The following is a 57671-nucleotide window of genomic DNA, read 5'->3' on the forward strand; positions in this document are numbered from 1 at the left end:
GCTCTTTTATTTAGTTTACCATTATCATGAAATCATTGTTTGTTAAAGGTCTTAGAAGATTTCATCTAAAAGAGCTTCTTGCACGCATTTCATAGGAAAAACAACAAACGACCCTGAAAAAACGTGATAAAGCGTTTTTCCAGGGTCGTTCCTCAGCTAGCGATTATTCTTGCTGACGACGTTTTGCGCGCGCTGCACGCCGTGCTGCTCTTTCAGCGAGCTGTTCTTCGCTTAACGGCTGTTTTTCTCTTCGCACACGCTCCGTTTTTACTGCCATTGGTTCTTCTGTATCAGTACTTACATTTTTTTCAAGCTTTGCTCGAATTTTTTCTTCTTGACCTGCTAAGCGGGCATAGTTATAGAAACGAGTTTTCGCATCTGAAACGGTTTTTTCAAACAAGGCTTGCGCCGCATTGGGATTGGCAGACTGCAAGGAAGCAAATCGGACTTGGGTCTGCATAAAGGCAGGCATTTGATCAAATGCTGGCTTTTTGAAATCGAGCGTCATTGGCTGTTTCCCATTTTCTGCCAACAGCGGGTTATAGCGGTAGAGACTCCAATACCCTGATGCAACTGCTTCTTGCGCTTCTTTCAAGGATTGACGCATTCCGCCAGCAAGACCGTGAGTGATACATGGCGTATAGGCAATGATGATTGACGGTCCCGGGAACTGCTCGGCTTCTTCAAAGGCTTTGATCGTTTGCATTTGATTAGCACCAGATGCGATTTGTGCGACGTAGACATGTCCGTAGGTCATCGCCATCATTCCTAAATCTTTTTTGGAAACAAACTTGCCACTAGCAGCGAATTTAGCAATAGCCGAAGTTGGTGTCGCTTTGGAGACTTGCCCCCCCGTATTGGAATAAACTTCATTATCTAACACAAGAATATTGACATCTGCACCAGAAGCGAGAACATGATCGATACCGCCAAACCCAATATCATACGCCCAGCCATCGCCACCTATCATCCATTGGCTTGGCTTAACAAACAAATCTTTTTCCTGCAGGATTTTGTTCAGCTGAGGTGTCGTGGAAGCCTCAGCTTCTAAGGCGGCGATCAATTTTGCTGCTCGCTGCTGTGTCCCAGCACTTTCTTCTCGATGAAGGTCCCAATCATCAATCAAAGCCTGCAATTCTTCTGATACAGCGGCTTTCAATGACTGCAACTGGGCTGCTAATTTCTCCCGTCGGGTTTGGTTGGCTAAGAACATGCCATAGCCATATTCGGCATTGTCTTCAAACAGCGAGTTTGACCAAGCTGGACCCCGTCCTAAGTGATTGGTTGTATAAGGGGATACTGGTGAGGTTCCACCCCAAATCGAAGAGCAACCGGTCGCATTGGCGATCATCATGCGATCACCAAACATTTGGGTCAGAAGTTTGACATAAGGGGTTTCCCCACAGCCCGCACAAGCACCAGAGAACTCCAATAAGGGCTTATTGAATTGGGAGCCCAAAACAGTTCCTGGTTTTGCTGGATTTTCCTTTTGGCGTAAAGTCATCGCAAAAGCCCAATTTAAAGCTTGCTCTTTTTGTTCTTCGTAAGGACGCATCGTCAAGGCTTTCCCTTTGGCGGGACATGCCTCCACACAAAGGCCGCAACCTGTACAATCTTCAACGGAAACTTGAATTCGATATTTTTGGCCGTTCGCTCCTCGCATCTCTCTGACGATAAAGCCTTCCGGTGCTTCGGTTAATTCATCTTCATCTGCCAAAAACGGGCGGATCGCCGCATGAGGACAGACGAAGGCACACTCATTGCACATGGTACAGCGATCTGATAGCCACTCGGGCACTTCAACAGCGATGCCCCGCTTCTCAACCGCTGTTGTCCCGACAGGGATCACCCCTTCAGTCATTTGGTTCCTTACGAGGGTGCCGACGGATAGTTGATTGCCTTCTTGACGGTTGATGGGTTCCACAATTTCCCGCACAAATTGTGTCATAGCAGTGGATGTCCTTTCCGGCACTTCGATTGTTGCCCACTCGCTTGGAACAGGGATTTCTTGTAATAATTCGATGGTGCGATCAATGGCTGCTTGGTTCTTTTCAACGATCGCCATCGATTTGTGCCGATAACTTTTCAGCGCCTCTTCTTTTAAAATCGGCAAGATTTCCTCGGTCGGAATGATGTTTGCCAAGTAAAAGAAGGCTGTTTCCATCGCGGTATTGATCCGCCCACCTAAGCCAACTTCCATTGCCAACTGCATGGCGTTGATGGTATAAAAACGGATCTCGTTTTCAGCAAGATAACGTTTCATCTTCTTCGGTAGATTATTTAAAATTTGCTCTTGTGACCAGGTCGTATTTAATAAAAAGGTTCCGCCTTTTTTGAGTCCTTTCAGCAAATCATACGTATGCAAATACGCAGGCGTATGACATGCAACGAAATCCGCGTGTTCGATCAGATAGGTAGAACGAATGGGGGTATCCCCAAATCGCAGATGGGAAACCGTTAGACCACCAGATTTTTTCGAATCATAGTGGAAATAGCCTTGCACATATTTTTCGGTATGATCACCGATGATTTTGATTGCTGACTTATTCGCCCCAACGGTCCCATCAGAGCCGAATCCCCAGAATTTCGCTTGGAAGGTGGATGGATCAGTTAGATCTAGCGTGCCTTTTGAGCGCAACGACAATTGCGTCACATCATCCGTGATCCCAATGGTGAAGCGTTTCTTTTGGCTCGCTTTTGGCTTAATCAATTCGTCATAAACGGCAACGATTTGATCAGGCGTTACATCTTTTGACCCAAGACCATAGCGTCCACCAATGATCGTCGGCCGAATCGCTGCATCATACATGGCACTTTGCACATCCAAAAGCAAAGACTCTCCGTTGGCACCAGGTTCTTTGCTGCGATCCAATACAGCGATACTTTTGACGGTAGCAGGCATTTTTTCTAAGAAGACTTCTAATGGGAATGGTCGATACAGATGGATCGACAAGACTCCCACCTTGCGTCCAGAAGCGCACAAATGATCCACCGTTTGCTGGATCGTTTGCGTCGAGGACCCCATCGAAACGATAACTTCTTCGGCGTCCGCAGCACCATAATAATCCACTAAATCATAGTTGGTTCCTCTTAAAGCATTGATTTTCTTCATGTAAAAACGAACGATCTCAGGCAATGTTTGATAGTGCTGATTGATCGTTTCCCGCTGTTGAAAATGGATATCAGGATTTTGATTCGTCCCACTCGTTGTTGGGTGATTCGGATTCATCGCTTTTTGACGAAAAGCAGCCAACTTTTCATGATTAACCAGTTGTGCGAGTTCTTCATAGTCCAGCACCTCGATTTTTTGAATCTCGTGACTGGTTCGGAAACCATCAAAAAAGTTTAAAAATGGAATGTTGGCTTCAATTGCTGCTAAATGAGCGACTGGCGCTAAATCCATTACTTCTTGAACACTGCTTTCCGCTAGCATAGCAAAGCCTGTTTGTCGAGTGGCCATTACGTCGGTATGATCTCCGAAAATATTCAAGGCATTGGTTGTTACTGCTCGGCTGGCGACATGAAAGACGCCTGGCAGCATTTCCCCAGCAATCTTGTACATATTTGGTACCATTAACAAAAGTCCCTGAGATGCCGTATAGGTCGTCGTTAAGGCACCGGTTTTTAATGAGCCGTGAACCACACCCGCCGCCCCTGCTTCAGATTGCATTTCAACCACTTTCACCGGCTGCCCAAAAAGATTATGCTTTCCCTGAGCAGACCACTGATCCACTAATTCAGCCATGGTTGAACTAGGGGTTATCGGATAGATCGCCGCAAGTTCCGTAAAGGCATAGGAAATATAGGCAGCTGCCGTATTGCCATCCATTGTTTTTCTTTTTCTCATCTATATAACTTCCTTTAATCATCATTTTGCACAATAAAACACAATTCATTATAGCTGAAAATCAAGGAATATAAAAGCACCGGCTGGGTAATTTTCTTTATTTCGTGAAACGAAATACATAGTATTTAGCTAATTTCCCTCCTCATTTCACAGACTCGGATCAAAAGACCTGAGGCTTTTCTTTCAGTAGAAACTTCGGTAAACTAAAAGAAAAAGGAGGAATCTTAATGGATATTTCAATCATCAAAGCACAAGAAACAAATGCGGTAACAGGGATACATATCGGAGACCCTTCCGCTAAACCGATCGTCGAATTTATGAATTTGCGTTGTCCTTATTGTCGGCAATGGTTTGAGGAATCGTTACCGATCTTAAGTGAAGCTGTCACAGCTGGGAAACTACGCCGTGTCATCAAATTATTCGACAAAGAAAAAGAATCATTGCAACGAGGCAATGTGATGCATCGGTTTGTTTCCAGTACAGATCCTCAGGCAACGATCGCTGAGATTACAAAAATTTATCAAACACAAGACGAATGGGGTCATTTATCTTTAAATGAAGTGGCAGAATATGCGAAAAATACCTTAGGGCTATCTGAACAAAATCATCCTGCGATCGCCGGAGAAATTGTGGAAGAAGCGAAAAACGCCAACATTCAATTTGTGCCAACGATTATCTTAGATGGGCACATTTTTGATGAATCGATCACTGCTGAGGAATTAACTGCATTGATCAATGAGTAACCACAAATAAAAGAGCAGGAGCAGATTTGACGCGAACATCCACGTCAAATCTGCTCCTGCTCTTTTGATTCATTTTTATTCCATTCGACTAGCTGACTTGTTCACGAAGATGATCGGCAAATTCGTTGATTTTTCGAATGCGATGATTGATCCCTGATTTCGAGATCGCTCCTGATGGAATCATTTCTCCTAGCTCTTTCAAGCTGACCTCGGGATGTTCCAAACGTAATTCGGCGATTTCTTGCAGCTTTTCAGGTAGAGCTTGCAAGCCAACTCGATCTTGAATAAACTCGATATTGTCGATCTGCTTCGAAGCAGCGTCGATCGTTTTGTTCATATTGGCGGTTTCACAATTCACCAAACGGTTGACTGAGTTACGCATGTCTCGCACGATCCGCACGTCCTCGAATTTCAACATGGAATTGGTGGCACCGATCAGTGTCAAAAAATCAGCGATTTTCTCAGCGCCTTTCAAGTAAGAAATATACCCATTTCTACGTTCTAATGCACGGGCATTCAAACCATATGCGTTTAGCATATCGCAAATATCTTGGTTATGCTCCTCGTAGATTGAATAAATCTCTAAGTGATAGCGGCTGGTTTCTGGATTGTTGATCGATCCTGATGCCATGAAAGCCCCTCGTAAATAGGAACGCATTTTTTGAGTATTGCCCATGATCTCATCAGAAACATGGCTTTGAAACATCAGCCCATCCATGATATCTAAGTCCAAAAGCACGCGCTTTGTCTCTTGCTTCAAACGAACGATGTAGACGTTGTTCTTTTTTAATTTCATTTTGCGACGGACCAGCAACTCGCTGCGCACGTCGTAATGATCTTTTAGTAAAGAGTAAATACGTCTGGCAATCGCCGCGTTTTCTGTTTGAACGTTTAAAACAAATTGCTGGTTGTTGATACTTAATGACCCATTCATCCGAATCAAAGCTGCCAGTTCTGCCTTGGCATGTTCGCGATGAACTTCTAATGCAGTCAATTCTTTTTTTACTTCTGCTGCAAAGGACATAAAAAAATCCCTCCTTTCTTAGATTTTGGCCCCGTAAACGATACGTAGAAGTTCTTCAATCACTTTATCTCCGTCATGAAAAACTCCGCCATCTCTAAGCTCCAGAAAGTCAGCTGAAATGACACGGCTGGCTTCTTCTCGCAGTCCTTGGAAATCGTGTTTCACTTGTACAAGATATTCATCATAAATCTCTGGGTCCATATATCCTTCTGGAACTTTCTCGGTGTTGACTAACACCGTATCAATAAAGGGTTTGCCTAAATGCTGATGCAAGACTCTCACATGGTCGGCATCACTAAAGTGTTCAGTTTCACCTTTTTGGGTCATGATATTACAAATATAAACCGTTTCAGCTTGTGTTTCTAACATTGCTTGGCCGATCTCGCTGATCATGAGATTGGGCAAAATACTAGTAAAGAGACTACCAGGACCCAAGACGATTATATCTGCCTCCATAATTGATGAAACAACTTTACGAGCTGCTTTCGGCTCATCATTATTTTCTTGATTACGAACAAAGACCCGTTCGATCGTTTTGCGATCAACCGCGATTTTGGACTCGCCTACCGCTTCGGTGCCGTCTTTAAAAACAGCGTGCAACACCAATGGCAGATCTGAGGAAGGATATACTCGTCCATCGATATGCATGATTTTCGACAAAATTTGAATGGCTTCATAGGTACTGCTACGCATTTCAGCAATCGCCGCAATAATCAAGTTCCCAAGGGCATGATTGGCTAAAAATTTGTCTTCCGCTTTAAAACGGTATTGAAAAATATCATTATACAATTGCGGCATATCAGATAGAGCCGCCAGAACATTGCGCAGATCCCCCGGTGGTGAAATAGAGGAAACCAAATTGCGGATCTCGCCGCTGCTACCGCCATCATCAGCGACCGTAACGATCGCTGTGATGTCGACACCTTGATTCCGCAAGCTCTTCAGGATGACTGGTAACCCAGTTCCGCCACCTACCACAACGATCTTCGGCTTTCTGATCCGGTACGTTTTCATTTTCATGAACGATTCACCGTCTCTTTGCGCTTATCTTTGTCGCGATGAGTAATATTGACGCGATAGTCTTCTGCCAAAACCGCACCGATGCGCTCCGATAATGCAACCGAACGGTGTTGACCCCCAGTACAGCCGATAGCCACCGTCAAGCTGCTTTTGCCTTCCTTGACATAGCCTGGCATGATCGTTTGCAACAGTGTACTAAATTGCTGATAGAATTCTTCCGTTTCTGGAAAAGACATGACGTAATCATACACGGGTTCATCTTTACCCGTTAAAGGACGCAACTCTGGAATGTAATGGGGATTCGGTAAGAAACGAACATCCATCACGATATCAGCATCGATCGGCAAGCCATACTTGAAGCCAAACGAAAGTATTTCAATACGAAACCCTGTCTCATGAGAAGCACGAAATTCTTGATTGATTTTTTCTCTCAGTTGCCGTGGGGTCAACGACGTTGTGTCGATAACAATACTGGCACGCGTCTTCAAATCGTTTAAGATCGCTCGCTCTTTGCGAATGCCTTCCGTAACTAAGCCATCCATCGCCAAAGGATGTGCTCTTCTCGTTTCTTTGTATCTTGACACCAATTCATTGTCCGATGCATCTAAAAAGAGCATCCGTGTGTCGATAAAATTCGTGTTTTCAATATCGATCAGCATACTTTGGATTTCTTCAAAAAACGATCTTGAACGCAGATCGACAACTAAGGCAATTTTTGTCACTTTTCCTGATTCTTTGATCAGTTCCCAAAATTTAGGGATCAAGCTTGGGGGCATATTGTCGATACAAAAGTACCCCATATCTTCAAAACTCTGGATAGCGACCGTTTTGCCGGCTCCGCTCATCCCAGTAATAATGACCAATTCTAAATGATCCACTTCAGTCATAGGTAAAACTCCTTTCTGAAACAACTCTATTATATCATGCCGGGCGTATCATTGGAACACCGGCATAAAAAAAGACGTTAGCTCAAAAAATGCCGCTAACGTCGCTATCAGCTTTAGATTGCTTGGCGATTTGCCAATGCTTTTTCGATCGTCCGATCAACTAAAATCGATTGGGCATCGACGACTGGATACGGATTATCAGTCACAAATTCATCCATCAAGGACAACTCGGTACATCCAAGCACTACGCTTTCACAGCCGATACGTTCGGTGACTTCTTCCAGTATCTCAAAGTAAAGTTCTTGATCCAAATGATCATTTTCTTTGATTCGATCATAGATCAATGTATTGACCTTTTTTTGGATCGTCGGCTCTGGAAGATAGACGTCAAGTCCCAACTGGCGCAATTCTTTCTCATAGATGCCGGCTTTGACACTGCCTTCTGTCCCTAGAAAGGCCACTTTCCCAGTGACGCCTTTTTCTAAAACGACTTTCGCTGCCTCACGAGGCATATGCAAAATCTCGATCTCAGTAGCAGCTTGCAACTCATCAAAAAAATAATGCGCTGTGTTACAAGTCAACACAATAAAATTAGGCTTTAACAAATTTTGTTTTTCGATGTCGTCCATTAAATATGGAACAGGGTTTTCTAACGTGTTGTCTAAAATATATGCCGTCCGATCTGGGACTGTGGCATGATTGAATAAAACATAGTTCAAGTAATCTTGGTCTTTATGGGTCTGTGTCCGTCGGTTTAAAATACGGACAAAACTTTCCGTCGCTAACGTTCCCATGCCACCTAAAATACTAAAAAAATTCTCCATCTTCTAGCCTTCTTTCGTATGGAAATACGTTTTGAATCGTTTGTTGTATAGATGGAACATTCTCTTTAATAGAATCCAACGCTTCAGCGATAAGTCTTCTTTATAAAAGACGGTCGTTCCCCAGCGATTGTCTGCTAATAATTTTTTTGCTCGTTCTTTCGCAGGATTTTCTTTTGCGTAAGTCAAGAAGATGTTTTTTGGTACACCTAGCCATAATTTCGCCTCCGGCGCGTCAGCTTTGCCATAAACCGTTTCTGTGTAAGGTTTTTCGAAGACTAAATCTTCAGTGATAAACTTTGCCAAATTCAATCCGCTTAAGGTAATAAAGAAACTGCTTCTTCCTTGACGCAAGTTGATTTCAAATAATTTATATTGCCCGTCGCGCGCATCATATTTCAAGTCAAAATTGGCAAATCCAACATACTCGATCTCTTTTAAAAACTTACGAATCATTTGATAGATTTGATCATTTTCATCTGGAATGATCACGACATAATTCCCAACAGCGCCAGGGGTTGGGTCTTCTAGTAAAGGATGACCTAAGCCCATCACACGAACTTCGTGATTCTCATCAACATAGGCATTTAAAACCCGCATGTTGCTGTCGTCGCCAGGAATAAAATCTTGGACGATCATTTCATATTGATAACCCGCTTGATAAATGCGAGAAACGATTTCTTCAAATTCTGTTCGATTATCAATAATAAAGGCTTTTTTGCGTCCTTCAAAATCAACTGACAGCCACGCGACACTATTTGCTGGTTTCAAAGCCACAGGAAAATCAAAAGGCAGCTCTCCTTTGAACGTTCCTTCCGTCAACAGTTCAGGCGTTAAAATGAAGGTCTTAGGATAAGGCAAGCCATATTCCTCGCAGACTTCGTAAAAGCTTACTTTGTTGATCAACCGTTTTAGTAAAGAATAATCGTTAGCGATAAAGGTATAATAGGGCTTCAATTCTTCTTTATGCTTCGCTAACAGTTCCGCATAACCATCGCCGCAAGGAATCAACAAATATTTCATCGCAGGATCGTTGTAAGTATTTTTTCCTAACTTGATCAACGTTTCAGTGAATCCGGGATCATGGTCAAAACCTTCCACTTGATTGATTTTTACAATTTTACTAAAGCGGGTTGGCGCAAGTTCGGCGCCTGCATAGGCAACTGATTGAATACCATATGCTTCGTGGAACGCTCTGGCCATACCATAAACATTCATATCGCTTCCTAATAATATGGGAAGAAAATTTTCCTGACTCATCAAAAATCACTCTCTCTTTTGAATACGAAAAACGACCTCTCTCGTTTCGTTTAATTACAATAGCATTATAATACCACAAAGAAAAAAGCAATCAAAGTATCTATCTTTGATTGCTTTCTCCCACTTTGAACGGATAGAACTTATAGGCAGTTTATTCAATGCGAATATACGTATACCTATTGCTATTCTAACAAATAAAATTTTGATTTCAAGCCCTTATCATGAAATTTGCAGATATTTCACGCTTCCTTAAACTTTAGCGAAACCTATTGACAGACAAGTGAAAAAGTGAGTGCTTTTTCATCTGCTTAAAGGACTTTTTTCAAATAATGACCGGTGTAGCTGTCTGAAACCGCAGCAATTTCTTCTGGTGTACCAGTTGCAATGATCGTGCCACCGCCTTCGCCACCTTCTGGACCTAGGTCAATCACATGGTCCGCTGATTTGATGACATCCAAGTTGTGTTCGATCACTAAAACGGTGTTGCCAGCGTCGACAAATCGTTCCAAAACTTTCAACAAACGGGCAATATCATCCGTATGCAGACCAGTCGTCGGTTCATCTAAGATATAAAAACTCTTGCCATTGGAATTTTTGTGCAGTTCACTGGCAAGCTTCATCCGTTGCGCTTCCCCACCAGACAAAGTAGTCGCTGGTTGTCCCATAGTGACATAACCTAAACCGACATCGACGATCGTTTGCAATTTTCGATGGATTTTGGGAATATGTTGGAAAAATTCCACTGCATCTTCCACGGTCATATCTAAGATTTCCGAAATGTTTTTTCCTTTGTAATGAACTTCTAACGTTTCTGAGTTATAACGTTTGCCATGACAAACCTCACAAGGTACGTAGACATCAGGTAAGAAGTGCATCTCGATCTTGATGATTCCGTCCCCTTTACATGCTTCACAGCGTCCACCTTTTACATTAAAACTAAAGCGTCCTTTTTTATAACCACGGACTTTCGCCTCATTGGTTTTAGCAAATAAATCACGAATGTCATCAAAGACACTGGTATATGTTGCCGGATTGCTTCGAGGTGTCCGACCAATCGGGCTCTGATCGATATCGATCAATTTCTCAATAGCTTCATAACCAGTAATGGTTTTAAAGCGGCCAGGTTTGTTCGAATTCCGATTGATTTTTTGCGCCAAGGCTTTTTTCAAAATTTCATTGACTAATGTTGATTTACCAGAGCCAGAGACCCCTGTAACTGCGACGAACTTTCCTAATGGAAAATCGACCGAAATGTTTTTCAAGTTATTCTCGGAGGCACCGGTCACACGAATCTTTTCACCATTGCCTTTGCGGCGTTCCGTCGGTGTTGGGATTTCTCGTTTTCCAGATAAGTATTGACCTGTTAAAGAAGACTCATTGGCAGCGACTTCATCGGGAGTGCCTGCAGCGACGATCTCGCCACCTGCATGTCCTGCACCCGGACCGACATCGATCAAGTAGTCTGCTGCCCGCATCGTGTCTTCGTCATGCTCAACGACAATCAGGGTATTCCCGAGATCACGCATTTTCCGCAATGAATCTAGCAAGCGATCATTGTCTCGTTGGTGAAGACCGATCGATGGCTCATCAAGAATGTAAAGCACCCCAGACAGATTGGAGCCGATTTGTGTTGCCAAGCGAATTCGTTGCGCTTCCCCACCAGAGAGTGTGCCTGACGCACGACTCAAGGTCAAATAGTCCAATCCGACATTTTTTAAGAAGCTTAAACGATCATCGACTTCTTTCACGATCGGACGTGCAATCATTTGCTCTTGTTCCGTTAGTTTCAATTCTTCGACAAAGTTCAAGGCATTGTTGATCGCCATCTCACTCATTTCACCAATATGCTTCCCATTGACTTGCACGCACAGCGCTTGAGGGTTCAAGCGATAGCCATGACAGGTTTTACAAGTCAACTCTGTCATGTACAAACGCATTTGATCACGGGTAAAATCAGAGTTGGTTTCATGATAACGGCGTTTGATATTTGGTAAGATCCCTTCAAAAGCGACCTCAACATCACGCACCCCACCAAAATCATTCTCATAATGGAAATGGAACATCTCCCCATTCGAACCATTCAAGATAATATCTCTGTGTTCTTCTGGCAATTCTTCAAATGGTGTGTCCATATCGATATTGAATTCTTGACAGGCTTGTTCCAGCATTTGCGGATAATATTGTGAACTGATTGGATTCCATGGCAATAGTGCGCCTTCACGCAACGTTTTGCTTTGATCGGGAATCACTAAGTCGACATCGACTTCTAGCTTCACGCCAAGACCATCACAGTCTGGACAAGCACCAAAAGGCGCGTTGAATGAAAAGAGGCGTGGTTCTAATTCTCCAACCGTAAAACCGCAATAAGGACAAGAATAATGTTCACTGAAGAGCATTTCTTTTTGGCCGATCACATCGACTACCGCATAGCCGTCCGCTAACCGTAATGCCGCTTCAAAAGAATCAAACAGGCGTGAACGTATGCCTTCCTTCACAACAATCCGGTCGATGATGATGGCAATATCGTGCTTTTTATTTTTTTCTAATTCAGGCGCTTCAGAAACATCATAGACTTCACCGTCTACGCGCATCCTTACATAGCCTTCTCTTTGGATACGTTCGAAGACTTTTTTGTGCTGCCCTTTCTTTTGGTAAACGATCGGTGCCAACAATTGGATCTTGGTGCGTTCTGGTAATGCCAAAACTTCATCCACCATCTGCTCAACCGACTGACTAGTGATCTCGATGTGATCATTTGGACAAATCGGGTGACCGATTCTAGCGTAAAGAAGCCGCAGATAATCATTGATTTCAGTAACCGTCCCTACTGTTGATCGCGGGTTCTTGCTGGTGGTTTTTTGATCGATAGAAATCGCTGGACTAAGTCCATCAATGCTATCTACGTCTGGTTTATCCATTTGACCTAAAAACTGACGGGCATACGCCGATAGACTTTCTACATATCGGCGTTGTCCTTCGGCATACAACGTATCAAAAGCTAAGGAACTTTTCCCTGAACCCGAAAGACCAGTAACAACAACGAGTTGGTCTCTGGGAATCGTCACATCGATATTTTTTAAATTATGGGCCCGTGCCCCATGGATCACGATTTTATCATTTGCCATAGTGTTTCTCCTTCTAATCAGCAGCTTTTAGCTCAAGAATAGTATCTCTTAAGGTAGCAGCCGTTTCAAAATCCAATGCTTTCGCAGCATCTTTCATCTCTTTTTCTAGCTTCAACAACAAGGTTGCTTTTTCCTCACGACTCAGTTCTTCATAAGATGTCGTGGTGTATTCACCGGTCTCTTCTGCCACTTTTGTGATCGCGATCAGATCGCGAATTTCTTTAATAATGGTTTTCGGTACGATCCCATGTTCTTCGTTGTAGGCTTCTTGGATACTTCGGCGTCGCGCCGTTTCATCGATCGCTCGCTGCATCGAATCAGTCATTTTATCAGCGTACATGATTACTTTTCCTTCAGAGTTTCGAGCTGCCCGTCCAATGGTTTGGACTAATGAGCGTTCGCTGCGCAGGAAGCCTTCCTTATCGGCATCAAGAATCGCAACCAGAGAAACTTCCGGCACGTCTAACCCTTCTCGCAGTAAGTTGATTCCGACCAGTACATCAAATTCACCGAGGCGCAGGTCTCGAATGATCTCTGTTCGTTCCAATGTTTTGATGTCACTGTGCAAGTATTTGACTTTGATCCCTAATTCTTTGAAGTAATCCGTCAAATCTTCAGACATTTTTTTCGTCAAGGTCGTCACAAAGACCCGTTCATTTCGCTCGACGCGCTCATTGATTTCTCCCACGAGGTCGTCAATTTGACCCATGATCGGTCGTACTTCGATCACCGGATCTAACAGACCAGTTGGTCGAATGATTTGTTGAACGACGGTATCGGTTTGATCGTATTCATAGGGGCCAGGTGTTGCTGACACATAGACGATTTGATTGACATGTTTCTCAAATTCTTCCAAGCGTAACGGACGGTTGTCCAGTGCAGAAGGCAAACGGAAGCCATAATCCACTAACATTTGTTTTCTAGCACGGTCACCATTATACATCCCACGAACTTGGGGCATCGTTACGTGTGATTCGTCGATTACTAATAGAAAATCATCTGGGAAGAAATCCAATAACGTATAAGGCGGTTCGCCTTCTTTTCGTCCATCCATGTGGCGAGAGTAGTTTTCGATTCCTGAGGTATACCCCATTTCTCGCATCATCTCAATATCATAGTTGGTTCGCTGCTCTAAACGCTGTGCTTCCAGCAGCTTATTTTCTGCTCGCAAAACTTTCAGTCGTTCATCGAGTTCACTTTGGATTGAAGCGATCGCATGTTCCATATGGTCTTCATTGGTCACAAAGTGGGTTGCCGGAAAGATCGACACATGTTCGGTGTCACTCATGATCTCGCCCGTCAAGGCATCAACTTCACGAATCCGATCGATTTCATCGCCAAAAAACTCAATGCGCAACGCTCGCTCATCACGAGAAGCTGGGAAAATCTCCACAACATCGCCGCGCACGCGAAAACGCCCCCGTTGAAAATCGATGTCGTTTCGTTCAAATTGGATCTCGATCAATTCTTTTAATAGTTGATCCCGAGACTTTTCCATCCCTACTCGTAAAGAAACAACTTGTCTTGCATACTCGATCGGCGAACCCAAACCGAAAATACAAGAGACAGAAGCTACAACAATCACATCGTTTCTCTCTAATAAAGAACTTGTCGCCGAGTGACGGAGCTTATCGATTTCATCGTTGACACTGGAGTCTTTTTCGATGTATGTATCACTGGAAGGAACATACGCTTCTGGTTGATAGTAATCATAGTAACTGACAAAATACTCGACTGCATTATTTGGAAAGAAATCCTTAAACTCGCCATATAATTGTCCAGCCAATGTTTTATTATGGGCAATGATCAATGTCGGTTTATTGACTTCCTTGATTAGATTAGAAATCGTATAAGTCTTACCGGTCCCAGTGGCTCCCAACAAAATCTGTGCTTTTTTTCCACCGACCACCCCGTCAACCAATTGATGGATCGCTTCTGGTTGATCCCCAGCTGGTTGATATTTTGATACTAAGTCAAATTCATGGGAAGTTGTTCTTTCGATCATCTTCATTCCCCCTCGATTATTCTAAACGACAACAAAAAAAGAAAAACTCGCTGCCGCTTTTCCATAAATAAGTATATCATAGCGAACATACTTTCGCCATCATTTGCTATGAAAGTTTCATGCGATTAAGCATAACTTAACATGTTTGATTTTCTAACATCTAATGTGAGGTTTAAACGATTTTGTCATATTTTTAAAGAGAAAGACTTGTGTGTTGAAGAAAAAATCCATATAATCTATAAATACGTTATATCTAAAGGGGGAATTTTCTTGAAAAGAAAACACATGTCCTTCGCTTTAATCGCGCTGATTATCAGCATTTTTACGCTCTCAGTAAAGTCAGCAAGTGCGGAGGAAACTACGTATAAGATAGGAACAGATTTAACATTTGCTCCTTTCGAATTCCAAAATGAAAATAATGAATACGTTGGGATCGATATAGATTTATTAAATGCGATCGCAGAAGATCAAGGTTTTGCAGTTGATTTACGTCCTTTAGGTTTTGACGCCTCCATTCAAGGCGTGCAATCAAATCAGTTAGATGGCATGATCGCTGGGATGAGTATCACAGAGGAACGTAAAGAAACCTTTGATTTCTCAGATCCTTATTTCGATAGTGGGATTCAAATGGCGGTAGCTGCTGACAATGACAGTATTACTAGCTACGAGGATCTTGAAGGCGAAACGGTCGGTGCAAAGGTTGGTACCGAAAGTGCCCGCTTTCTAGAAAGCAATAAAGACCAATATGGCTACAACATCAAATTATATGATGACGCTACTGGACTATATGGCGCTGTACGCAATGGTACTGTGGCAGCCGCTTTTGATGATTATCCAGTGCTTGGCTATGCTATCAACAATGGCGAACCAATGAAGCTTGTCGGCGAACCTGAAAAAGGCGCTTCTTACGGATTTGCCGTCAGAAAAGGCCAAAATCAAGAACTCCTTGAAAAATTCAACGCTGGTTTAGCCAATATGAAAGCTTCCGGCAAATACGACGAAATCGTCAATACTTACATCACAACGTCTGATACAGATGCAGGCACTAGTGAAATGGTGAAAGTCGAACCAAAGAAAGATGTTTACCGAATTGCCAGTGACTCAGCCTTCGCTCCATTTGAATTCCAAAATGAAGACAATGAGTATGTAGGGATCGATGTTGATTTAATGAACCGGGCGGCAGAATTGCAAGGGTTCAATATCGAATTCAATTTCATCGGCTTTTCCGGAGCTTTACAAGCGTTAGATGGTAACCAAGCAGATGGGATGATCGCTGGGATGACGATCACTGATGAGCGTCGTCAATCCTACGACTTCTCTGACTCTTACTTTGAAAGCGGCATTCAGATCGCTGTAAAAGAAGGCAATGATTCCATCAAATCCTATGAAGATCTCGATGGAAAAACCGTCGGTGCAAAAGTTGGGACAGAAAGTGCAGACTTCTTGATCGCCAACGAAGAGAAATATGGCTATTCGATCAAATATTATGATGCTGCCGATCAATTATATGCGGCTGTTAACGGCGGACAAATTGATGCCATGATGGATGATTATCCAGTGATTGGTTATGCCATCAGCCAAGGTCAAAAACTAGTGACACCGATTGAAAAAGAATCTGGTGGTCAGTACGGTTTTGCGGTGAAAAAAGGCCAAAATCCTGAACTGATCCAAATGTTCAATGAAGCATTGAAAGAAATGAAACGGACTGGAGAGTACGATCAAATCATCAATAAATACATTGAAGATGGATCTGCCACAGAAAAACGAGTGGATGAATCAACGATCACTGGTTTGATCAGCAACAACTATAACGTCTTATTAAAAGGATTATGGAATACCCTTTTACTAGCATTGATTTCTTTTGCCTTAGCATTAGTGATCGGAATCATTTTTGGACTATTTAGTGTTGCTCCAATCAAAGCATTGCGGGTTTTAGCAGGGATCTATGTTGACATCATTCGTGGTATTCCTATGATGGTATTGGCTTTCTTCATCTTCTTCGGCCTCTCCGATGCGATTGGTATCACGATTCCGGACTTTGCTGCTGGGGTCATTACATTGACCTTAAATGCCAGTGCCTACATCGCTGAGATCGTCCGTGGTGGGATCAACGCGGTGCCAAAAGGTCAGATGGAAGCCTCTCGTAGTTTGGGGATGACCTACACTCGGACAATGCAGAAAATCATTTTACCGCAAGCGATCAAAATCATGATTCCATCTTTCGTTAACCAATTCGTTATCTCGTTGAAAGATACAACGATCATCTCGGTTATCGGAGTCGTGGAATTATTGCAAACTGGGAAAATCATCGTTGCACGAACCACACAAAGTACCTATGTCTACTTGATCATCGCGATTATTTACTTAGTCGTGATCACAGCTTTAACGAAACTTGCAAAAGTTTTAGAAAAGAAGGTGAAATAGCATGAAAGAAAAAATCTTAGTTGAAAATCTTGTAAAAAAATACGGCGACAATACCGTATTGAACAATATCAATGTTTCAATCGCTGAAGGAGAAGTCGTTTGTGTGATCGGTCCTTCAGGATCTGGGAAATCGACGTTCTTACGCTGTTTGAACCGCTTAGAAGAACCAACCAGCGGCGATATTATCGTTGACGGCGCACATCTGATGGATAAAAACACCAATATCAATGCTGTTCGTCAACATATCGGCATGGTGTTTCAGCATTTCAATCTCTTCCCTCACTTGTCAGTTTTAGAAAACATCATTCTAGCCCCGATGGATCTAAAAAATGCTTCTCGGCAAGAAGCGGAACAAAACGCGATTCGTTTATTAGAGACGGTAGGTCTGGCTGATAAAAAAGACATGTACCCTGACAATCTATCTGGAGGACAAAAACAACGGGTGGCGATTGCTAGAGCCTTAGCCATGAATCCCGATGTGATGCTGTTCGATGAACCAACCTCCGCACTCGATCCCGAAATGGTTGGGGATGTACTCAATGTTATGAAGGATTTGGCAAAACAAGGAATGACCATGGTAATCGTTACTCATGAGATGGGCTTTGCCAAAGAAGTAGCAAACCGTGTGATGTTTATTGATGGCGGTAATTTCTTGGAAGACGGTACACCTGAGCAAATCTTTTCCAACCCTAAGCACGATCGTACGAAAGATTTCTTAGACAAAGTATTGAATATCTAAAAAAATCCTCTGCAACAGCTCTTTTCTCGGACTTTTGCAGAGGTCTTTTTTTTATTGATTTTTTCGTTTGGTTTCTTCTGAAATCCGCTTTTGATTTTCACCTAAAAATACTTTTGTATCGATAGGGTTGGCTTTGTTCGCCCCTCCGACGCCAGTATCAACCATCTTTCCCCAACCCTTCAATGGCTCTTTCCCTGCTGCACGAAGTTGCGCATTTTTTAAACGTAACGCTTGTTTTTTTGCTTCTTTTTTCGCTTGACGTTTTGCTTGCCACTGCTTTAAGATGCTCATCTTCATTCCCTCCTCTCCTTGTTATGAATCCTTACATAAATTCTTAGCAAACGGTATGCTGGTTCCTGTTGACCTGGTAAGAGTAAACAGGGTTCACCTTTAAAATAGCAAATTTTTATTGAGTAGTTAAATCTATTATAACATTTCCTTTTCACCATCGTAAGCTGCAGATACTAATTTTACTAAAACCATGAAAGGACATTTGAAATCAAGCAGCCAGATCAGAAGCAACATGTTACACTTATTAAACAACACTTCCTCCAAACCAAAATAGGTATACAAACGTTTTTCTTTTTTATTTTATAGCAAATGACGGGGTTTTACTAATAAAAAACCAACATTAAAATAACAAAGGAAGGCCAAGAAAATCATTTTGGAGGAACCTATCTTATGAAAACCATCATTTTATTTTTCCCACTAGTGATACTCTCCCTCTTTCTCACTGGCTGTACCTTGATTGACGAAATCATGGATGACAACACCAATAGTAGTTTTTCACCAGAAGCAACGTCGTCTTCTCAATCTTTGTCAACTGATTCAGAAACCAGAGCTTCTTCTTCCAGAACTGAGAACCATGCATCAGAAACAACTCATTCTCCTGATGACGTTGCACAAGCTCAGAGCAGTACCGAAACAGCTGCCCCTCAATTTTCGTATTGTGAACAATTGCAGATCGGGCTGCCGCGACGGTGGAATCGAACAGTCAACAAAGACTTGCTCCATCAACTGCAAATAGGAATGTCTTGCGATCAAGTTCTTGAAACCATGGGTGGCCTTCCCTCTTGGCGACTAGCAGTCGTAGGTGTGGAATCCAATGCCTGGATCAATTCCGATGGTGAAGCAATCATTGTCACTCTTACTACCCGAACCGTTTCTGATGTGGCCTGGCATGATCAGTTTTCTGAATCAGAAATTGAGTAATCCATTAAGCGATCTCACGTGACTGATATTGGTAAAACGCATGATGAAATTCAATCACCACTTTTATCAGAAGTCATCTAAAAAATTTGGGAGTTGAAGGATCAAATGAAACTGAGTCGACTTAGAAAAAAAATCCGGGAGCATAGCAGAAGAAGCCTTTTGCTTTCTTTGGGTATCAGTTGTTTTTTGCTTGGTGCTGCCCTCTTCTACAGCGAAAACCAGCCGGCAGCTGCCTACGAGCAGTTTTTAGAGATCGATTACTTAACTGCTTTACTGGAAGAAAGAGCTTCCCCTGAGTCCATCAGCGATCTTGGCCTCGATCTCATCAAACGTAGTGATCGGGTAAACCAAGAGCGCAGTGCCATCAACCGAAAGCGGCGCCGCGAAAATGTGATCGTCACAGAAGAGACTAGAAAAGTTTTTTCTCCCGATCAAGGAGCAATGGTTGATGAAGTAAGAAAAGTAACCACTCGCTTACCTGATTCAGCCATTGATTTGTTATCAATGATGGTTGATAGCAGCGCTCTCGAGACAAAAAGAGTGCCTTTAGGTTCACGGGACAAACTGTCCAAAATCAGCTTTGATTTTGACTTTGATGATTCTGGTAATGAAAGATTAGCGAAAATCACATTGGTTGATGTCCCAGAATTTTTCGGTATTGATTTCTCACAATTCGAGAAAGAGGCTGATGTTGAGGAGATCAAAGAGACATTGATCGTACAGTATGGTTTAGATGCTCACATCAGGGACGTTAGCGCCATTCGGAGACTTTTCTTTGTTCATGAAGGATTTGAGTTTTACATTAGTCATACCTACAATCCGAATGGAGTCGGCATCACCGTCCAAGCGGTAGAACCATAAACGAAAAATAGTTAATCCCCCTCTCTTTGCGGGATTAACAAAAAAAGCGTCCGCGAATACAAACGCAGGCACCTTTTTTCTACTTCTATTTTGTTTAGGCAAAAACGGTCGACCAATTGTCACGTTCATCAAGAAATTCTTGCGCTAATTTTTGCGCACCTTCTAAGGTATGGTTCGCCGCCCAACCGCATTGCACTTCATTGCTGGCAGGTACTTCAGTTGCTTGCAAAACATCCTTCATGGTTTTTTCTAGGACTGTCAAAATCTCTTCATAATCGTCATGATTCAAGACAGTCAGATAGAAGCCGGTTTGGCATCCCATGGGTGACCAATCCACGATATAATCTGCATGATTACGAATCAACTCTGCCGTCAAATGTTCTAAAGAATGCAGACTTGCCATATCCATATGTGCTTGGTTCGGCTGCTTCAAACGAACATCATATTTGATGATGGTATCATTTGTTCCTTGTTTTTTATCGGCAACCCGTACATAAGGTGCTTTGACTTTCGTATGATCCAAATTAAAGCTTTCAACATTCATTTTCATTGTACTTCTCTCCTACTCTTTTTGTGCTTCCACAAGCCAAACATACTCATTGATTTGCTTAAAACGACTGGTAAACCCATGTTGGCGAAAATATCGTTCGATATCCGCAGTAACTGGATAGTACTCCCGTTGCAGATCAGCGGCTAGTCGCTGGTGTCCAGCTTGCCGCGCTTCATCGATTAGCTCCATTTTTCGGGCTAGGGAAAGAAACATCGTATCCCCGAAAAGCACTTTCCCGCCTTTTGGCAGCATCGCCGCATATTTGCCGATTGCCCGTTGTTTTTCGTCCTCCGTAAGATGATGAAAAACATAGGTAGAAACGATCGTATCGATTACATCCGTGATTTCAGGAAAAACCTCCATATCACCATCTACAAAAGTCACTTTAGAAAGACTGGGTTTTGACTTGGCGATCCGCCGCATCTCTGGCGATGGCTCGATTGCCAGCACGTTTTTTCCTTGAGTAAGTAGAGCTTGTGTTAGATTTCCAGTTCCACTACCAAATTCTACCACAGACCGCCCTGCCTTTTCAGCAATTTCAGCTAGTAACTGTTCATATTTGAAAAAAACCGCTCGATATTCTTCATCCTTACCTGCAACTGTTTCATCGTACTCAGCTGCCCAGTCAGAAAAAATTGGAATAAACTCTCTGCCCATCACTAGCTACCTGCCTTTTCAAACGCTTGTTCTAAATCCGCCAGAAGATCCTCACTGTCTTCGATGCCAACCGACAACCGAATCAGGCCATCTTTGATCCCTGATTGCTGGCGGATTTCTTTAGGGATCGAGGCATGGGTCATCACGGCTGGCACTTCTACCAAGCTTTCCACGCCACCTAAGCTTTCTGCTAAAGTAAAAATCTTTAATGATTCAACAAATTCTGCTGTTTTCGATTCATCGTTTAGTTCAAAAGATATCATACCGCTATACCCAGACATCTGTGATTTGGCGATCTCATGACCTTCATGGTCAATCAATCCTGGATAATAGACCTTTGCAACAGCTTGATGTGCTTGTAAGTAGTGGGCAATTTTCATCGCATTGTTTTGATGTGCTTTCATCCGCAAAGCAAGTGTTTTGATGCTTCGTTGGATCAACCAGCTATCATGAGGCCCCAATACACCGCCAATAGCGTTTTGTAAAAAGGCAATTCTTTCGGCGATTAGCGGCTCTTTGGCAACCGCTAATCCAGCTACTACATCACTGTGTCCACCGAGATACTTGGTAGCACTGTGAATCACAATATCTGCGCCTAATTGTAGCGGCTTTTGAAAATATGGCGTCGCAAAGGTATTATCCACGATCGTCAAGAGATCGTGCTGGGCAGCTAGTCTCGCAACCGATTTGATATCCGTGATTTTTAACAGCGGATTCGTCGGTGTTTCCAGAAAAATCGCTTTGGTCTCCGGAAGAATTGCTGTTTCAATAGCAACTAAATCATCGGTTTTGACAAGTGAATAAGTCAACCCGCTTTTTTCTAATACTTGATGAAGCAAACGAAATGTCCCACCATAAACGTCATCTCCTAAAATGACATGATCTCCTGTCTGAAAAAGCGTGAAGATCGCATGGGTGGCTGCTAATCCAGAGGCAAAAGCAAACCCTTGAGCGCCTTCTTCAAGATCCGCAATCAATTCTTCTAAGGCAAAACGAGTTGGGTTGCCTGAACGACTGTATTCATATTGCTTTGGCTGACCAAGAGCATTTTGCCGATAGGTAGATGTTTGGTAGATTGGCACACTGACTGCACCGGTGAGTTCGTCTTCGCTGATACCGCCGTGAATTACTTTTGTATTAAAATGCATTGTTTGTTCCTCCTATGAATGGTGTGATTGCTGATTGGCCAGCATAAATCTTTTTTGATAGATAGCGGTCGCCACCATCGGGAAAGACTGTGGCGATCGAGCTTCCGGTTGGTAATTCGAGGCTTTCTTTTACTGCTGCTGCCATCACGGCTCCACTTGAACTTCCAACAAGCAGACCATAGTTTCTTGCCAAGTAACGAGTAAAGGCAAAGCCTTCGGCATCACTTATCGTATAAATGTTATCAATAAGCAAATCGTCAAAAAATTGTGGAATGAACTCAACACCGATCCCTTCAATCTCGTGGCCATGGGCAGGACCGCCGTTCAAGATTGATCCTTCCGGTTCAACAACAGCAAGACGAGTGCTTGATTTTTGCTTCTTTAAGTACGTCGCGACACCCGCAAAAGTACCACCACTGCCAGCGCCTGCAACAAAGCTGTCAATTTTTCCATGTAATTCCTGATAGATCTCAGGCCCCAATGTTGCTTGATAGGCTGCAGGATTGTTCTGATTATGAAACTGCAATGGCATAAAACTATTCGGCTGTCCTTTTGCTAATTCCTTTGCTTTTTCGATTGCCCCTTGAATGCCAGCTTCCGTTGGTGTATGAACGATAGTTGCGCCTAATGCCTCAATCAATTGCTGCTTTTCAATGCTGAATTTCTCTGGAATAACAAAAATCATTTTTAGTCCATGCTCGATCCCGGCAATAGCTAAGCCAATCCCGGTATTTCCGGCTGTCGGTTCAATTACTGTTGTCTCATGATTGATTGTACGCTCACGAAATGCCTCATCGATCAAGTACTTTCCTAAGCGGTCCTTAATGCTGCCACCAGGATTTAAATATTCAAGTTTCGCATAGATTTTACTTCCCTTTTTTCCGCCTAAAGCTGCGGCATCAAATTCAAAGAGCGGGGTATGCCCTATCAATTCTTTTACATTTTTAACGATCATCGTTTGACTCCTTATTCAGATTTTTAGGCAAAACTTGTAAGCTTCATATACCTATTTTGGCTTGCAATCATCAGCCGTCGCCATTGAAAGCGGTAAAAAAAAGCAAACAAAAAGGGGTACTGACTATTACATCAGTACCCCAAAAAAATGTCGTCTTATCCGGATAGAAGCGAATCACTAAAAAATCAGCGATCTGCTGCGACAAAGGAACTAATAATAGGCATGACAAATGGGTATGCTGCTTTTTGCACCATACAACAACAACAGGTAGTTTGTGTGTTGAAGTTCGTCATGTCTTGTTCCCTCCTTTAATTTGCTTGTTATCAAAATAGCACGACTCTTTTTTTTTGTCAAATATTTTTTTAATCAACAAGTATCGATCAATGAACGATTATAAAATAACATTAAAGAGGATAATAAGCAGTCACATAGGCATCCACGGCTTTGATCGCGGCTACAACATCTTCTGCGGATACCGTGAACGGCATATTGTGAATCGTCTCCCCTTCGATGGTTGCTTGTTTACCGACTTTCATAAGCTCTGCATCGCTAACATCAGAAAGATGCATTTCAGCTAATGTCGTTGGTAATTCCAACGCCTGATACAACTCAATATATTGGTCAATTTCATCAGGATCCGCGTTTTCCAGCATCAATTGTGTAAGTGTCCCGTAAGCAACTTTCTCCCCATGAGTCAAATCATGGACGTCTCCTTCAAGGGCTGTCAAGCCATTATGGATCGCATGAGCTGCTGCCAAACCAGCACTTTCAAAGCCTAAACCACTTAACAGAGTGTTGGCTTCCACGATTTGTTCAAAAGCTTCGGTAACGACTTGTTTTTTATTTGCTTGATAGGCTTTCAGTGCATTCTCAAAAAGAATCTCTTCGCATTTTTCAGCGATTGCCATGCCGGCAATTGGTTGAATACCACCCACCATATTCTTACTATGGCTTCGGGCAACGGCGCGTGCTTCGACATAGGTTGCTAGTGCATCCGCAATACCCGCTGCAAGTAATTTGGCAGGCGCTTTCGCAATAACGGCTGTATCCACTAAGACAAGTTCAGGGTTTTTGTTGTAAAAACGATATTTTTCAAAGCGACCTTCATCTGTATAAATAACAGAAAGTGCCGAAGTTGGTGCATCAGTAGAAGCGATCGTTGGCAAAACAGCAATCGGTATGTTTAATTCATCCGCAACAGCTTTCCCAGTATCGATGGCTTTCCCGCCACCTAATGCAGCAATTACTTCAATGGATTCGCTTTTGGCTTTAGAGACGATACGATCGATTTCATTTGCAGAAGCTTCTCCACCAAAAATTTCTTTTACCGGACCTAAATCAGCCGCTTTGAGATTTTCAAATAAATCTTCCCCGGCAATTTTCCAAACTGTTTCATCGGTCAAAAGCAGCACTTTCTTTCCTAGATCTTTAATGTGAGATAAACCATCCTTCAATACTCCTTTTCCTTGAACGTATCGTGACGGACTCGCAAATATTCTTTCCATTGTATCTCCTCCTTCAATTGGTCTACTTTTATTGTGACACACTAAGCAAGCGATTTCAAAGGAAAAGAAAAAAAGATGGCCAAGAAGATTCGATTCTCGCACATACTGCACATTTATAGCCATACAAACACTCATGCCCTTATAAAACTGATGGTTTTATAAGGGCATGAATTGGATTATTTACTTGTTATTTCTTTTTCCCACCAAAAGCATCTTTCATTTTATCAAAAAACCCTTCTGGTTGTTGTTCGGTGGTTTCATGACCACTAGCTTTTGCATAAGCCCGCAATGCTTCTTTTTGTTCCTCATTTAAGTTCTTAGGTGTGATCAGCTTCACTTTGACTTGTTGATCGCCATTGCCGCCTCCCCGTAAGCGAGGTGCTCCTTTACCGCGTAAGCGGAAGTTCGTACCTGTTTGGGTCCCAGCTGGGATTTTTAACTTCACATTCCCGTGAACGGTTGGCACATTGACCTCATCTCCTAAAGCTGCTTGGACAAAATTCAACGGCAACTCGTAATAAATCTCTGAACCGTCACGATCAAAAATATCACTTTCTTCCACACGGAAAACAACGTATAGGTCCCCATAAGGACCACCATTGGTTCCAGCTTCCCCTTGGCCAGATAAACGCATTTGTTGTCCATCTTCGACACCTGCAGGCACGTTGACTTTTACATTATGTTTTTTCTTTTCATGGCCAGTACCATGACAGGTTGTACATGGTTCTTTGATTTCTTTCCCAGTTCCATGACAAACATCACAGGTTTGACGGCTCATTACACGACCAAGCGGTGTTTGACGTTCAACATTGATAGTACCTGCACCATGACATTTATGACAGGTTTCTGGTGAAGTACCTGGTTTTGCCCCGTTCCCGCCGCAGGTATGACAGGTTTCTTCACGATTGTATTGAACAGTTTTTTCCACTCCGAAAATCGCTTCTTCAAAGGAAAGATCAACCGCATATTGCAAGTCTGCTCCTTGTCGAGGTGCATTAGGATTGGCTGCTCTGCCGCCTCCGCCACCAAAAAACGATTCGAAAATGTCTTCAAATCCACCAAAACCGCCACCGGAGAATCCGCCACTGTTAAAGCCGCCGAATCCACCGCCATAACCGCCTCCGTAGTTCGGATCGGTACCAGCATGACCATACTGGTCATAAGCAGCTCTTTTTTGGGAATCACTTAATATTTCATAGGCCTCAGAAATCTCTTTAAACTTTGCTTCTGCATCAGGTTCTTTATTGATGTCTGGATGATATTGTTTTGAAAGCTTACGATAAGCTTTTTTGATTTCGTCATCCGAAGCCCCTTTTTGTAGACCTAAGACCTCATAATAATCTCTTTTGTCTGCCATTGGCTTCCCTCCACTCTATTCTTGCGTCTCTCGTATTTTAGCATATAATTCGCTCTAGAAAAATACGTTTCGCAAATTCATAAGAAAAAGCCAAAGCGGTGACTTTGGCTTTTTCACAAACAGCGATTATTTATCGTCACCGTCTACTTCTTCAAAGTCGGCGTCAACCACATCGTCTGCGCCGCCTTGTGCAGCTTCTGGATTTTCTTGTGCTTGTTGTTGTGCTGCTTGTTCGTATAATTTAACGGTTAAGTTTTGTACGATTTCATTCAAAGCATCACGTTTCGTTTTCATTTCTTCTAAGTTGTTTGCTTCAACCGCAGCTTTCAACTCATCACGAGCTTCTTCCGCTTTTTTGACTTCGTCTGCATCCACTTTGCCTTCAAGCTCTTTCAATGTTTTATCAACAGTGAACAACAATGCATCGACGTCATTGCGTAGATCAACTTCTTCTTTACGTTGTTTGTCAGCTTCAGCGTTTGCTTCAGCATCTTTTACCATGCGTTCGATTTCTTCATCTGATAAACCTGAAGATGATTTGATCGTGATTTTTTGTTCTTTTTGTGTACCTAAATCTTTTGCAGAAACATTAACGATCCCATTTTTATCGATATCAAATGTTACTTCGATTTGAGGGATGCCACGAGGTGCTGGTGGAATATCCGTCAATTGGAATCTTCCTAATGTTTTGTTATCAGCAGCCATTGGACGTTCCCCTTGCAAGACATGGATATCAACGGCTGGTTGATTGTCTGCTGCAGTTGAGAAGACTTGTGATTTACTTGTAGGGATAGTTGTGTTACGATCGATCAGTTTTGTGAAGACAGCACCCATCGTTTCGATACCTAATGATAATGGTGTAACATCTAGTAAGACAACATCTTTCACATCCCCAGTGATCACGCCACCTTGGATCGCAGCCCCCATCGCTACCACTTCATCTGGGTTTACTGATTTGTTTGGTTCTTTATTGGTTTCTTTACGTACAGCATCAACTACTGCCGGAATACGAGTTGAACCACCAACTAAGATCACTTCGTCGATTTCTGATTGTGATAGACCAGCATCTTTCAAAGCTTGACGTACTGGAATTTTTGTACGTTCTACTAAGTCTGCTGTTAATTCATCAAATTTCGCACGAGTCAAGGTCATTTCCAAGTGCAATGGACCAGCATCGCCAGCTGTAATAAACGGTAAGCTGATTTGTGTACTTGTTACACCTGACAAGTCTTTTTTCGCTTTTTCAGCAGCATCTTTCAAACGTTGCAAAGCCATTTTGTCTTTTCCAAGATCAATGCCGTTTTCTTTTTTGAATTCTGCTACCATGTGATCGATGATTTTGTTATCAAAGTCATCCCCACCTAGGTTGTTGTCCCCAGCAGTTGATAATACGTCAAAGACGCCATCACCTAATTCAAGGATCGATACGTCGAAAGTACCGCCACCTAAGTCAAAGACCAAGATTTTTTCATCTTTATCTGTTTTATCTAACCCATAAGCTAAAGCTGCGGCAGTTGGTTCATTGACGATCCGTTCTACTTCAAGACCGGCAATTTTACCAGCATCTTTGGTTGCTTGACGTTGTGCATCGTTGAAGTATGCAGGAACAGTGATGACTGCTTTTTCAACTTTTTCCCCTAAATAGTCTTCAGCAAATCCTTTGATGTATTGAAGAACCATTGCGGAAACTTCTTGTGGTGTATACGATTTGCCTTCAACTTCTACTTTGTATCCAGCTTCACCCATATGGCGTTTAATAGAAGAAATCGTATTAGGATTTGTCACTGCTTGGCGTTTTGCAACTTCCCCTACTTGGATCTCACCATTTTTGAATGAGACAACAGAAGGTGTGGTACGGTTTCCTTCTGGATTCGTAATGATTTTTGCTTCGCCGCCTTCAAGGACAGCAACAGCTGAGTTTGTTGTTCCTAAGTCGATACCGATAATTTTACTCATAAGTAATACACTCCCTTTTTTAATTTAAACATCTACTTATAGATAGAAAGAACTATTGTGCAACGATGACCATGCTTGCACGCAAGACACGATCATGCAATTTATACCCTTTTTGCAAGACAGAAACGATTGTGTCTGCCGGTGTTTCATCAGAGGCAGGTACAGTCTGCACCGCTTGATGCAAGTTCGGATCGAACATTGCACCTTCAGCAGGAATCTCTTCGATTCCCTCTTCTTTTAAGGCTTGACGCAGACTTTCAAGAACCATTTCAACGCCTTTTTTCAAATTCGCCGCTTGGTCTTGATCGACATCTGCTGCCATCGCTCGTTCCAAATTGTCGATTGCTGGCAACAGTTTTTTGCCAAGATCTTGCGAGCGGTATTTTTGTAAAAGTTCCCGCTCGTTGCGGTTACGTGAAGTGATATTTGCGATCTCTGCACGAGCACGCAGGAATTGATCTTCCAATTCATTATTCTTTTCTTGCAAAAGTTCCAATTCGCTTTTTTCCACTGCTTCTTCCTCTGGTTGAGGAGTCTGTGCTTCAGTTTCAGTTGATTCATTTGAAGATTCAGTTGTTTCTGCGGTTTCTTCAGCAGATTTATCTAATTCTTCATCTAAACGCTCTTCTTTTTCCGTCACGTTTCAACCATCCCTTCTACGATTTGTTTCATTGCCGCTTATTCATTGGCAGCGTCTAATGCGCGATAATAATCGGCCAATTTTTTTGCTAACTCGCCTCGAAAAACTTCCATCAAACCAAACATCCGTGAATACGGCATACTTGATGGACCTAATAAAGCGATCGTTCCTTGTCCATGACCTTCGATTTCATAGCTAGCTTGGATCAAACTCATATTTTGTAACAAGTCATTGCCAAGCTCAGAGCCGATTCTGATTTGAATCGCAGAATCTCTTGGCGCCAGCAGCTGTGTCAGCTGATCTGCATTTTTCATAAATGAATACATCGATTTGAACTGACTAACATCTTGCGTCGGTTCAAAATCCAGAAGATTCATTCGCCCGCCGACGAAGATTTTTTCTTCAAAAATGTGGCTCAGCATCGTATCAAAGAGATCAACGATTCCGTCAGTCGTTTGAAAATACTTATGCAGAATCATAGGAATCTCTGTTCTTAAACGATGGTAGACCGTCATTAGAGGCTCACCGATCAATTTGTCGTTGATGATCCTTACCATTTTTTCCAAATCTTCGCTGCTCATCGATTCAGGAAGAGTAAAGACTTGATTTTCGACATTCCCTTTATCCGTCACGATGATCGCGATGATCTGTCGTGCATTCAATGGGACGATTCGAAAACCGGTCAATTTCCTTTCCTTCATATCTGGCCCGAGAGACAACGCTGTATAGCTAGTCAAGTTGGACAAGATCGTGGCAGACTGCTGGATGATTTCATTGATTTCATGAAAATCTTTTCCAAAAGAATGACGAATGGTTTGAATTTCGTTTTGGTCAACTTCCGATGGCTTCAATAAGTGATCAACGTAATAGCGATACCCTTTTATTGACGGCACACGCCCTGAAGATGAATGTGTCTTTAACAGAAGTCCAGCTTCTTCCAGCGCCTTCATCTCATTACGAATGGTGGCAGAGCTAGCTTCAACCCCATCTTCCATCAATCGCTTCGAGCCCGTGGGCTGACCAGTATTCGTATAATTTTGGATGATGAGGTGTAAAATCATTTGTTGTCTAGGTGTCAACATTTTATCCACTCCTCCGTTAGCACTCATTCCTATTAAGTGCTAACACGATTATAAATATACCATATTTGCTATGAATGTCAAGTATTTGCATCACTTTTTTAGCACTCTTTCTAAGAGAGTGCTAAAAAAGAAATCAAAAAAAGAAGCAGCACGAAATGGCTACTTCTCTTACTCGTTCTTTCTTATTTTTCTCCATCCAAGAGAAATGCTTCAAACACTTCGTTGCCAATAAACATCCCAGCTTTCGTTAAAAAGACACGGTCACCTTGACTAGCCAACCAGCCTTTTTGAATCAACTGTTCGCTCGTTGAACCATAGATTTCCTGAAAAGACTTCCCGAATTTTTCTGCAAACTGTATTTTTGAAATGCCGACCTTTTTACGAAGGCCTAAAAACAGTTCCTCTTCCATTTGATTGCTGGTTGTCAATTCTTCGATTTCGTGGATTGGCAACTGATTTTCCTGTAATGGTTTCAAATAATGCTGGATTGGACCTTTGTTCTTGTAGCGAGTCTGTCCAAGATACCCGCTGGCGCCTGCCCCAAAGCCAAAATAATGTTCATTGTTCCAATACACTAGATTATGTAAGGACTCATACCCTGGTCGTGCAAAATTACTGATTTCATATTGGTTCAATCCAGCTTTTGTCATCGCGGCGATCGCCTCATCAAACATCTGCGTTTCAGCTTCTTGAGAAGGCAGTGCCATTCTCCCTTGGCGAACCCAGTTCATAAACATGGTTTTGTTTTCTAAAATCAAAGAATACATCGCATAGTGAGGCAACCCGAGATCAATCGCTCGCGTCAGTGTATCACGGAAGCTTTCTATGCTTTGTCCCGGAAGTGCATAAATCAAATCGATCGTCACATTCTGAAAATCATGTTTTTCCAGCAGCTGAATAGTTGAATAAACATCTTCAGCGGTATGCTTGCGGCCAATTTTTTTAAGCAAGCGATTATCAAAGGTCTGGACCCCCATCGACAAGCGATTGACTTGATGATTTTTCAAAACCAGCATTTTTTCTTCACTCAAATCACCAGGATTTGCTTCCACTGTAAACTCTTTGGTTGTGTGTGTTGGCAGCAATTCATGCACACCTGACAGCAATCGATCCAGTTGGTTCGCCGAAAGCGACGTTGGCGTCCCGCCGCCGATATAAATCGTTTTCGCCTCATTGAGAGGCTGACGCAAGAGGGTCAGCTCAATTTCTTTTAGTAACGCTTCGATGTACTCATCCACTGGCTGCCCTTCTAAAAACACTTTGTTGAAGTCACAGTAGTAGCAGATATGTTCACAGAAAGGTATATGTATATACGCAGAAATATTTTGCGCGCTTTTTGTAGATGGATCGTTTATTGTTTGACCTTCAGGCATTCCTAAGTAATTCTCCTCTACCTTCTTTTTTGCTCCCACCGCTGAGAGCACCGGCACTCATTGTAGCATAGTTCTTAGAATTCTCCTATCACTTGGACTATTTTTAAGCAAGAAAAAACACCACTTCCAAGAAGTGATGTCTTCAAATATTCATAGAAAAAATAAAGAGCACTACTCTTATTAAGTACGGTAAAATACCGCTTTTGTTCTTATCCCGCCCAGAAAAAAATCTGTTTGTTACAAGAACTAACACTTCCCCCAAACTGTTAGCGCCACAATAGATAAGCTGTTGTTGACGGCTTACTTAACAAGAGCAGGACTCTTATTCATGAAAGACAATTGCTTGTCTTATCTGACTTAAGTATACCTTTTTAAAAAAATTAAGTCCTATCATCTTTTTCACCAGTCTATGAAAACGATGAGAATCTTCACCTTGGTAACAGTTATAAAATGTGCAGCAAAATATCGATCAGATAGCGGATCAACCGATACGCAATAAATAAGAAGAAAATATTTCCCAGCAAGAATTGAAAGACATTGCCAATCGATCCCTTAAAGGAGCGAAAACTGAAATAACGCGACCAACGATTGAACCCGTTTTGGCGGTTTCGTTTCAAACGATACGCTTCATCATACTTCATCTCCAAGAGGTCATAATAAAAAATCATCAAGGGTTGTTGCACAAAGAAAACTTTTTTATAGCCTGCCATCAACGTGTACTGCTTATTATTGGAAGGAAAGTTGCGATTGCCGTTTTTCTTCACGCGCATCGTTGTTCCATCATTCATTTGGAACGCATAATGATCCTCAAATTCTGTCAGTTGATGAATTTGCGGCACCTGATTTTCTTCTTCGAAAGCAAGTACGACCTCACTCGCTCGCTGATAAAGTGAAACCAACCACGCCATTATGCCTAGCAATATAACTAGTAAAATGATATTTAAAAGCAAACTTTCTTGTAACAAAAGTAAATAACCTAAGATAATCAAAATCGCCACACCAAGGGCAATCATTCTTCTACGGAAATAACTGCGATACATCAATTCAAAAGAGCGCCGATAATAGGCAAAATCTTCTTTAACAAAATCCATTTTTTCCACATCTTTCTGTGTTTAGGTTGCTGATAATGTATCAAAGATCCTTTTGAAAGTCAATTTCCCTCAAAAGTTTCAGCGTCTGATTTGTTTCAAACAAGAAAACGTTTTATAATGGAAGATGTAACAAAAAAAGCGATGAAAGTAGGTTGAGATACGTGATATCACAAGAAACATTTACCTTGCAGAACAAACTGGCAATTCCTAAGATTGGCCTTGGAACCTGGCAATCTTCTCCAGAAGATGCTTACAACGCAACAAAATTTGCCATTCAAAATGGTTATCGACATGTCGATACAGCGGCAGCTTACAAAAACGAAGAAGCGGTTGGGAAAGCTGTGCGCGATTCAGGCGTTGCCCGCGATGAAATTTTTGTTACCACGAAAGTACCTGCTGAGTTAAAGACCTACCAAGAAGCGGTTGATAGCATTGATGCCTCTCTAAAAAAACTTGACTTAGGGTATATCGATTTGATTTTGATCCATGCCCCTCGTCCTTGGAAAATCATGGGAAACAATCCAGAAAACAAAGATTTTTATCTTGAAAACATCGATGTTTGGAAAGCATTAGAAGAAGCCTACTTAAGTGGAAAAGTAAAATCGATTGGTGTTTCCAACTTCGATCAAAAAGATTTGCAAAATATTTTTGATCATTGCGATGTGAAACCGATGGTCAACCAGTTTATTTACCATATTGGCCGCACAAATGAAGAACTATTGACATTTTGCAAAGCGCACGAAATTTTAGTGGAAGGCTATTCACCAATCGCTACTGGTCGTTTACTCGATAACGATGCAGTGAAGACGATTGCTGAAACCTATGGAAAATCTATTCCACAACTTTCAATTCGTTACTTGCTACAAAAAGACATTCTGCCATTGCCAAAATCCGTTCATGAAGAATACATTGCTGACAATGCCAAAGTTGACTTTGAAATTTCTGAAGAAGACATGAAGAAATTGGATGAGTTGCAAGCTTAAGAATACTTGCGTTTAATTGAAAAAAGCAGTCCGATCAAGTCCAGTAAATGCTGGTCATGGATCGGGCTGCTTATTTTCTTCTACAACTCTGTTTAGAAAAACAACCGTTTCTTAGTCTGTTAAAACTGAATTCTTCTTATGTTAGTTGTTCAAAGGTACCCCACACTTTTACTTCTTGTTCTTCTACCATTGTTCTGCCTTTTGCTAGAACCGTTTCTACTGCTAATGAGTCTTTGTTCAGCAAGCAAATATCAGCATCCATCCCTGCTGCAAGACGTCCCTTTTGATCAAGCTTCAATACTTTCGCTGGATTGGAAGTGATTGCTCGAATGGCGATCTCCAATGGAATCTGCTCTTTTTGGACTGCTTCTTTAATGCCTACCATCAGCGCTCGCGAACTGCCGACACCCAGACCTATGAATTGATTGTTTTCATCAAAGTACGGGAGGCTGCCTTGCCCATCAGAGGTCATGGTAAATTGATCCAGGCCGATCCCTTCTGCTAACAAACGTTTCAATCCTTTACTGAAGCGAACCTCATCGTCTTCTTTTTCCCAGAAATCAGGATCTTCACTCGCCGTAAAATCAATCGTTCCACCCATTTTTGCAAAAGCAATACTTGCTTCGAAAAGCTCGCTGGTCCGATTGGCATGTGTCGGTAAAAATTGGCTGATTGGAATCTCTGTCTCTTCGATGGTTCGTAAAAGCAGCTCATATTTTTTCTTTCCTCCACCTAAGTGGACGTTTACGATACCTGCTTTTCCAGAAAGCATCCCACCAACACGAGCATCCGCAACCGCGCGGGTAAATTCTTCGAAACTTGGTTGTGAAGAACGATGGTCAGAAACGGCAATTTCACCGATACCAATAATTTTATCGATAGTCAAAAAATCTTGGATGATGGAATCCGTGACGGGCGCCAAAGGCAATCGATACGAACCGTCATAAAGATAAGTCGTGATGCCTTCCGCCTCTAGTCCACGCGCCTTACTGATCAAGGCAGTCATATCTCTGCCTACTCCGTCAGTACCTAAACAGCCAACCACTGTCGTTACTCCTGCAGAGGTCAATTGACTCAATTTCACTTCTGGTGTCCGGTTTTGAAAGCCGCCTTCCCCGCCACCTCCTAAGATATGAAAGTGGCAGTCAATAAAGCCGGGCACAGCGAGTAACCCTGTGCCATCGATTTCTTCAAGAGGAACACCTGAGAATCCTCCTTCAATCGAATCTTGAATAGCAATGATCTTGTCTTCATTTAATAAAATATCTTTTTTTCCTAAATAGTCAGGAGCGTAAACCTCTGCTTGTCGTATCACCTTCATAAGTGCTTCCTCCTTGTGGCTGATTACTTCTTATTGCAAGCCGATTGCGACCGCAATAAAGATAAAAATCGTTCCTAATACAAATAAGAAACCTTGCATTTTGATCTGGAATTTCGCCCATTTCACCCATTCGATTCTTGCGACACCTAAGACACCGATCAGACTTGCCGATACTGGAGTGAAGGCATCCATAAAGCCCGAGCCTAATTGATAAGCCAAGACAGCGATCTGTCTAGAGACACCTAAAAGATCGGCTAATGGCGCCATGATCGGCATGGTTAATGCAGCTTGACCTGAATTTGAAGTCACGATCAAATTGAAGAAGCTTTGGAAAATGTACATGAACCAGGCACCAATAAAAGCTGGAACATTGCTTAACAATCCGCCGATGCTGTGCAAAATCGTATTCAACGCTGACGGCACATTGGCATCAGAACCGCCGAGAACCAGAAGAATCCCTTTGGCCATCCCTACAACGATTGCAGTTCCTGCCAATTCTGAGGCACCAGATTGAAAGGCACTCGCCACATCATTCAAGCCCATATTTTCTAATTTGAAAAGAACCGCTATGATTCCTGCCCCTAAGCCCATAACAAAGAATTGAGAAGCAATCTCGGGAATATAGTAGCCTTTCTGCGTCACACCCCATACGATCCAGATCAAAACCGCCAGCATTTCAACCAAGATCAATTTATGACCTAATAAAAATGGTTTTTGCTCACTGGAGGTTTTTTCAAGATGATTTCTAAAATACGCATCCGATTGATACGTTAGCGATTTCTCAGGATTCTTGCGAATTCTTTCGGCATAGATCATGAGGTACCCTGCGGATAGTGCGGTAACCACGACCCACATGATGATTCGGAACGTTGCGCCTGAAAGAACGGGAATACCTGCGATCCCTTGAGCTACTGCCACACTAAACGGACTCATCCACGAGGTGGCATTTCCAATCTGGGAGGCGACATAGGTGACGGTGACCGCCACGATCGAATCATACCCCAATGCGATCACGAAAGGCACCATGACCATCGAAAACGGAATGACTTCTTCTGCCATCCCAAAGGTAGCGCCCCCAAATGAAAAAGCAAAGAACAACAGCGGCAATGCCAAGCGTTCTAATCCACGAGTTTTGCTGATAAATGCAAAGATCCCCGCATCAATCGCTCCGGTTTGCATGATAATACCAAACGCACCACCGACCACTAGGATCAGTGCTGCGATCCCAACTGCTGAGCCGTATTTATCACCAGAAACCAATCCTTCAAAAACAAAATTTAAGAAGCCGAAACCGTTAAAGTCATCAGTTCCCCAAACCTTGGCTGTTTTGTGCAGTTTTTCAGAAGTATCATAAATTTTTTCGCCGTAAAGACTGTAAAGCGTGTCATCGGTCAGTCCCACCTCATCTAATTGACTCTGGGACAACTCTTTAGGCCCTTCAGCTAGAACAGCTGCTAAAGCCTCAGGATCGACATCTAATTCTTCCAACTCTTGTGGATCGTCTTCCAATTGATTCAACTGTTGATAGACGTATTCGTTATCTAACGGGTAGGCATAACGAAACGAATCTTGCATCAAGACCGTTCTGGTACTTATTTCCCCATTTGCATCGGTATACTCGATTTCTTGTGTACTGAATTTTCCAGCGGGAACTAAGAAAGTCAGCAACCACGCCAACAATACGACCCCAAAGATGATGACATACGTATGAGGCGTTTTCATTCTAGTTAAATCTTTCTTTTCTTTCCCCTTTTTCGCTTTTTTTCCAATTGTCACTTTTTCTCTCCCTTTCCCTTTGCAGCGTTCTGCATAAATTATCATTTTTGCCTATTTTTTAGTATATCGAAAAAACGTTTTTTCCTCATGGGGAAAGCATTAGAATTCAAATAAACTACGTTATAAAAAGAAAAAGAAAAAGTGAAAAGAAGCCAGAAACGCTTCTTTTCACTACGAATGCTTAGTTTTCTTCAGAAAGCCCATCAAAATAAGTTTCAGTGTCTCGTTCATCTTGCTTTAATTGTTCGATCAACGCTTGTGCGCCATTGAAAGCGACTTGATCACGTAAGAAATGATGCCAGCGGATCGCCACGGTTTCACCATAGATATCTTGGTGAAAATCGAGAATATAGATTTCAACTGTTAACTGGCGCCCCTGACCAAACGTATCATTGTGACCAATCGATCCCATCGATGGATACCACTTGTCACCGACTTTGATTTCCGTCACATAGACGCCTTCTTTTGGCAACCGAACGGTGCTCTTTACTTTGATATTCGCGGTTGGAAACCCAAGTTCTCGTCCTCTAGCATCACCGTGAACGACGGTTCCTTCAAATTCATAAATATACCCTAACAAGCGATTGACTTGTGCCATATCGCCATTTTGTAGGGCAGAGCGAATGCGTGTGGAGCTAACCTTTTCTTCATCAAACGATTCTTGCGCGACAGTCACAACTTCAAAACGATTTTCTGCATATGTTGGTAACAGCGCCATGTTGGCTATCTCTTTCTTGCCGTAGGTATAGTCGAATCCAGCAACAACAACTTTTGCATGCAGACCGATCATGTATTCATCCACAAACACCTGTGGTGCCAGATTTGCAAAAGCAGAAGTAAACTCAATGATATAAAGAATATCTACTCCAAGCTTTTCCATATGCGCTTCCTTTTGAGCCAAGCTGGTCAGGTATTGCATTTTTTCAGGATCGACTTTTTGAAAAACGATCGAGGGATGTTGATTAAAGGTCATTAATGCCAATTTTAACCCTTTTTCTTCTGCGATCTTTCGTCCTGTTTCAATGACTTTCTGATGACCTAGATGTACGCCATCGAAAAAGCCTAACACTAAGACGATCTCCTCATCAGGAATCGTTTCGTGATCATAAGGGTGTCTCATTTCAATGATTTCCATGTTCATTCTCCTATTTCTGTACGGATGACTTTTACCGGTTTCATCATATCTTGGTATTTGTCATGAGCTTTATAGATACTGATCAATTGTTCTCGATAAAAAATCGCCACTAATTCCTCTGGGCGCTCTTGTAATCCAAACACGCTGAAAGGCAAGCGCATGCCATTTTTTACTTTCTGCCAGAGGTCCGCATCGATCGTCACTTGAACAAACTCCGATACCCCATATTCCACCGGTAGCAGTAGTTCCGAAACACGTTGTTCATCGACTGCCTTTTGCACCTCTGCAATCGTGTAAGATTGTTCTTTAGAAAAACCACCGCTTTTTAAGCGAGTCAAATCAGACATATGCGCGGGTACACCCAGCAATTTTCCTGTGTCGACCGCTAACGTGCGAACATAAGTCCCTTTTCCACAAGAAACTTCAAAACGCCAGCTTTGCGTATTGTCCTCATGAAAAACCGGCTCTGAAATTCGTTTGAAGGAATAAATTTCTGCTTTGCGCTGTGGTCGCTCGACAGTTTCATTGTTGCGAGCATATTCGTAAAGTCGTTTGCCATTGACTTTGACCGCCGAATACATCGGCGGGATCTGGGTAATCGTCCCCGTCAACTGTTTCATTGCCTGATCGATTTCTGTCTTCGTAAACGGACGAGTTAGTGCTTGTTGTTCAACGATATCCCCCGACCGATCTTCTGTAGTGGTACTGAAGCCCAAGGTGATTTCCCCGGTATAGACTTTTCCAGAATCAACCAAGTATTCGACGATCTTCGTTCCTTTTCCGATACAAATGGGCAAGACACCATCCACGTCAGGATCTAGTGTGCCGCTGTGTCCGATTTTTTTTGTCTTTAATATTTTTCGTAATTTAAACACGCAGTCGTGACTTGTTTGTCCACGCTCTTTCCATAATGGTAAAATCCCGTCCATCGTATTCCTCCATTTCACTTCAACTTGCTTATTATAACATATAAAAAAAATTCATTGCACGACAAAATCCTTTTCGCTCCTTCTCATTACATGATAAACTAAGCATATAAGGAGGTCCTAAAATGGTTGTTTTAACGATAGGGTCATTTATTGGATTTGCCATCTTTTTGATCATGATTCAGCTCGGCACGATGCAGCGTTGGGAAGAAGCGTTTGCTTTGCAGATCATCCAAAGCCGTACGCCTTCTTTGACGCGCATGATGCACTTTTTTACCAATTTAGGAAAAGCCTTTCCGACAGTTGCGATCGCTTTACTATTGTTTGTCTTTCCATCATCGCGGGCGGATCTTGCACCAAAAACAGCAGTCAGTATCTTCATAGTATCAGCAGCTGCTTACCTGATCAAACGGATCGTCCGACGAGATCGTCCGATCGATCATCGTTTAGTTGAAGAAAAAGATCACAGCTTTCCTAGTGCCCATGCTGCCACATCCGCTGCCATGTACGGAACGATCGCCTTGAATCTTGGACAATTGGTTCCCTCAGCAGTCCTTCCGATGACTCTGCTGGCAGTTTTGTTAAGCTTTATGATCGGCTTTAGCAGAGTCTACTTAGGGATCCATTTTTTAACAGATGTGATCGGAGGCTGGCTCTTGGGGACAGGTGTTGCTGGACTGGTAACTTTACTGATGAATACCTGATGCTCTTTTCAAATAAAAAAGAACAGCTTCGATTGGAAGCTGCTCTTTTTTTTATTCTTCTGAGTGCAATGCGCGAATCATTTCATCAATTTTATTCCCGTATTGTACTGATTCATCCAATTCGAATTGGATTTCTGGAACTTTATAGAGCGTTAACGCTTGACCTAATTCACGACGAACCAAGCCAGTTGCTTTTTCCAGTCCTGCTTGGGCTTTTTGCTTATCTGAAGCTAAGTCCGTTAGGGTGCTGTAAAAGATCGTTGCTTGCTGTAAATCTCCAGTTACTCGTACATCTGTGATCGTCACATCTTGCACGCGAGGATCACGAACTTTTTTACGAAGAATTTGATTGACTTCTTTTAAGATTTCTTGTGCCACTCGGCGATCTCGATAGTTAGCCATTCAAAAAGCCTCCTTGTATAGTTGTCATTCCGTTATTTTGTCGGTACTTCTTCCATGACATAGCCTTCGATCACGTCATCAACTTTAAGATCGTTGAATTTCTCGATCATCGCGCCACATTCAAACCCTAGCTTCACTTCTTTGACATCATCTTTGAAGCGTTTCAAGCTGGCAAGTTTGCCTTCATAGATAACGATGCCGTCACGGATCACGCGGACGCCACTGTCACGGCGAATACTGCCTTCCGTTACGTAGCAACCTGCGATCGTGCCCACTTTAGATACTTTGTATGTTTCACGAACGATCATTTGACCAGTGATTTTTTCTTCGAATTCAGGATCAAGCATCCCTTTCATCGCAGTTTCGATTTCTTCGATCGCTTTGTAGATGATGCGATGCAAACGAATATCGACTTTTTCCGCTTCCGCTTGCTGTTTGGCTTGCGGTGTTGGACGGACGTTGAATCCGATGATGATGGCATTACTTGCTGCTGCTAGCGTTACATCACTTTCATTGATTGCACCAACGGCTGAATGGACGATGTTCACTCGCACACCTTCAACATCGATTTTCTTCAATGAAGCAGCTAATGCTTCAGCTGAACCTTGTACGTCTGCTTTGATGATGACATTTACTTCTTTCAGTTCGCCTTCTTTTAGACTTTCAAACAAGTTATCCAATGTCACACGACTGCTTGATGCGCGTTGCTCCATCAAAGCACGTTTTGCACGTTCTTCACCCGCTGCTCGAGCTGTTTTCTCGTCTTCAAAAGTAACAAAACGATCACCTGCTTGAGGCACATCATTCAATCCTGTGATTTCGACTGGTGTAGCAGGTCCAGCTGCTTTATCACGACGACCTAAATCATTCGTCATTACGCGAACACGACCGAAAGTATTCCCTACAACAATTGGATCACCTACATGAAGAGTCCCTTGTTGAACCAATAGTGTTGCTACAGGACCTTTTCCTTTATCAAGGCGCGCTTCAATGACTGTACCGATCGCCCGTTGGGTAGGATCAGCTTTCAAATCTTCGACTTCTGCTACTAAGAGGATCATTTCAAGCAATTCTTCAATGTTTTGCCCAAATTTCGCTGAGATTTCAACGAAGATCGTATCGCCACCCCAAGCTTCTGGGATCAACTCATGTTCACTTAATTCTTGCATCACATGTTGTGGGTTAGCACCTGGTTTATCGATTTTGTTTACTGCAACGATGATTGGCACTTTTGCTGCTTTCGCATGGTTGATCGCTTCCACTGTTTGTGGCATCACTCCATCATCAGCTGCGACAACAAGAATCGTGATATCGGTGATACTTGCTCCCCGTGCACGCATACTAGTGAAGGCCGCGTGTCCAGGAGTATCTAAGAAAGTAATTGGTTTGCCATTGATGTCGATTTGGTAAGCGCCAATATGCTGCGTAATTCCCCCAGCTTCACCACTTGTTACGCGTGAATGACGTAAAGTATCAAGCAATGTTGTTTTCCCATGGTCAACGTGACCCATGATCGTCACAACAGGTGGTCGTGATACTAAATTCTCTTCAATTTGTTCTTCTGCTTCGAAGAATTTATCGATGTCTGCGATATCCACTTGAACTTTTTCTTGTGGTTCGATTCCGTAATCGGTAGCAAGCAGTTCAATCGTATCTTTATCTAAAGGTTGGTTTTGATTGACCATAACCCCCATCATAAAGAGTTTCTTGATGATCTCTGCTGGTTCACGGTAGATTTTTTTCGCGATATCCGCTACGTTCATGCCTTCTGAATATTCCAATACTTCTGGTAGCTCACGGAATTTACGTGCTGGAACTGGCGGTTTCTTTTCCGTCTGCTGACGGCCTTTTTTGCCTTTTTTATTGAATTTGTTGCGATTGTTATTGTTGAAATTATTGTTGCGTCCACCGTAGTTTGACTTGCCGCGGTTTTGATTTCCTCCACGAGAATCATTCGATCCTTGCGGACGGTTATTGTTACGGTCTGCCCCTTGCGTATTTCCTGCAGATTGAGCGGCCGGACGGTTTTGTTGCCCTTGGTTTGTTGGACGGTTTTGCTGTCCTTGGTTATTCGGACGGTTTTGTTGTCCTTGGTTTGTTGGGCGATTCTGTTGTCCTTGATTGTTCGGACGATTTTGTTGTCCTTGGTTGTTTGGACGGTTTTGCTGTCCTTGATTGTTCGGACGATTTTGTTGCCCTTGGTTGTTTGGACGGTTTTGTTGCCCTTGGTTGTTTGGACGGTTTTGCTGTCCTTGGTTTGTTGGACGATTTTGTTGCCCTTGATTATTCGGACGGTTTTGTTGTCCTTGGTTTGTTGGGCGGTTTTGTTGCCCTTGATTGTTACGATTCTCTTGGTTATTCACTCGATTATGACTTCCTTGGTTATTTGGTCTGTTACTTCCTTGACTGTTCGTGCGATCTACTTGTCCTTGACCAGCAGGACGGTTATTGCTTTGCGTAGTTCGCTGTTGACTTTGATTGTTATGACGGTTTTGGAAGTTAGGATTATTTCTTTGCGTTTTAAATTTCTTTTGTTCTTGTTTTTCCGGCTGGTTGGCTGGTTTCTGATTTGCGGGATTTGAGTTTGCAGATGTTTTACCATTTGGATTGCCGCCTAATGACTGCTGCAGTTTTTGCGCCTCTCCATCTGAGATCGCGCCCATATGATTTTTGACATCAAAGCCTAAAGATTGTGCTTTTTCAACAACCTCTTTGCTCGACTTATTCCATTCTTTTGCAAGTTCATAAATTCTTTTTTTTCCCATGCAATCACCTTCCTAACCTAATATTAATTCCTGCACCTTCCTTGCAAATCCTTGATCTAAGATGCCAATGACCATTCTTGGTTTCCCAATGGCCGCACTGATTTCATCAGCAGAAAATGCATCTAGGAGCGGAATTTCGTAATAAGAACTTTTGTCCTTAATTTTCTTTTGTGTATTTTTACCAGCATCACTGGCGATAATGACTAAAGCAGCTTTCTCATTGCGAATCTCTTTTAAAGTCATTTCTTCACCAGTTACTAATTTCCCAGCACGCATGGCTAGTCCTAACATATTTAATGCTTTGGTTTTATTCATTTGCAAATAACTCTTTTCGCGCTTTTTGGTGCGTTACATAGTCCAATAGTTCTTGGTAAAATTCATCTGTCAATTTCGTTTCCAGCACTCGATCCAAGATACGCTTATCCCATGCTTTCTGGGCTTCAGCCGGTTCGATCGCTATATAAGCTCCCCGACCTGGCATTTTTCCTGTCGGATCGATGGAAACAACGCCTTCTTTTGAACGAGTGATACGAAGCATTTCTTTCTTAGGTAGCATTTCGCCTGAAATCACTGATTTTCGTAAAGGAATTTTTCGTTTTTTCATCACGATCTCACCTCAACTATTTTTCGTCAAACTCAACATTTTCATAATCATCCGCAGTCATGTCTGATGGAAGGATCGCTTCATCAACTGTTTCTGCAGATTCTGTTGCTTCTGTACTGATTTCTTCAGCAGCTTCTGAAGCATTGGCATCATACTCATCGATATAGTCGCCTTCATCCAGCTTCGCATAAAATTCTTCCATGTCTGTTTCTGATTTGATATCGATTTTGAAGCCAGTCAATTTGGCTGCTAGGCGAGCATTTTGTCCGCGTTTACCGATCGCTAATGATAGTTGGTAATCAGGCACGACAACAGTACAAGCCTTCGGATTATCAACATCAAAAATAACGTCGCTGACTTCTGCTGGATTCAACGCATTGGCGATGAAGATCGCTGGATCTTCATTCCATTCCACGATGTCCATGTTTTCGCCTTTTAGTTCATTGACGATCGCTTGAACCCGTTGACCTTTAGGGCCAACACAAGTGCCGACTGGATCGACGTTGACATCAAAGGAACGAACAGCAACTTTGGCACGATCCCCTGCTTCACGAGCAATACTTACGATCTCTACAGTACCATCATATACTTCTGGCACTTCTTGTTCAAATAATCGGCGCAGCAAATCTGGATGGCTGCGGCTAACGAATACTTGAGGTCCTTTTGAAGTATTTTCAACACGAGAAACGAATACTTTGATCCGATCATGGGGTTGATAAAACTCATTTGGCATTTGGTCTTGTTTTGAAAGCACGGCTTCAATTTTGCCTAAGTTTACATAGATATAACGATTGTCTTGGCGTTCAACGATTCCTTGCAAAATGTCTTTTTCGTACGCACTAAATTCGTTATAGATAATGTTTCTTTCCGCTTCACGGACCCGTTGCAAAATGACTTGTTTTGCCGTTTGCGCCGCAATACGACCAAAGTCTTTAGGCGTTACTTCAAAGCGGATTTTGTCGCCGATTTCATAAGCGGGGTTGATTGTCATCGCTTCTTTTAATGAAACCTCTAGTTGCGAGTCCATGACTTCTTCTGTCACTTCTTTGACTGCATAGACGTGGATATTGCCTTTTTTCTGATCAAATTCTACTTCCACATTTTGTGCTTGCCCGTAATGACGTTTGTACGCTGAAACCAATGCCGCTTCCAAGGCATCGATGACAATCTCTTTTGAAATGCCTTTCTCTGCTTCTAATGCATCCAATGCATTCAACATTTCTTTACTCATGATTCTTTCATTCCTCCGTGTTTAAAATTGAATGGCTAAACGAGCTTTGGCAATATTTTTCCGGTCGATCGTTCGTTCTTTTTCTCTGGTTTTGATTCGGGTCTTCATAACTAGCTGATTTTCATCGAATGACTGTAAAAAGCCTTCGAACTGTTTTTCTCCATCAATCGGTTGATATAAAGAAACATGAATGTACTCGCCGACTGCCCGTTGATAATCTGCTTCTTTCTTCAATGGACGCTCGGCGCCAGGGGAAGAAACTTCCAAGAAATAGGCCTGTGGAATAGGATCAGGCTCGCATTGGTCTAATTGTTCACTAAGTTGTTCACTGACAAAGGCACATTCCTCGATATCGATTCCGCCTTCTTTATCAATGAACACACGAAGAAACCAATTTTTCCCTTCCTTCACGAATTCTACTTCAACTAATTCAAATTTTTGCGCATCCAGAATAGGGGTCACTATATCTGTAACAGTTTCCACTACCGTACTCACAACATCGCCTCCTTTATTTCTCAACGAAACGAACTTCATTCCATTAAAAAGAGTGAGCGAAAAAACCGCTCACTCACTCTAAGTATCATTACATTGTAAATATAACACAATTTTCATAAAGATTCAACTACTGTCGCATGTTCCCTTCGCTTTCAGAAAAAAACAAAGCATTTTCTTAAATATTTTTAATGCTTGGGTGAATGGCTGTTAGTGAATCACTTGACCAATCCGACGTAGTAGTTGTGGGAAAATGCTCTCTGGATCAAAGTCCATTGGCGCGTCATGTGGGAAATGAAGCCAGAGCCGACCACCATAAACCACTAGTACCAAAAGTGTCAATGTCACCCACAGGTTGTGACTGTAGTAAAGTTTGCTGATTTTCGGATTTTTTTTGAATAAAACGATTCCGAATACGATCGGCACTAACCAAAACAAGGGATGAAAATGCAGCGCACCTTCAAGATCACCCTGAAATAAGTGCAAGTAGGCGCGCGTCATGCCACAACCTGGACAAGGAAACCCCGTTAACCATTTAAACGGACAAATCAATAATCTACCCAATCATCTGAATCAGACGAATCGTTTGTATTGTTAGATGAGGTCATGGCATTTTGATCAGCCGCTTCCCACATTTGGTTCATATCACCTTGTAAAATCGCCATGTTGATGAAATCAAAAGCAAACAGGCTCAAGACGACAAAAAGAATTTTGTTGTCACTCAGACGAGGCATATTCGCTCGTTGTTGTGCACTCATAAAGATATCCGCAATTCGGTACCACCAATAAATTTGATACAATCCACAAGTAAGGATCGTGAGTAAAATCGACGTCTCTGGCGAAAGACGATTATCCCCGCTGTATTCTGCCAGCTCTTTGGTTGTTTGGTACATCCAAAAGAATGTATAAATGCCACAAGTAATAAATGTTAATAAAATGACCGATACAACCGATTTCTTTCTAACTCCGTAATTATAATTCATCACAAACTCCTTCTAGTTTATTCCTTTTTATCACATACTAATTATACACGATTTTATTCACAAAAACAAAAAAAATCTAATTATTTTATTTTATATAGATTAAAAAAGGTAAATGGCACCTGCTGAAAGCAGGTGCCTATACTATAAAATCATTCGTTTTCTTTGAACCAAAAGCTATGCTCGACTATAATTTTTCACTTCAGCAGCCATTGCATCAACAAACAGATTCAATTCTTCGACTTGGGTCTCCTTGCTGCCGTAGCGACGGATATTGACTGTCGCATCATTGACTTCTTGATCCCCAACAACAATTTGATAAGGAATTTTTTGGGTTTGTGATGCGCGGATCTTATACCCCATTTTTTCGTTGCGGTCATCCACTTCTACCCGCAGTCCTTGTGCCTGCAAGCGTTCTTTGATTTCGTAAGCATAGTCACTGTGAGCTTCGACTGAAACTGGAATGATCGATGCTTGGATCGGCGCCAACCACGTTGGGAATGCGCCTTTATAGACTTCCGTCAGGTAAGCCACAAAACGTTCCATCGTTGAAACGATGCCGCGGTGGATCACCACTGGACGGTGGTTGTTTTCGCCATCTTCACCAACATATGTTAGATCAAACCGTTCAGGCAATAAGAAATCCAATTGGATCGTTGACAAGGTTTCTTCCATACCTAAAGCTGTTTTCACTTGGACATCTAGTTTAGGTCCGTAGAAAGCTGCTTCACCGTCAGCTTCAAAATAATCCAATTCTAATTCATCCATGGCCGCTTTTAGCATTGTTTGCGCATTTTCCCACATCGCATCGTCATCAAAATATTTGTCTTTGTTTTGTGGATCGCGATAACTTAAACGGAAACGATAGTCAGTAATATTAAAGTCTTCGTAAACGCCCACCATAAGATCCAGTGTCCGTTTGAATTCTTCTTTGATTTGATCAGGACGAACAAATGTATGACCATCATTTAAGGTCATTTCCCGAACCCGTTGCAACCCTGATAGTGCCCCTGATTTTTCATAGCGGTGCATCATTCCTAATTCAGCGATCCGAATTGGTAGTTCACGATACGAATGGATGTCATTTTTGTAAACCATCATGTGATGTGGGCAATTCATTGGTCGTAGAACCAGCATTTCGCCATCCCCCATATCCATTGGTGGGAACATGTCCTCGTGGTAATGATCCCAGTGCCCTGATGTTTTGTATAAATCCACGTTTGCCATGATTGGTGTGTATACGTGTTGGTACCCAAGGCTAACTTCTTTATCCACGATATAACGCTCGATCGTACGACGGATCGTTGCTCCTTTTGGCAACCAGAAAGGCAAACCCGCGCCGACTTCAGGGGACAACATAAACAATTCTAATTCTTTCCCTAATTTACGATGATCGCGTTCTTTTGCTTCTTCTCGTAAACGAATAAATTCCTTCAAGTCTTTCTTATCGAAAAAGGCTGTTCCATATACCCTTTGCATCATTTGATTATCAGAACTTCCACGCCAATAGGCTCCGGCTACTGATAACAATTTGTACACTTGGATACGACCTGTCGATGGGACATGAGGGCCGCGGCATAAGTCAACAAATTCTCCTTGCTGATAGGCAGTAATCGTTTCGTCATCTGGTAATTCTGTGATCAACTCAACTTTGTATGGATCTTCAGCAAAAAGAGCCAAAGCTTCCTCTTTTGTTAATACACGTCGTTCAATTGGCAGATTTTCTTTAATGATTTTCATCATTTCTGCTTCGATTGCTGGTAGATCTTCCGCAGTTACTGGGTTTTCCCCATTGTCTGTGTCATAGTAAAAACCAGAATCAATTGCAGGTCCTACTCCAAAATGGATCGATGGATAGAGTCTGCGCATGGCTTGAGCCATTAAATGAGCTGTCGAATGACGAAGTAAACCTAAGGCGTCTTCATGATCGGGTGTCACGATCTCAATCGTTGCATCTTCTTCGATCGGACGTGAAAGATCGATCAGTTGTCCATTGACTTTTCCAGCTAAGGCTTTTTTTGCAAGACTTTTCGAGATACTTTCAGCAATCTCTTTAGTTGTTACCCCAACAGCAAATTCTTTTTTTGCGCCATCAGGAAATGTAATAAATAATGACATATGAATGTCCTCCTTTGAATGATTTCAATCAATAAAAAAGTCCTAGTATCGGTTACGATACTAGGACGATCACTCGTGGTTCCACCTATTGTTCGAAAACAGAAAAAGTCTGTTTTCCTCTTCATGAGATAACGGTTCAACCGCCTCCGTTTCGACAGAGGTCTAAAAAAAGTGGTCATCCTTTGGTTTTCTTCCAGGAAATTTTCAGCCAAGATTTCCCTCTCTTATCGAAGACTCTCAAACTCAGGTGTCTTTTTTATTGATCGATTATGGCTCAATTAAACCACTACCTACAAGAAAAAGCAAGAGAATTATTTCCAATCGCCATTCACAGCATAGGTTCCTCGCTTCATTTCATTGATGATGACATGGATATGCTCCTTAGGGGCACCCGTATTTTTATGGACCGCCTCAGTGATTTCTTTCATCATATTCGTCAGTTGTTCTTGCGAACGCCCTTCAACTAGTTCGACATGAATAAATGGCATACGATTTCCTCCTTTGTTTGCTTTTGATTATACACCTTTTTCAAAAAGACAAAAGCTATTCCCATGATTTCCAAAGAAAAACGTGTCTTTATTCCTCCTGATACACGACAGAAAACTTTTCACAAACGCATAGCATTTGATCGTGAAAAGACAACCCCGCTGAGGCATAAGCTCGTCGAAAAAAAGCTTCATGAACACGGCGCCAATAAGCCAAAGTGCGATCTCCTTCCCCTTCTAAAAAGGCAAACGCTGCTGTCACTTCATCAAATGGCACGATCGACACTGACTCTAAATAAAGAACAGCTCTTGGTACATCCGAACCATCTAAAAGGACACTATACGTTTCTGATTGTGGCAATGCTTCTTGCTCGATTTCATAGAGCGCAGCGGCGGAGGTCGTCGCTGTCTTTTTGCCAGCTAAAACAAGTGCTGCCAGTTCATCCGCCATTTCTGAAGTATCACCAAAGGACCAAGCATCTTCATAGGTCAGAGAAGATTGATTTCTTGGATTTGCTTTTAAAAACCGCTGCCAAAACGCTTGAATCTGACTGTCTTTTATTTTTGGTTCTCTGGTCTCATCTGCCAATTTTTTTCACTCCAATACTTCGTATATGTTTGGACATTCTCAGCTTCTTGCCAATCATAGGCCAACCCTAATTTCTCGCTGATTTTCTTTGCTTGCTTATCAAATCGTTTTTGCATCTTCAAAAGGGACTGACCGCAAGCAGTGATCGTGGAAAAATCAAGCAATGAGGTCAATTCCCGCCACTCCTTTTCCGTTAGAAACGACTGCAGGTATTTATGATTTTTCCCAGTACTCACCTGAAATTGCTGAGCATGGGCAACAAACAAATCTTCTATCCATAACAATTCTTGCCAACAAATGGTGTATAAATGATCCGTAGCATAAATTAGTTGCTTTCGAAGCAGCCCTTTCACGACATACGTGCTTACCCACCAAAATTCGTTGCAGTGTTCTTGAAAAGCGGCTTGGGTCGGGCGCTTGATCCAGTAATGCGAATGATTTGCTTGATTAGCAAAACTTAGTAATTGGTCTGGATCAAGCAGCGGCTGCAAGCCTGGTTCTTTAGCAAGACGATCGACCAGTGCAAGTGGACATAGCATGAGATCGATTCTTACTCCGTCTAAAAAATGCATCAAGTACGTAAAACACCCGCCCAAACTCGGCGGATAAATCGTGCTAGCTTCCGGTGTTTGCCTGATCATGATTGATCCAAAGGCTTCTAACCATGAAGAATCATCGACCAAAGGCTGAATATCCTCCATCACGAAGACCACGTCAAAATCCTGCAAAATATCTTTTGGCGCCTGTGGATCGGTCCGTGAACCAGATAAACCGATGGCACGTGCCCCAACACGTTTCCCAACAGAAATGATCAATTGGCGCAATTCTGCTTCTTCTCTCACCTTTTCCACCTCTATTTCGTTTCGTTTTTGAACACCTAAGCTCTTTTTATAAATATTAGCATAGTTTCTTTTTTTCCACGACATTCACAGGGAAAATATGCTATAATTTTATGTCGCAATTTTTTTAAGGAGGATCCTTCGTGAACGAACGTCAAAAAGAACAACAACATGTCAATGAAACCATTGCTCTGATCCACAGAGAACAAGCGATCCTTTCGCAGCAAAAACAAGAATTAGCCGCTAAAATGGATGATCAATTAAAAGAAATCGCCGATAAGAAAATTCGCGGAGGCGACAGTGAAGCCTTTTATGAATCAGTTATCGAGTACCAGCAGCATGAACAAGAACTGCTGATCAAGTATCAAACCGCAGAATCACAAGAAAAACGCGTCAAAACCCTAACAACGATGGCAGGCAATCCCTACTTTGCTCGAATCGATTTCAAAGAAGAGCAAGAAACCGAGACCCTCTATTTAGGGATCGCTTCTTTACGAGACAAAGAGGAAGAAACGATCGTCATTGACTGGCGCGCACCGATCGCTAATCTTTACTATGAAGGAGAACTTGGTGAAACCTTCTACGAAACAGACACCGACCGTTTTACGGTAGAGCTACTCTTAAAACGCCAGTTTAAAATTCAAAATGGTGAGATCTTATCGATGGTCGATACTTCGGAGATCATCAATGACGAATTTTTATTGGAAATCTTGGATGAGGCCTCTTCTTCTCAAATGCGTAACATCGTTTCAACGATCCAAAAAGCACAGAACCAAATTATTCGTGATACCACCAATAAATTTTTACTGATCGAAGGGATTGCTGGAAGTGGGAAAACCTCTGCTTTATTGCAGCGGGTCGCCTTTTTACTTTACCGGAATCGCAAATGGCTGGACGAAAAACAAGTCTTGCTGTTTTCACCCAATCATTTGTTTTCTGACTATATATCCATGGTCCTGCCTTCATTAGGGGAAAGTGAAGTGCCCACAAGAACCTTCCACCACTTTATCCAATTGATTCTGACTGGCTATGAAGTAACAAAAGAAACCCAACAAGAAGAGAACTTTTTAAGCGGCGACGATGATGCCATTGAAAAAATCAAAAGTAGTCTTTTCTTGGTGGAAAAAATCAACCGTTATGTCCGTTCGATTGCACCGATCGGCCCCTTGTTCCGTGATCTAAAAATCCAAGGGCAAACCTATTTGACAAAAGAACAGATTCGCCGCTGGTACCAAGAAACCAATCATGAATTGCCGATTTACCAAAGAACCCAACTGCTTCAAACAAAATTATTAAAAAAAATCGGCGGCTTGGAAAAAGATGAAGCCAAAAAAGACTGGGTCAAAGAAGCGACCGAAGAGCAATTGCAACAAGTATTTACCAACGATCCTCATCAAGAATACAGCGAAGAAAACGAACGCCGTTTGCGGAAGAAACTCAGACAGCAGATCGTCCGTAAGAAGTTCCGTTCCTTGACGCGGGGAGTGAAAAACTTTCAGTTTATCAACCAAGCCAAGCAATACTTACACTTTTTACAATCGGTTGAGTCTGCTGCAGTCAAAGAAACTGGCATCGAGGCTGCGGCTTGGCAGCAAAGTATTGCCAACATTCGCCAAGGAATGCGCCAAAGACAAATCAAACAAGAAGACGCCGTTTTGTTTTTCTTACTGATCAAACAGCTTTATCCTGTTCACGTCGAAGAAAAAGCTCGGTTTATCTTTATCGATGAAATGCAGGATTTTCCACCAGCACAAGTGGCTCTGCTGCGTCAGCTTTATCCAAAGGCTGGTATCACCCTGTGCGGCGATTTGAACCAAAAAGTTTATGGCAATGAAACGATCGTCGGAGCATTAGCAGAATTATTCCCCCACGAAAGCGTGAAACGTTATCAATTGAAAACCAGCTATCGTTCGACTAAGGAAATCACAGATTTCGCCAATCAATTTTTAGTTGGCAGTGATCAAGTGGAATTGACGGCTCGTAAAGGTGCGGTACCAACAATTGTTAAAGGAACTGAATCTGAAAATCTGGCTTTCTTAGAAACCAGAATTCGAAAGGCAGCTGAGAATCAGCGTTGGCGCACCGCGATCATTTGTAAAACCGCAAAGGATTGCCAGCAGTTATATGCCCAGCTGGCAGAAACAATGCAGGAACAAGTGCAGCTGATCACCTCTGAAGAAGACTTCATGAAACGCAATGTCATGATCTTCCCGGCCTTTTTAGCAAAAGGGCTAGAGTTTGACCAAGTATTTGTCTGGACACCAGGTACCACTTTCGCGACTGAACAAGACCAATTGATTTTTTATACAATGGCGACACGGGCGATGCATCAGTTGACCGTCCTTACCCAAGAAGAATTGTCGCTTCTAGTGAAAGCTGATCCTGCCACTTATCAGTTTCAAGAAGCATCACGGATTGACGAATAACCTAACAAAAAAACATCACAATCGACTGATTCTCAAATGAAACCAGCCGATTGTGATGTTTTTTAGCCTTTTAATTCGCCAATAAATAAGCGGGTTTCTGGATAACGCATCCCAACGATTGTCAAAATCATCTGCAGCTCAGAAACGTGTTCCGGATCTTCTGGAACAAATAATTTTGTATGACGTCCGATACTGCCATTATCGATCAAACGATGGGTACGATTCCATTGACTAAATTCCTCGATCGTTGTAAAGCGACTAAGAGGAAAACCAGCACCGTCGAGAATTTCCGTCAATCGAAAAAGCACATAAGAACTATCGATCACCAATTCTTTTCTGTGAGGTAAAGCACGCGTTCGCTTATAATCAATAATTGCTTTTTCTGGTCGGTGTTCCAAAAGCCAATCCAACAGCAAGAAGAACCCTTCCATTCGATAATCATCGATAAAGAGCCGTTCAGAGTATTCCGACATGCGAAAGACCAAAGGAATCAAGAATCGCTCTTTATAAATTAACAAGGGTGCGCGATCAACGACGACATTTAAATAACGATTCAAATAAGAAGAACCACGATAATCGCCTAGACGATACCCTTCCACCCCATACTTTTGATATTTCCGACAAAGAGCCGAGCAGTCAGAAATCGATACAGACACTTCTGCTAGCTTTTCAAAACCACTTAAGATTCGATTAAATGGCTCTAAAACGATTTTTTCTTCCATGTCTGCCCCCCTAACGAGTTGTTTGCTTATGTAGTAAATCATAACATATAAAATGTCTGGAAACCAACTGAAAAGACGATGAATATTGAAGAATTTTCAAGAGAAGTGCTTCTCGCTCTCTTGTTTTTTTCACTTGACTAAACAACGGAAGGTTGATGAAAAAAACACCAAAAACTGGCAGCCAGATCACCTCTAGGCTGCCAGTATGTCTTATTCTTCAGCGTCTGCCACATTGTGATAGACATTTTGAACATCTTCAAGATCTTCTAATACATCGATCATTTTTTCGAATTTTTCTAGATCATCGCCAGTCAAGGTTACTTCATTTTGAGGAATCATTTGCATTTCAGCAATTGAAAATTCGGTGATTCCTTTTTCTTTCAAGGCTTCCTGAATGGCATGGAAGTCACTTGGTTCACCGTGAACGATAATTTGTCCATCTTCTTCAACAACATCACGAACATCGATCTCCTTGTCCATCAAGTATTCTAAGATCTCATCGGCATCGTCACCAGCAAAGCCAAATAATGCTGTGTTATCAAACATATAAGCAACTGCCCCAGAAACACCCATATTCCCGCCGTTTTTACCAAAAGCGGCCCGAACATCGGCTGCGGTACGGTTGACGTTGTTTGTCAAAGTATCGACGATCACCATTGATCCATTTGGTCCAAATCCTTCATATCGAAGTTCTGAGTATTGTTCATCGCCAGAACCTTTGGCTTTTTCAATCGCACGGTCAATAATGTGTTTTGGCACATTGTAGGTTTTCGCACGTTCGATAACAAAGCGTAATTTTTGGTTCGCGTGAGGATCAGGATCACCCGATTTTGCTGCTGCGTAGATTTCGATTCCAAATTTTGCATAAACTCGGCTATTGTTTGCATCTTTAGCAGTTTTTTTCGCTACGATATTTGCCCATTTACGACCCATGATTTCACTTCGCTTTCTTGTTTTTAAAAATCCTTATTCATTATACTTGTCAAATGGCGTTCTGTGAAGCGATTTTCACTTATTTATCAATAAAAAGCGGAATTCTTCGAAAATTTTGTTCTGAGATTTGAGCATTCCCTTGCTGATAAATCTGGTCGATCCGCAATGACAAGCCGTAGCGCTGTGCTTCTTTCTTACCGAATTTAGCGATCAGCGGCAGGGTCAGCTCTTTTTTGACTTCTTTTAAATAGTGCTGCCCTTGCTTTGTATAGCCTAAGACTCGAATAAAGGGATGTGCTTGTGCTTCCTTCATTTCAGCTTTTGTCACTTGGAACAATACATAACAAGCAAGACGCTGCAGTCTCGTTTGGGTATAGCGTTTTGTCTTTAACAACTTGATAAAATCTGCAAACGAATCCGCCGCAGTCACATATTGTTTTAGTCGATATTCTAGTCCTTCTTCCATCTGGTAAATAGCAGCTAATTTTTCGAGGGGGGCAGAAATGATCTGGTATTGAAGATACGGCCAAAAGGCTTCCCAGTCGACTGTTGTTTGCGAAAGAAATTTTTGTGTTGCTTCAGGAACAAAATCCACAACAGCTTCACCTTGTTTAAGTCCTTGACGAATGGCTGTGGCACTAGCGATCGTTGGATGCTTAAATTGTTCTGAATGATAAGAGGCCGCAATTCGTTGAATGGGAACAAGCCTCATTGGTTTTTCATAACACAACACTTCCCGTGCATACCCCATACCCAACAGATGATTCGGCTGGTCTTTTTCTGCATGGTACTCAGGATAAAGCTCACTGAGGACCATACTCATTTTTTGACTATAGGTAGCATTTTGCCTAGCTATGCGTTGAAATGCGTCATCGATCATCCGCTGATTTTCTTTTTCAAACTGAGCGAACTTTGCATAGTCAAAGGGTTGTTTCGCATCTGTACCAAAACACAAAGAATCACATTGCAGATTTTGTAAGATCCTAATCGCTCCCGCTGCAAAAAAATCAGCAGACTGGACGGCCCAAGCGGATGGCAGTTCAACGACCAAATCGACGCCATTTTGCAATGCCGCTTGGGCTCGTTGCCATTTATCGATGATCGCCGGTTCACCACGCTGTAAAAAATTTCCACTCATCACGGCTACAATGACATCGGCGTTGGTTTCTTGCCTGGCTTTGTCCACGTGGTATTGGTGGCCATGGTGAAAAGGATTATATTCTACGACTAGTCCGCAAACCTTCATCGACATCCCTCCTGTTTTACATAACGGTTACTTATGGCAGACAAAAAACCAGCGACGGCTTTTTTCATTTGGTTTTGTATCGATAAAATCAGCGTAGCATTCAACATTAGCAAAACCAGCATTTTCTAACATTCTTAAATAGCTTTCGAGAGGATAGGTTCTTTCTTGATGAAGCTCATCTAAGCGTTCAAACAACCCACTCTCTTGTGCAACAAAAAAGGTCAAGAAATGTTCAATGCTATGGTCTTTTTCTCCTTGATAGCTTTCCCAAAGAAAGGCAAACTCATCCGTCTGGTAATGGTAGCTATAATCAGGAAACACTTCATTGATTTGATATAAGGAATGCACATCAAATAAAAAGACGCCATCTTCTTCTAAACAACTGTAAACACCATCAAACACTTGCTGCACACTCTGCTCGTCTTCCATGTAGCAAAGGGAGTCAGAATAGCAAGTAATAGCTTGATAGGTGCCAATATCTACGAGATCCAGCATGTCACCCGCAACAAATTGCACAGCCGCCTCTTCTTTTTCAGCCCGTTGACTAGCGATCATCAGCATCTCTTCTGAAAGATCTAACCCAGTCACATCAAAACCAGCCTTGGCTAATTCAACGGCTAACGCACCGGTTCCACAAGCCAATTCTAACAGCTGTTTTCTTTTTCCTAAATGACGACAAGAAAAATCCAGCCACTTTTTATAGAGACTGGAATCCATTACTTCGTCATAGACAAATGCGAAGGTTTCGTAAGCCATTACGCCACGACCCATTCATTAAGATCCACAAGCGGCGCATCAGACCATAATTTTTCTAGGTTGTAAAAAGCACGTTCTGAGGCACTGAATACGTGAACGATTACGTCACCTAAGTCGATCAAGACCCATTTTCCACCATCTTTTCCTTCGACACGGCGAACAGATACTTGACTTTCTTCTTCTTTATCGATGACTTCATCAATGATCGCATTGATTTGACGTTCACTATTTCCTGAACAGATCACAAAGTAATCTGCTAGCAAAGAGATTTCCCGCACATCTAATGCCATAATATCTTCGGCATGTTTTGAATCGGCGGCTTTTACAGCAATTTCTAATATTTTCTGACTATCTATGGTAATTCCCTCCTATATTTGGCCACCCAAAAATTGTAGGTTTCGATCGTTTTTGGGTAGATAACTGCTTCTGTTTCGATCAAATGAAGCAAGGTATGTTTCGTTTCGTAAGCAACAGCGGCATCTAAGTCGATCATTGCGATTTCCCTAGCCTCAACGACTCCAGGAAACGTACGCCCGGGTTCGATATAATCTGCTACATAGATGATTTTATCTAGTAGGCTCATCTTGGCAGCTCCGGTTGTGTGCAAACGGATCGCTTGTAAGATTTCTTCGTCATCGATTTCTAATTCTCGTTGAACGAAATCAGCACCGACGAGTCCATGCCAGATAGCATTGTTCCAGTTCAAGAGATCCAATTCAAATCCGTCTCTACGAATGACTAATTGAAATTCTTCATCGCTGCGTTCCTTCGCATAATCATGCGTCAAAGCAGCGATGCTGGCTTTGACCGGTGAAGCACCATATTTTTCCGCAAGGGCAACGGCCGTTTTTTCGACACCCAACACATGCTCAAAGCGCTTTTGACTCATCTGCATTTGGACCTTTTGCATCAAAAGTTCCCGTTCTGCTTGTGTGTAGTGTTCACTCTTCATCCAAGTACAACCCCTTTTCTTGAATATAGTGTAACACATTATCTGGCAATAAGTAGCGAACCGAACAACCTTGTTGCACTTTTTTACGAATTGTTGTTGAGCTGACATCCATTAGAGGAATATCGATCCAAATAATCGGGTATGGGCTATCGATCGGCACTTCCGGGCGGCGAACCCCCACAAAAGTTACCAATTCCATCAGCTCATCGATTTGATGCCATTTTGGTAAATAGTTCACCATATCCCCGCCAATGATAAAATAATAATTAGTATCTGGATTCTTAGCTGTCAATTCCCGCATCGTATCAACCGTATAACTCTTACCTTTTCGTTCCAACTCAATGGTCTCTACAGCAAATCGCGGATTATCGGCGATCGCCAACTTCAACATCGCTAAACGATGCTCAGCGAGGATTGTCTTTTTCTCATCAACATGAGGCGGTAAATACTCAGGCATGAAATAAACTTTATCCAGCCCTAATGCTTGCCCTACTTGCTCACCCATGACCAGATGTGCGTAGTGTACTGGATTAAAATTTCCACCAAGAATGCCCACTTGCTTTTTCGGTACAAGTTCTTGTGTTTGTGTCTCTAAAACCGTTTGTACCTTTCCAAATGTTTGTCCTTGCATGCCTTCTCCCTCCTAAATTGAACGAACTTTGCTTGAAATCGTTTGGTATTTTTCTTTACTAGACGGTTTGAATAAAACGATCACTCGTCCGATGATCTGAACTACTTCACAGCCGACTTTCTCCCGGATCGTTTCAGCTGCTTCGTCAGCAACCTCATCGGTATTTTGGAGCAATGAGACTTTGATTAATTCTCGTTTTTCTAGTGCTTCTTCAATTTGCGCCATCATCGCGTCATTCAAGCCGCCTTTGCCGATTTGAAAAATCGGGTTTAGATGGTGCGCTTCACTTCGTAAAAATCTTTTTTGTTTTCCTCGTAAGTCCATAATCTTCCTTCTTCCTTATACTAATGCTTTGCGTCTAAGCACATCGACA

The 57671-nt window shown here is 42.3% G+C and carries 53 protein-coding genes (1 of these 53 running past the window's edge); 8 read left to right on the forward strand and 45 right to left on the reverse strand.

The window, feature by feature from the left end; all coding sequences use genetic code 11:
* Nucleotides 1-163 precede the first annotated feature (163 nt).
* Nucleotides 164-3847 carry a pyruvate:ferredoxin (flavodoxin) oxidoreductase gene (gene nifJ / locus IGI94_RS08760; protein ID WP_438899635.1) on the reverse strand — a complete coding sequence of 1228 codons (3684 nt, stop codon included), beginning with the start codon at nucleotides 3845-3847 and terminating at the stop codon, nucleotides 164-166.
* A 227-nt stretch (nucleotides 3848-4074) separates the two neighbouring features.
* On the opposite strand from nifJ, the gene IGI94_RS08765 reads away from it, so the two are divergent.
* The gene (locus tag IGI94_RS08765) at nucleotides 4075-4590 is read left to right on the forward strand and encodes a DsbA family protein (RefSeq protein ID WP_016611872.1); all 516 of its coding nucleotides are present in this window, start codon (nucleotides 4075-4077) and stop codon (nucleotides 4588-4590) included.
* An 88-nt stretch (nucleotides 4591-4678) separates the two neighbouring features.
* On the opposite strand, the gene whiA is transcribed toward IGI94_RS08765, so the two are convergent.
* The 7 genes from whiA to uvrB form a co-directional block, all read right to left on the reverse strand.
* Nucleotides 4679-5614 carry a DNA-binding protein WhiA gene (whiA, locus tag IGI94_RS08770; protein WP_005235679.1) on the reverse strand — a complete coding sequence of 312 codons (936 nt, stop codon included), beginning with the start codon at nucleotides 5612-5614 and terminating at the stop codon, nucleotides 4679-4681.
* An 18-nt stretch (nucleotides 5615-5632) separates the two neighbouring features.
* Nucleotides 5633-6634 (reverse strand): gluconeogenesis factor YvcK family protein, encoded by a 1002-nt coding sequence (locus tag IGI94_RS08775; protein WP_438899636.1) that lies wholly within the window; start codon nucleotides 6632-6634, stop codon nucleotides 5633-5635.
* Complete coding sequence (gene rapZ / locus IGI94_RS08780; protein ID WP_016611873.1) at nucleotides 6631-7521, reverse strand: RNase adapter RapZ; 891 nt, start codon at nucleotides 7519-7521, stop codon at nucleotides 6631-6633. The genes IGI94_RS08775 and rapZ overlap by 4 nt, the downstream gene beginning before the upstream one ends.
* A gap of 113 nt (nucleotides 7522-7634) precedes the next feature.
* A complete protein-coding gene (locus IGI94_RS08785; protein WP_008382191.1) occupies nucleotides 7635-8345 on the reverse strand; it encodes an amino acid racemase in 711 nt (236 codons plus the stop codon).
* A 3-nt stretch (nucleotides 8346-8348) separates the two neighbouring features.
* Nucleotides 8349-9602, reverse strand: coding sequence for a carboxylate--amine ligase (locus IGI94_RS08790; protein WP_035007337.1), 1254 nt, complete (start codon nucleotides 9600-9602; stop codon nucleotides 8349-8351).
* A gap of 308 nt (nucleotides 9603-9910) precedes the next feature.
* Nucleotides 9911-12727, reverse strand: coding sequence for an excinuclease ABC subunit UvrA (gene uvrA, locus IGI94_RS08795; protein WP_086299388.1), 2817 nt, complete (start codon nucleotides 12725-12727; stop codon nucleotides 9911-9913).
* Nucleotides 12728-12740: 13 nt separating this feature from the next.
* Nucleotides 12741-14732, reverse strand: a complete 1992-nt coding sequence (uvrB, locus tag IGI94_RS08800; protein ID WP_008382187.1) for an excinuclease ABC subunit UvrB — start codon at nucleotides 14730-14732, stop codon at nucleotides 12741-12743.
* A 270-nt stretch (nucleotides 14733-15002) separates the two neighbouring features.
* Here uvrB and IGI94_RS08805 point away from each other — a divergent pair, with 270 nt between their 5' ends.
* Together IGI94_RS08805 and IGI94_RS08810 are read left to right on the forward strand one after the other, a co-directional pair.
* Complete coding sequence (locus IGI94_RS08805; RefSeq protein ID WP_438899637.1) at nucleotides 15003-17156, forward strand: amino acid ABC transporter substrate-binding protein/permease; 2154 nt, start codon at nucleotides 15003-15005, stop codon at nucleotides 17154-17156.
* A 1-nt stretch (nucleotide 17157) separates the two neighbouring features.
* On the forward strand, nucleotides 17158-17895 hold the full coding sequence (locus IGI94_RS08810; protein ID WP_005235668.1) for an amino acid ABC transporter ATP-binding protein: 738 nt from the start codon (nucleotides 17158-17160) through the stop codon (nucleotides 17893-17895).
* 51 nt (nucleotides 17896-17946) lie between these two features.
* Here IGI94_RS08810 and IGI94_RS08815 read toward each other — a convergent pair whose 3' ends face one another.
* Nucleotides 17947-18186 (reverse strand): hypothetical protein, encoded by a 240-nt coding sequence (locus IGI94_RS08815; protein WP_034878529.1) that lies wholly within the window; start codon nucleotides 18184-18186, stop codon nucleotides 17947-17949.
* A 390-nt stretch (nucleotides 18187-18576) separates the two neighbouring features.
* Here IGI94_RS08815 and IGI94_RS08820 point away from each other — a divergent pair, with 390 nt between their 5' ends.
* Complete coding sequence (locus IGI94_RS08820; RefSeq protein WP_438899638.1) at nucleotides 18577-19107, forward strand: hypothetical protein; 531 nt, start codon at nucleotides 18577-18579, stop codon at nucleotides 19105-19107.
* Between the two features lie 105 nt (nucleotides 19108-19212).
* Nucleotides 19213-19968, forward strand: coding sequence for a Tat pathway signal sequence domain protein (locus tag IGI94_RS08825; RefSeq protein ID WP_101699072.1), 756 nt, complete (start codon nucleotides 19213-19215; stop codon nucleotides 19966-19968).
* 94 nt (nucleotides 19969-20062) lie between these two features.
* Here the strand turns inward: IGI94_RS08825 and IGI94_RS08830 are convergent, their stop codons facing one another.
* The 11 genes from IGI94_RS08830 to IGI94_RS08880 all read right to left on the reverse strand — a co-directional run bounded on the left by IGI94_RS08830 (nucleotide 20063) and on the right by IGI94_RS08880 (nucleotide 32282).
* Complete coding sequence (locus IGI94_RS08830; RefSeq protein WP_008382180.1) at nucleotides 20063-20518, reverse strand: S-ribosylhomocysteine lyase; 456 nt, start codon at nucleotides 20516-20518, stop codon at nucleotides 20063-20065.
* 12 nt (nucleotides 20519-20530) lie between these two features.
* Complete coding sequence (locus IGI94_RS08835) at nucleotides 20531-21175, reverse strand: class I SAM-dependent methyltransferase (protein WP_005235661.1); 645 nt, start codon at nucleotides 21173-21175, stop codon at nucleotides 20531-20533.
* 2 nt (nucleotides 21176-21177) lie between these two features.
* Complete coding sequence (locus tag IGI94_RS08840) at nucleotides 21178-22323, reverse strand: cystathionine gamma-synthase (protein WP_086299385.1); 1146 nt, start codon at nucleotides 22321-22323, stop codon at nucleotides 21178-21180.
* Complete coding sequence (locus IGI94_RS08845) at nucleotides 22313-23278, reverse strand: PLP-dependent cysteine synthase family protein (protein WP_005235659.1); 966 nt, start codon at nucleotides 23276-23278, stop codon at nucleotides 22313-22315. Before IGI94_RS08845 ends, IGI94_RS08840 begins: the two co-directional genes overlap by 11 nt.
* 404 nt (nucleotides 23279-23682) lie before the next feature.
* Nucleotides 23683-24783, reverse strand: coding sequence for a glycerol dehydrogenase (locus IGI94_RS08850; RefSeq protein ID WP_008382170.1), 1101 nt, complete (start codon nucleotides 24781-24783; stop codon nucleotides 23683-23685).
* Between the two features lie 187 nt (nucleotides 24784-24970).
* The gene (dnaJ, locus tag IGI94_RS08855; protein ID WP_005235650.1) at nucleotides 24971-26140 is read right to left on the reverse strand and encodes a molecular chaperone DnaJ; all 1170 of its coding nucleotides are present in this window, start codon (nucleotides 26138-26140) and stop codon (nucleotides 24971-24973) included.
* A gap of 126 nt (nucleotides 26141-26266) precedes the next feature.
* Nucleotides 26267-28096 carry a molecular chaperone DnaK gene (gene dnaK, locus IGI94_RS08860; RefSeq protein WP_005235649.1) on the reverse strand — a complete coding sequence of 610 codons (1830 nt, stop codon included), beginning with the start codon at nucleotides 28094-28096 and terminating at the stop codon, nucleotides 26267-26269.
* 52 nt (nucleotides 28097-28148) lie between these two features.
* Nucleotides 28149-28736: a nucleotide exchange factor GrpE gene (gene grpE, locus IGI94_RS08865; RefSeq protein WP_438899639.1), complete on the reverse strand. Its 588-nt coding sequence runs from the start codon at nucleotides 28734-28736 to the stop codon at nucleotides 28149-28151.
* Between the two features lie 38 nt (nucleotides 28737-28774).
* Nucleotides 28775-29818 carry a heat-inducible transcriptional repressor HrcA gene (hrcA, locus tag IGI94_RS08870; protein WP_005225934.1) on the reverse strand — a complete coding sequence of 348 codons (1044 nt, stop codon included), beginning with the start codon at nucleotides 29816-29818 and terminating at the stop codon, nucleotides 28775-28777.
* A 182-nt stretch (nucleotides 29819-30000) separates the two neighbouring features.
* Complete coding sequence (hemW, locus tag IGI94_RS08875; RefSeq protein WP_008378119.1) at nucleotides 30001-31191, reverse strand: radical SAM family heme chaperone HemW; 1191 nt, start codon at nucleotides 31189-31191, stop codon at nucleotides 30001-30003.
* Between the two features lie 443 nt (nucleotides 31192-31634).
* Nucleotides 31635-32282 carry a hypothetical protein gene (locus tag IGI94_RS08880; RefSeq protein ID WP_005235640.1) on the reverse strand — a complete coding sequence of 216 codons (648 nt, stop codon included), beginning with the start codon at nucleotides 32280-32282 and terminating at the stop codon, nucleotides 31635-31637.
* A 161-nt stretch (nucleotides 32283-32443) separates the two neighbouring features.
* Here IGI94_RS08880 and IGI94_RS08885 point away from each other — a divergent pair, with 161 nt between their 5' ends.
* Nucleotides 32444-33265, forward strand: coding sequence for an aldo/keto reductase (locus IGI94_RS08885; protein WP_438899640.1), 822 nt, complete (start codon nucleotides 32444-32446; stop codon nucleotides 33263-33265).
* Nucleotides 33266-33401: 136 nt separating this feature from the next.
* On the opposite strand, the gene iadA is transcribed toward IGI94_RS08885, so the two are convergent.
* The 4 genes from iadA to truB all read right to left on the reverse strand — a co-directional run bounded on the left by iadA (nucleotide 33402) and on the right by truB (nucleotide 38426).
* On the reverse strand, nucleotides 33402-34586 hold the full coding sequence (gene iadA, locus IGI94_RS08890) for a beta-aspartyl-peptidase (RefSeq protein ID WP_016620344.1): 1185 nt from the start codon (nucleotides 34584-34586) through the stop codon (nucleotides 33402-33404).
* 30 nt (nucleotides 34587-34616) lie between these two features.
* On the reverse strand, nucleotides 34617-36308 hold the full coding sequence (gene yfcC, locus IGI94_RS08895) for a putative basic amino acid antiporter YfcC (protein WP_176273503.1): 1692 nt from the start codon (nucleotides 36306-36308) through the stop codon (nucleotides 34617-34619).
* A gap of 235 nt (nucleotides 36309-36543) precedes the next feature.
* On the reverse strand, nucleotides 36544-37497 hold the full coding sequence (ribF, locus tag IGI94_RS08900) for a riboflavin biosynthesis protein RibF (RefSeq protein ID WP_008378129.1): 954 nt from the start codon (nucleotides 37495-37497) through the stop codon (nucleotides 36544-36546).
* Between the two features lie 2 nt (nucleotides 37498-37499).
* On the reverse strand, nucleotides 37500-38426 hold the full coding sequence (truB, locus tag IGI94_RS08905) for a tRNA pseudouridine(55) synthase TruB (protein ID WP_016610162.1): 927 nt from the start codon (nucleotides 38424-38426) through the stop codon (nucleotides 37500-37502).
* A 122-nt stretch (nucleotides 38427-38548) separates the two neighbouring features.
* Here truB and IGI94_RS08910 point away from each other — a divergent pair, with 122 nt between their 5' ends.
* A complete protein-coding gene (locus tag IGI94_RS08910; RefSeq protein ID WP_005235629.1) occupies nucleotides 38549-39127 on the forward strand; it encodes a phosphatase PAP2 family protein in 579 nt (192 codons plus the stop codon).
* A gap of 51 nt (nucleotides 39128-39178) precedes the next feature.
* Here the strand turns inward: IGI94_RS08910 and rbfA are convergent, their stop codons facing one another.
* From rbfA to IGI94_RS08970, 12 genes are all read right to left on the reverse strand, one after another.
* On the reverse strand, nucleotides 39179-39529 hold the full coding sequence (gene rbfA, locus IGI94_RS08915) for a 30S ribosome-binding factor RbfA (RefSeq protein WP_005225925.1): 351 nt from the start codon (nucleotides 39527-39529) through the stop codon (nucleotides 39179-39181).
* A gap of 32 nt (nucleotides 39530-39561) precedes the next feature.
* Nucleotides 39562-42294 (reverse strand): translation initiation factor IF-2, encoded by a 2733-nt coding sequence (gene infB / locus IGI94_RS08920; RefSeq protein WP_438899641.1) that lies wholly within the window; start codon nucleotides 42292-42294, stop codon nucleotides 39562-39564.
* Between the two features lie 12 nt (nucleotides 42295-42306).
* A complete protein-coding gene (locus IGI94_RS08925; protein ID WP_005235626.1) occupies nucleotides 42307-42609 on the reverse strand; it encodes a YlxQ-related RNA-binding protein in 303 nt (100 codons plus the stop codon).
* Nucleotides 42602-42898: an RNase P modulator RnpM gene (gene rnpM / locus IGI94_RS08930; protein WP_005225922.1), complete on the reverse strand. Its 297-nt coding sequence runs from the start codon at nucleotides 42896-42898 to the stop codon at nucleotides 42602-42604. Before rnpM ends, IGI94_RS08925 begins: the two co-directional genes overlap by 8 nt.
* A 16-nt stretch (nucleotides 42899-42914) precedes the next feature.
* Nucleotides 42915-44129 (reverse strand): transcription termination factor NusA, encoded by a 1215-nt coding sequence (gene nusA / locus IGI94_RS08935; protein WP_438899642.1) that lies wholly within the window; start codon nucleotides 44127-44129, stop codon nucleotides 42915-42917.
* 21 nt (nucleotides 44130-44150) lie between these two features.
* Nucleotides 44151-44624, reverse strand: a complete 474-nt coding sequence (gene rimP / locus IGI94_RS08940; RefSeq protein WP_008378146.1) for a ribosome maturation factor RimP — start codon at nucleotides 44622-44624, stop codon at nucleotides 44151-44153.
* A 207-nt stretch (nucleotides 44625-44831) separates the two neighbouring features.
* Nucleotides 44832-45185 (reverse strand): DUF2752 domain-containing protein, encoded by a 354-nt coding sequence (locus tag IGI94_RS08945; RefSeq protein ID WP_034695542.1) that lies wholly within the window; start codon nucleotides 45183-45185, stop codon nucleotides 44832-44834.
* On the reverse strand, nucleotides 45170-45604 hold the full coding sequence (locus IGI94_RS08950; protein WP_008378150.1) for a DUF4234 domain-containing protein: 435 nt from the start codon (nucleotides 45602-45604) through the stop codon (nucleotides 45170-45172). Before IGI94_RS08950 ends, IGI94_RS08945 begins: the two co-directional genes overlap by 16 nt.
* A 174-nt stretch (nucleotides 45605-45778) precedes the next feature.
* Entirely contained in the window at nucleotides 45779-47719 is a 1941-nt protein-coding gene (gene thrS / locus IGI94_RS08955; RefSeq protein WP_005235617.1) for a threonine--tRNA ligase, read from the reverse strand.
* 311 nt (nucleotides 47720-48030) lie between these two features.
* Nucleotides 48031-48207: a 2-hydroxymuconate tautomerase gene (locus IGI94_RS08960; RefSeq protein WP_438899643.1), complete on the reverse strand. Its 177-nt coding sequence runs from the start codon at nucleotides 48205-48207 to the stop codon at nucleotides 48031-48033.
* Between the two features lie 88 nt (nucleotides 48208-48295).
* A complete protein-coding gene (locus tag IGI94_RS08965) occupies nucleotides 48296-48793 on the reverse strand; it encodes an ASCH domain-containing protein (RefSeq protein ID WP_005235615.1) in 498 nt (165 codons plus the stop codon).
* Nucleotides 48763-49635 carry an aminoglycoside 6-adenylyltransferase gene (locus IGI94_RS08970; RefSeq protein WP_438899644.1) on the reverse strand — a complete coding sequence of 291 codons (873 nt, stop codon included), beginning with the start codon at nucleotides 49633-49635 and terminating at the stop codon, nucleotides 48763-48765. Before IGI94_RS08970 ends, IGI94_RS08965 begins: the two co-directional genes overlap by 31 nt.
* A gap of 140 nt (nucleotides 49636-49775) precedes the next feature.
* Here IGI94_RS08970 and helD point away from each other — a divergent pair, with 140 nt between their 5' ends.
* Nucleotides 49776-52058 carry an RNA polymerase recycling motor HelD gene (gene helD / locus IGI94_RS08975; protein ID WP_438899645.1) on the forward strand — a complete coding sequence of 761 codons (2283 nt, stop codon included), beginning with the start codon at nucleotides 49776-49778 and terminating at the stop codon, nucleotides 52056-52058.
* Nucleotides 52059-52120: 62 nt separating this feature from the next.
* Here the strand turns inward: helD and IGI94_RS08980 are convergent, their stop codons facing one another.
* From IGI94_RS08980 to yqeH, 9 genes are all read right to left on the reverse strand, one after another.
* Complete coding sequence (locus IGI94_RS08980) at nucleotides 52121-52780, reverse strand: hypothetical protein (protein ID WP_034872543.1); 660 nt, start codon at nucleotides 52778-52780, stop codon at nucleotides 52121-52123.
* A 210-nt stretch (nucleotides 52781-52990) separates the two neighbouring features.
* Nucleotides 52991-53713, reverse strand: coding sequence for a YebC/PmpR family DNA-binding transcriptional regulator (locus IGI94_RS08985; protein ID WP_005225911.1), 723 nt, complete (start codon nucleotides 53711-53713; stop codon nucleotides 52991-52993).
* A 79-nt stretch (nucleotides 53714-53792) separates the two neighbouring features.
* The gene (locus IGI94_RS08990; RefSeq protein ID WP_438899646.1) at nucleotides 53793-54959 is read right to left on the reverse strand and encodes a nucleotidyltransferase; all 1167 of its coding nucleotides are present in this window, start codon (nucleotides 54957-54959) and stop codon (nucleotides 53793-53795) included.
* 27 nt (nucleotides 54960-54986) lie between these two features.
* Nucleotides 54987-55715 carry a class I SAM-dependent DNA methyltransferase gene (locus IGI94_RS08995; RefSeq protein ID WP_438899985.1) on the reverse strand — a complete coding sequence of 243 codons (729 nt, stop codon included), beginning with the start codon at nucleotides 55713-55715 and terminating at the stop codon, nucleotides 54987-54989.
* Nucleotides 55715-56056, reverse strand: coding sequence for a ribosome silencing factor (rsfS, locus tag IGI94_RS09000; RefSeq protein ID WP_034878521.1), 342 nt, complete (start codon nucleotides 56054-56056; stop codon nucleotides 55715-55717). The genes IGI94_RS08995 and rsfS overlap by 1 nt, the downstream gene beginning before the upstream one ends.
* A gap of 11 nt (nucleotides 56057-56067) precedes the next feature.
* Nucleotides 56068-56667: a bis(5'-nucleosyl)-tetraphosphatase (symmetrical) YqeK gene (yqeK, locus tag IGI94_RS09005; protein WP_008378167.1), complete on the reverse strand. Its 600-nt coding sequence runs from the start codon at nucleotides 56665-56667 to the stop codon at nucleotides 56068-56070.
* A complete protein-coding gene (locus IGI94_RS09010; RefSeq protein ID WP_438899647.1) occupies nucleotides 56657-57298 on the reverse strand; it encodes a nicotinate-nucleotide adenylyltransferase in 642 nt (213 codons plus the stop codon). Before IGI94_RS09010 ends, yqeK begins: the two co-directional genes overlap by 11 nt.
* A gap of 12 nt (nucleotides 57299-57310) precedes the next feature.
* Nucleotides 57311-57622 (reverse strand): ribosome assembly RNA-binding protein YhbY, encoded by a 312-nt coding sequence (gene yhbY, locus IGI94_RS09015; RefSeq protein WP_005225905.1) that lies wholly within the window; start codon nucleotides 57620-57622, stop codon nucleotides 57311-57313.
* 15 nt (nucleotides 57623-57637) lie between these two features.
* Nucleotides 57638-57671 carry the 3' portion of a ribosome biogenesis GTPase YqeH gene (yqeH, locus tag IGI94_RS09020; RefSeq protein ID WP_042890926.1) on the reverse strand. It continues 1085 nt past the right edge of the window, so only the last 34 of its 1119 coding nucleotides appear in the window; its start codon lies off the right edge, out of view; it ends in the stop codon at nucleotides 57638-57640.

The organism is Enterococcus sp. AZ149, assembly GCF_051714285.1.
Taxonomy (GTDB): Bacteria; Bacillota; Bacilli; order Lactobacillales; family Enterococcaceae; genus Enterococcus_D; species Enterococcus_D entomosocium.

What these genes read in the sequence shown, in the direction of transcription:
- nifJ (WP_438899635.1), bottom strand. Translation starts at nt 3,847, where the DNA reads ATGAGAAAAAGAAAAACAATGGATGGCAATACGGCAGCTGCCTATATT.
- IGI94_RS08765 (WP_016611872.1), top strand. Translation starts at nt 4,075, where the DNA reads ATGGATATTTCAATCATCAAAGCACAAGAAACAAATGCGGTAACAGGG.
- whiA (WP_005235679.1), bottom strand. Translation starts at nt 5,614, where the DNA reads ATGTCCTTTGCAGCAGAAGTAAAAAAAGAATTGACTGCATTAGAAGTT.
- IGI94_RS08775 (WP_438899636.1), bottom strand. Translation starts at nt 6,634, where the DNA reads ATGAAAATGAAAACGTACCGGATCAGAAAGCCGAAGATCGTTGTGGTA.
- rapZ (WP_016611873.1), bottom strand. Translation starts at nt 7,521, where the DNA reads ATGACTGAAGTGGATCATTTAGAATTGGTCATTATTACTGGGATGAGC.
- IGI94_RS08785 (WP_008382191.1), bottom strand. Translation starts at nt 8,345, where the DNA reads ATGGAGAATTTTTTTAGTATTTTAGGTGGCATGGGAACGTTAGCGACG.
- IGI94_RS08790 (WP_035007337.1), bottom strand. Translation starts at nt 9,602, where the DNA reads ATGAGTCAGGAAAATTTTCTTCCCATATTATTAGGAAGCGATATGAAT.
- uvrA (WP_086299388.1), bottom strand. Translation starts at nt 12,727, where the DNA reads ATGGCAAATGATAAAATCGTGATCCATGGGGCACGGGCCCATAATTTA.
- uvrB (WP_008382187.1), bottom strand. Translation starts at nt 14,732, where the DNA reads ATGATCGAAAGAACAACTTCCCATGAATTTGACTTAGTATCAAAATAT.
- IGI94_RS08810 (WP_005235668.1), top strand. Translation starts at nt 17,158, where the DNA reads ATGAAAGAAAAAATCTTAGTTGAAAATCTTGTAAAAAAATACGGCGAC.
- IGI94_RS08815 (WP_034878529.1), bottom strand. Translation starts at nt 18,186, where the DNA reads ATGAGCATCTTAAAGCAGTGGCAAGCAAAACGTCAAGCGAAAAAAGAA.
- IGI94_RS08820 (WP_438899638.1), top strand. Translation starts at nt 18,577, where the DNA reads ATGAAAACCATCATTTTATTTTTCCCACTAGTGATACTCTCCCTCTTT.
- IGI94_RS08825 (WP_101699072.1), top strand. Translation starts at nt 19,213, where the DNA reads ATGAAACTGAGTCGACTTAGAAAAAAAATCCGGGAGCATAGCAGAAGA.
- IGI94_RS08830 (WP_008382180.1), bottom strand. Translation starts at nt 20,518, where the DNA reads ATGAAAATGAATGTTGAAAGCTTTAATTTGGATCATACGAAAGTCAAA.
- IGI94_RS08835 (WP_005235661.1), bottom strand. Translation starts at nt 21,175, where the DNA reads ATGGGCAGAGAGTTTATTCCAATTTTTTCTGACTGGGCAGCTGAGTAC.
- IGI94_RS08840 (WP_086299385.1), bottom strand. Translation starts at nt 22,323, where the DNA reads ATGCATTTTAATACAAAAGTAATTCACGGCGGTATCAGCGAAGACGAA.
- IGI94_RS08845 (WP_005235659.1), bottom strand. Translation starts at nt 23,278, where the DNA reads ATGATCGTTAAAAATGTAAAAGAATTGATAGGGCATACCCCGCTCTTT.
- IGI94_RS08850 (WP_008382170.1), bottom strand. Translation starts at nt 24,783, where the DNA reads ATGGAAAGAATATTTGCGAGTCCGTCACGATACGTTCAAGGAAAAGGA.
- dnaJ (WP_005235650.1), bottom strand. Translation starts at nt 26,140, where the DNA reads ATGGCAGACAAAAGAGATTATTATGAGGTCTTAGGTCTACAAAAAGGG.
- dnaK (WP_005235649.1), bottom strand. Translation starts at nt 28,096, where the DNA reads ATGAGTAAAATTATCGGTATCGACTTAGGAACAACAAACTCAGCTGTT.
- hrcA (WP_005225934.1), bottom strand. Translation starts at nt 29,818, where the DNA reads ATGTTGACACCTAGACAACAAATGATTTTACACCTCATCATCCAAAAT.
- hemW (WP_008378119.1), bottom strand. Translation starts at nt 31,191, where the DNA reads ATGCCTGAAGGTCAAACAATAAACGATCCATCTACAAAAAGCGCGCAA.
- IGI94_RS08880 (WP_005235640.1), bottom strand. Translation starts at nt 32,282, where the DNA reads ATGGATTTTGTTAAAGAAGATTTTGCCTATTATCGGCGCTCTTTTGAA.
- iadA (WP_016620344.1), bottom strand. Translation starts at nt 34,586, where the DNA reads ATGAAGGTGATACGACAAGCAGAGGTTTACGCTCCTGACTATTTAGGA.
- yfcC (WP_176273503.1), bottom strand. Translation starts at nt 36,308, where the DNA reads ATGAAAACGCCTCATACGTATGTCATCATCTTTGGGGTCGTATTGTTG.
- ribF (WP_008378129.1), bottom strand. Translation starts at nt 37,497, where the DNA reads ATGGAAATCATTGAAATGAGACACCCTTATGATCACGAAACGATTCCT.
- truB (WP_016610162.1), bottom strand. Translation starts at nt 38,426, where the DNA reads ATGGACGGGATTTTACCATTATGGAAAGAGCGTGGACAAACAAGTCAC.
- IGI94_RS08910 (WP_005235629.1), top strand. Translation starts at nt 38,549, where the DNA reads ATGGTTGTTTTAACGATAGGGTCATTTATTGGATTTGCCATCTTTTTG.
- rbfA (WP_005225925.1), bottom strand. Translation starts at nt 39,529, where the DNA reads ATGGCTAACTATCGAGATCGCCGAGTGGCACAAGAAATCTTAAAAGAA.
- infB (WP_438899641.1), bottom strand. Translation starts at nt 42,294, where the DNA reads ATGGGAAAAAAAAGAATTTATGAACTTGCAAAAGAATGGAATAAGTCG.
- IGI94_RS08925 (WP_005235626.1), bottom strand. Translation starts at nt 42,609, where the DNA reads ATGAATAAAACCAAAGCATTAAATATGTTAGGACTAGCCATGCGTGCT.
- rnpM (WP_005225922.1), bottom strand. Translation starts at nt 42,898, where the DNA reads ATGAAAAAACGAAAAATTCCTTTACGAAAATCAGTGATTTCAGGCGAA.
- nusA (WP_438899642.1), bottom strand. Translation starts at nt 44,129, where the DNA reads ATGAGTAAAGAAATGTTGAATGCATTGGATGCATTAGAAGCAGAGAAA.
- IGI94_RS08950 (WP_008378150.1), bottom strand. Translation starts at nt 45,604, where the DNA reads ATGAATTATAATTACGGAGTTAGAAAGAAATCGGTTGTATCGGTCATT.
- thrS (WP_005235617.1), bottom strand. Translation starts at nt 47,719, where the DNA reads ATGTCATTATTTATTACATTTCCTGATGGCGCAAAAAAAGAATTTGCT.
- IGI94_RS08960 (WP_438899643.1), bottom strand. Translation starts at nt 48,207, where the DNA reads ATGCCATTTATTCATGTCGAACTAGTTGAAGGGCGTTCGCAAGAACAA.
- IGI94_RS08980 (WP_034872543.1), bottom strand. Translation starts at nt 52,780, where the DNA reads ATGGAAGAAAAAATCGTTTTAGAGCCATTTAATCGAATCTTAAGTGGT.
- IGI94_RS08985 (WP_005225911.1), bottom strand. Translation starts at nt 53,713, where the DNA reads ATGGGTCGTAAATGGGCAAATATCGTAGCGAAAAAAACTGCTAAAGAT.
- IGI94_RS08990 (WP_438899646.1), bottom strand. Translation starts at nt 54,959, where the DNA reads ATGAAGGTTTGCGGACTAGTCGTAGAATATAATCCTTTTCACCATGGC.
- IGI94_RS08995 (WP_438899985.1), bottom strand. Translation starts at nt 55,715, where the DNA reads ATGGCTTACGAAACCTTCGCATTTGTCTATGACGAAGTAATGGATTCC.
- yqeK (WP_008378167.1), bottom strand. Translation starts at nt 56,667, where the DNA reads ATGAAGAGTGAACACTACACACAAGCAGAACGGGAACTTTTGATGCAA.
- IGI94_RS09010 (WP_438899647.1), bottom strand. Translation starts at nt 57,298, where the DNA reads ATGCAAGGACAAACATTTGGAAAGGTACAAACGGTTTTAGAGACACAA.
- yhbY (WP_005225905.1), bottom strand. Translation starts at nt 57,622, where the DNA reads ATGGACTTACGAGGAAAACAAAAAAGATTTTTACGAAGTGAAGCGCAC.